Here is a 57,671-nt window from a genome sequence, read left to right as displayed (position 1 = left end):
AGAGTTTAATGAATTTAAACAGATTATGACACAAGTGGATCCAAGCGCCTTTGTCTCTGTCTCGGAAAATGTTCATATTCTAGGAAGGTTTGTTGAGATAGATAATTAGTGACCAAAAAAACCAGCGTGAGCTGGTTTTTATTTTTCTATAATTTTATGGGCAATCAACTGGCGGTAACAAATTTGTTTATTGCTTTTAGCATCGTTGATAATCTGAAGAATCGTTTCAAATGATGTTTGACCAAGTTCTAGGCTATTGATATCGACATAGGCTGCCAAGTTGAGCTTGGGATTAACCGAGTCAAAGCTGAGAACAGGGACATCCAGCTGGTGTTTGGCAATATAGTTACAAACACCTTCAGCTAGGAGGCTATCGGTTGTGATGATAGCATCAATTTGTGGATCGTGCTTGAATAATCGCTTGCTAAATTTATAGCCCTTTTCTTCCAGAAACTCGTCGGCAAAGTAGATGCGATTGTTGTCAGTGGTAAGTTTGTAATGCTTAAGCGCCTGTTCATAGCCTGTTAAACGGTCTTTGGTCACGAAGAGCTTTTTGCTTCCTCCGATAAAAGCAATACGATTGCAGCCTTTTTTGATGAAATATTCGGTTGCATCAAAACCAGCTTGAACATTGTCGTTGTCTACAAGTGGGATGAAAGGAGATAGAGATTTACCTAAGATAAGGAAGGGGAACTGTTCTTCTGCTACGAGTTTTACGAGAGGGTCTTCTTCTTGGGCATAGAGAAAGATTAGCCCATCTACACGCTTGCCGTAGACCATTTGTGAAATAGCGTTGAGGCGCTCCTTCTCATCTTTCCCTGTTGCTATCTGAATGGCATAGTGGTTTTCAGATGCGACTTGAGAGATGCCACGTAGAACCGATGGAAAGAAAGGATTCTGGTAGAAGGCGTCTGAGTCATCAGGAAGAACCAAACCAATCACCTGAGTGTAGCTGCTTACCAAGCTACGAGCGTTGAGGTTGGGGTGGTAGTTGAGCTCCTTCATAGCCTTGCGAACGCGTTTTTTTGTTTCGTCGCTAATGGTTGATTTATTTTGAATAACACGGGTTACGGTTGAAGGCGAAACACCAGCAGCCTTGGCCACGTCTTTAATCGTAACGGGCATAAAAATCTCCTATTTATGGTAATTTGGATCACGGAAATGTGTTTTATAAAAGATAGTGACCAGATACAGAACAAAAAGAATATTTTGTACAGTAATCAGGGTTGTCATATTTTGGCCAAATAATCCCAAAATAAGTGTAATCAGAGTCGGCAATCCTAAACAGTTCAAGATAAAGTGATAGCACTCTTTAAAGGTTCTAAATGAAAAGAGGCGTGATTTCTTAGTGATATAAAGGAGAAGACTAGCTCCTAGAGAGACGATAAAGAAATTCAAACCAAAGAGGAAGCTGGCACCGAGAACTAGGAAGAGACTGATATAGACACGATTTTGTTGGTACCAGTCTTTAGAAATTGCTTGGGTCAAGCTGTCTTTGCTTTTGAAACTCTCAGTCTGAATGGCTCGGTAAGAGATGCGGGTCAGTTCCTTGCTTTCCTTGCTGATGACTAGCTCATTTGTATCGAAATGCAGTTGCAAGTCCTTCGGGAACTCCTTACCTGGGCTTGGACCAATCACAACAGAAGGCGCTTGACTAGCTGTTCCTGTATAAATTAATGTGCCATCGACAATTGTAGCATGTTCAGAGAGATCCTGGACAACCTTATCTGTCAATGGTTCATAGACATTATCGATAAAGGTTTCTAGCGGATAAGTCTCCTGGGAGCTGTTTTGAATGGCAATGGGTACCATCGACAAGCTGATAAGGAAGATACTGGTAAAGAGTAGTTGAAACCAGTTGAGCCCGAAACGTTTGGACAGGGGCTTACGAAATCCCCAAATACTTGAAAAATAGGAAAATGGATATGGAAGCATAGGTATCTTTCTAAAAGGTGTTTTCTATATGAGTATTATTATATAGAGAAATTCGCTTTATTTCAAGTCTAGGAGAAAAATTGCTTGTTGTAAGGACATTACTTACAGTAACAATCGTTAATACTTAATGAAAATCACAGAGCAAACTAGGAAGCTAACCACAGGTTGCTCAAAACANNGCTGACGTGGTTTGAAGAGGTTTTCGAAGAGTATAAAATGAAAAAGGGTGGCGGGGATAAATTATCCCTTGTCGCCACCACTTGTAAGTCCTGAAACAAAGTTCTTTTGTAGGAAGAAGAAGAGAATACAGATTGGAAGGGCGATGAGGATAGCACCTGCTGAGAAGTAGGCAATCTTCATGTTTTTCGCATTGTTAACGAAGGTTTGGAGACCTACGGCAACAGTAAAGTATTCTTTCTCACGAAGCAAGAAACTAGAGAGGATGTAGTCCCCGAAAGGTCCCATGAAGGCCCAGAGAGCTTGTACGGCAACCATTGGGCGAACAAGTGGAAGAACAATTTGCCAGAAGCGGCGGAAGTGTCCTGCACCGTCTAGTTTTGCAGATTCGTCTAAAGACATTGGCACTGTATCGAAGTAGCCTTTCATGAGCCAAGTATTCATCGGGATACCACCACCAACGTAGAGGAAGATGAGGAACCAGCTGTGGTTAAGGGCGTTCAACATAAGCGCCATAACGAAGAAGGCTGTCAAAGCGGCCATAGTTGGCACCATTTGGATGATCAAGAAGAAGACCAAACTTTGTTTACGAGCCAAGAAGTTGTAACGGCTGTAGGCATAACCAGCAAGTACGATGATACTTGTTTGAACAGCCATGGTAATCAAGGCAATGATCAAGGTGTTGAGGTACCAAGTACCGTACAAGGTTTCAGTGAAGAGGCCTTGGAAGTTAGCAAAACTAAAGTCGACGTTGCTGTCTAGTTTAAAGGCTACTACGTTACCAGTCTTGAAGGCTGACATAATGGTAATCAAAAGTGGATAGATAATGACAATTGATAGACCAATCAGGTAAAGGTATGTAAGGCTTTGAGTCAGTCTACGTTTGAGTTTAATTGAGTTATTCATCTTAGACGTCCTCCATATCAAATGCGTGTAGTTTCTTGAATGCGATCATAGAGATTGAGATGACAATGATAGAGATAATCAAGGTGACAGCTGCCGCCATTGAGTATTGAGGAGATGTACCTGTTGTCAAACGGTAAATCCATGAAATCAAGATATCGGTTGAACCAGCTCCACCACCGACACTACCAGGTCCTCCAGCGTTGAAGAGGTACATGATAGAGAAGTTGTTAAAGTTGAAGGTGTATTGGCTAATCAAAGTAGGTGCCGCAACAGCCAAGATCATTGGGAAAGTGATGTTGCGGAATTTTTGCCAAGCATTGGCACCGTCAATATAAGCTGCTTCGTAAAGGTCGTTAGGAATAGATTGCAAGATACCCAAGGTCAGAACGTAGATGTATGGGAATCCAAGCCAACCTTGCATCATAATCAAGGCAATCTTAGTCCAAGTTGGGTCTGTTTTCCAGGGAATAAGAGCGCCATCAAGGAAAGGAAGGAATTTAGCCAAGATTGGCAATACTTGGGTGTTGATAGCTCCGACACTATCGTTAAACATGTTTGAGAATGTCAAGATAGTGATGAAGGCTGGGACAGCCCAAGGAAGAAGGAAAATAACACCAAAGATACGTTTTCCTTTGATAAATGGTTGGTTAGCAATGATAGCTGTGAAGATACCAATCACAATCTGTAAAGTTGAGGCTGCCAAAGCCCAGATGATGGTCCAAGAAAGAACAGAACCAAAGGCAGAACGGAAGGTACTCAAACTCCAGATATTACTAAAGTTTGTCAAACCAACCCAGTCCAACAATTTGTTTGGTGGTAAGTGTTGGAAGTCATAGTTGGTAAAGGCGATCATCAAGGTTACGATAACTGGGAAGATAATCGCGAAGGTCATGGCAACATAAGATGGAATAATCAAGAGATAAGGGAAACCATTTTCATAAATCCCTTTGATCATGTCTTTGAGGGTACGTGGAACTGGAATTCCATTGTTAATGCGTTTTGCAATCGTATATGCATCTTTGATATTTGAGAAATAAAAGAGTACATAAACGACTACAAAGATTAAATGGAAGGCACCACGAATCAGCATAAAGAGGGAATTATCACGACCGGGCTTGTCACCAAGAGTGATGAGATTGCTCAATTCAGGTGCTGCAAGTGCTAGGAAATAAAGGACAAATACGATGGTTACACCAAGGAAGATAAAACCTTTGGCTTTTTGTTTATTGTAAATCTGTCCTAACCCAGGAATGATAGACAGCAGGGCTGCTTTACTAGGTTGTTGCTTTTCCATAATAACTCCTTTCATAGGATACTACTTTTTTATAAGAAAGCTAAATTATTTGTGTCTCTATTGATAAATTCAAAGGGGGATTTGAATTCCACCCCCCTTGAACAAATTTTTTATTCACCAAATTTTTGTTTGATTGTTTCTTTGATCAATGTTACAGCGTCGTTAGCAGCTGTTTTAGCATCTTTTTGACCACTTACAGTATCAAAGAGCATGTTAGCAGCTGGTTCCCAAACTGCAGACATTTGAGAGATGTTTGGAATTGGTTGAGCGTTCTTGAATTGTTTGATAACAGCTGTTGTCAACTCATCGTTTTTACCTTCAGCGTATGAACGAGCTTCAGTATTAGCTGGGATTTCGTTAGTTGCATCGTAGAAAGCTTTTTGTTGTTCAGTTGAAACAAGGAAGTCTACAAATTTCTGTGCGCCTTCAAGGTTCTTAGTACTTGAAGGAATGATCCAAGCTTTACCACCACCGAATGCAGCATATTCTTTTCCATTTGGAAGAGTTGGGATAGTCGCAACACCGTAGTTTACTTTAGCATCTTTGAGGGCTTGAGCTTTCCAAGGCCCATCAATGATAGCAGCTGTTTTACCTTCTTGGAATTGAGTTTGGATTAGGTTTCCAGCAGCTGTACCATCTTGCATACCTTTAGGCCATTTTTCGTACCAAGATTTAGCGTAGTTGATACCTGCGATAGAACCGTCGTTTGCAAGACCGATGTCTTTAGGGTCTTTACCGTTTTGTCCGAATACGTAAGCGCCGTTACCAGCAAGAAGTCCGTATGCATAGTAGAAGTTTGTCCAGTCAGCTAGGAAGGCAGAAGTTTTTCCATCTTCTCCAGCGAAGGCATATTTGCTATCTTTAGCAAGGTTTTCCAAGTCAGCAAATGTTTTGGGAGCGTCTTTTACCAAGTCTTTGTTGTAGTACATAACAAGTGACTCGATAACGGCAGGAGCACCGTAAACTTTACCGTCAGCAGCGGTTACAAGAGATTTAGTTGTATCTTCTGTTTTAGCACCATCGCTCAATTTCACTTCTGAAAGTTGTCCGTCAGAACCAAGGCTACCCACACGGTCGTATGGAGCCATCATAACGTCAGCAGCTTGACCAGATTGGTTGTCAAGAGAAAGTTTGTCAAGCCCACCAAGTTGGTCACCAGATTTGATGTTAACTGTTGTGCCTGATTGCTCTTTATAAGCTTTAGCAACTGTTTCAGCATAAGCTTTGTATTGGTCCTCAACGTAAAGAGTGATTTCTTTCGCTTCAGATGAACCAGACTCAGCAGGCTTATCAGCAGTTTTGCTTCCGCAAGCTACCAAGAGCAAGCTAGCAAGTGTAGCAGTTCCAAGCACCGCAGCGCTCTTCATGAATTTAGATGACATAGTGTATTCCTCCTAAAGAATAACAAGTTTTATTGATAAGGAAACGCAAACGTTTTCCTTTATGAACTTAGTATAGCACAAATAGAAAACGGTTGCAAGTGTTTTTGACAAAAATTTTAAAAAATTTTTAAGCTTGATTTGATAGCATGATTTTGCTTTTTAATAGAAGAAAAGTGTGAAATAGATAAGAATACAGTATTTTTAATAAAAAATAGATGTAATCTATCTAAAGAGGGAAATCAGGAGGGGCTACCTCCCTGTTTCTAATTCCTATCTATTTTCTATGGATCTTTGTGCCCCCTTGCATCTAAATTCAAGTTTTCTAGGGGAGGATTTGCACTTTGTAGACTGTCCCGTGAGAGTCAAACTTTAGGATTAGATAGTTTTAATACTCTTCGAAAATCAAATTCAAACCGCGTCAACGTCGCCTTGCCGTACTCAAGTACAGCCTGCGGCTAGTTTCCTAGTTTGCTCTTTGATTTTCATTGAGTATAAGTTATCTTTGCTAAAATGGGTTAGTCTCCTTAAAAATAATCAAAAAAGTTTTTTAAAAACGCTTGCAATTATGCTTGAAAAGGAGTATACTTATAAGTAGCGCAAACGTTTGCGTCTGCAAAAATACGCAACGTTCCATTATTTTAACACACGAGGTGCTATTATGAAAAAACGTCAAAGTGGTGTGTTGATGCACATCTCTTCTCTTCCAGGAGCTTACGGAATCGGATCATTTGGTCAAAGTGCTTACGACTTCGTTGATTTCTTGGTTTGCACAAAACAACGTTACTGGCAAATCCTTCCATTAGGAACAACTAGTTACGGGGATTCTCCTTACCAATCTTTCTCAGCCTTCGCAGGAAACACTCATTTTATCGATTTAGATATCTTGGTGGAGCAAGGTTTGTTGGAAGCAAGTGACCTTGAAGGAGTTGACTTTGGTAGCGATGCGTCTGAAGTTGATTATGCGAAAATCTACTATGCACGTCGTCCTCTTTTAGAAAAAGCGGTAAAACGTTTCTTGGAAGTAGGAGATGTTAAAGATTTTGAGAAATTTGCTCAAGACAACCAATCATGGCTTGAGCTCTTTGCTGAGTATATGGCTATCAAAGAGCATTTTGACAATCTTGCTTGGACTGAATGGCCAGATGCAGATGTTCGTGCTCGTAAAGCTTCAGCACTTGAAAGCTACCGTGAGCAATTGGCAGACAAGTTGGTTTACCACCGTGTGACTCAATACTTCTTCTTCCAACAATGGTTGAAATTGAAAGCTTACGCTAACGACAACCACATCGAAATCGTTGGGGACATGCCAATCTACGTAGCGGAAGATTCAAGCGATATGTGGGCAAATCCGCATCTCTTCAAAACAGATGTCAACGGTAAGGCAACTTGCATCGCAGGATGTCCACCAGATGAGTTCTCTGCAACTGGTCAGCTTTGGGGTAACCCAATCTATGACTGGGAAGCAATGGACAAAGATGGTTACAAATGGTGGATTGAACGCTTGCGTGAAAGCTTCAAAATCTACGATATCGTTCGTATTGACCACTTCCGTGGTTTCGAATCTTACTGGGAAATCCCTGCTGGTTCCGATACAGCAGCACCTGGTGAGTGGGTGAAAGGTCCGGGCTACAAGCTTTTTGCAGCCGTTAAGGAAGAACTTGGTGAGCTAAACATCATCGCAGAAGACCTTGGCTTCATGACAGATGAAGTTATTGAGTTGCGTGAACGTACTGGCTTCCCAGGAATGAAGATTCTTCAATTTGCCTTCAACCCAGAAGACGAAAGTATCGATAGCCCACACTTGGCACCTGCTAACTCAGTTATGTACACAGGAACTCACGATAACAATACGGTTCTTGGTTGGTACCGTAACGAGATTGATGATGCGACTCGTGAGTACATGGCTCGTTACACGAACCGTAAAGAATACGAAACAGTGCCACATGCTATGCTTCGTACAGTCTTTTCATCAGTTAGCTTCATGGCAATTGCAACTATGCAAGATTTGCTAGAATTGGATGAGGCGGCTCGTATGAACTTCCCATCTACCCTTGGTGGAAACTGGTCTTGGCGTATGACTGAAGAGCAATTGACACCAGCTGTTGAGGAAGGTTTGCTTGACTTAACAACAATCTATCGCCGAATCAATGAAAATTTGGTAGAATTAAAGAAATAATACAATATCAGGAGACATCTTAAACATGTTATCACTACAAGAATTTGTACAAAATCGTTACAATAAAACCATTGCAGAATGTAGCAATGAAGAGCTTTACCTTGCCCTTCTTAACTACAGCAAGCTTGCAAGTAGCCAAAAACCAGTTAACACTGGTAAGAAAAAAGTTTACTACATCTCAGCTGAGTTCTTGATTGGTAAACTCTTGTCAAACAACTTGATTAACCTTGGTCTTTACGACGATGTCAAAAAAGAACTTGCAGCTGCAGGTAAAGACTTGATCGAAGTTGAAGAAGTTGAATTGGAACCATCTCTTGGTAATGGTGGTTTGGGACGTTTGGCTGCCTGCTTTATCGACTCAATTGCGACTCTTGGTTTGAATGGTGACGGTGTTGGTCTGAACTACCACTTTGGTCTTTTCCAACAAGTTCTTAAAAACAACCAACAAGAAACAATTCCAAATGCATGGTTGACAGAGCAAAACTGGTTGGTTCGCTCAAGCCGTAGCTACCAAGTACCATTTGCAGACTTTACTTTGACATCAACTCTTTATGATATTGATGTTCCTGGTTACAAGACAGAAACGAAGAACCGCTTGCGTTTGTTTGACTTGGATTCAGTTGATTCTTCTATTATTAAAGATGGTATCAACTTTGACAAGACAGATATCGCTCGCAACTTGACTCTCTTCCTTTACCCAGATGATAGTGACCGTCAAGGTGAATTGCTCCGTATCTTCCAACAATACTTCATGGTTTCAAACGGTGCGCAATTGATTATCGACGAAGCAATCGAAAAAGGAAGCAACTTGCATGACCTTGCTGACTACGCAGTTGTGCAAATCAACGATACTCACCCATCAATGGTGATTCCTGAATTGATCCGTCTTTTGACTGCACGTGGTATCGAGCTTGACGAAGCAATCTCAATCGTTCGTAGCATGACTGCCTACACTAACCACACAATCCTTGCTGAAGCCCTTGAAAAATGGCCTCTTGAATTCTTGCAAGAAGTGGTTCCTCACTTGGTACCAATCATCGAAGAATTGGACCGTCGCGTGAAAGCAGAATACAAAGATCCAGCTGTTCAAATCATCGATGAGAGCGGACGTGTTCACATGGCTCATATGGATATCCACTACGGATACAGCGTTAACGGGGTTGCAGCACTTCACACTGAAATCTTGAAAAATTCTGAGTTGAAAGCCTTCTACGACCTTTACCCAGAAAAATTCAACAACAAAACAAACGGTATCACTTTCCGTCGTTGGCTCATGCATGCTAACCCAAGATTGTCTCACTACTTGGATGAGATTCTTGGAGATGGTTGGCACCATGAAGCAGATGAGCTTGAAAAACTCTTGTCTTATGAAGACAAAGCAGCTGTCAAAGAAAAATTGGAAAGCATCAAGGCTCACAACAAACGTAAATTGGCACGTCACTTGAAAGAACACCAAGGTGTGGAAATCAATCCAAACTCTATCTTTGATATCCAAATCAAACGTCTTCACGAGTACAAACGCCAACAAATGAATGCCTTGTACGTAATCCACAAATACTTTGACATCAAAGCTGGTAACATCCCTGCTCGTCCAATCACAATCTTCTTTGGTGGTAAAGCAGCTCCAGCCTACACAATCGCTCAAGACATCATCCACTTGATTCTTTGCATGTCAGAAGTTATTGCTAACGATCCAGCAGTAGCTCCACACTTGCAAGTAGTTATGGTTGAAAACTACAACGTTACTGCAGCAAGCTTCCTTATCCCAGCATGTGATATCTCAGAACAAATCTCACTTGCTTCTAAAGAAGCTTCAGGTACTGGTAACATGAAATTCATGTTGAACGGAGCTTTGACTCTTGGTACTATGGACGGTGCTAACGTGGAAATCGCTGAGTTGGTTGGCGACGAAAACATCTACATCTTTGGTGAAGATTCAGAAACTGTTATCGACCTTTACGCAAAAGCAGCTTACAAATCAAGCGAATTCTACGCTCGTAAAGCTATCAAACCATTGGTTGACTTCATTGTTAGCGATGCAGTTCTTGCAGCTGGAAACAAAGAGCGCTTGGAACGTCTTTACAATGAATTGATCAACAAAGACTGGTTCATGACTCTTCTTGACTTGGAAGACTACATCAAAGTCAAAGAGCAAATGTTGGCTGACTACGAAGACCGTGACGCATGGTTGGATAAAGTTATCGTTAACATTTCTAAAGCAGGATTCTTCTCATCTGACCGTACAATCGCTCAGTATAACGAAGATATCTGGCACTTGAACTAATACTCTTCGAAAATCAAATTCATACTAATACATTTTGTAAAAAAGCGAGTTTCGATTGAAATTCGCTTTTTTAAATGCTGTGGATTTGGGTCAATCTTGTCTAAAAATAGGGAAATCCTAGATACAGTGAAGGCTTTAAATGCTGGTTTTTACTATCTTCAGCCTTATATTTTTTCGTAGTTGGTTACCTCATAACTCTTGTATTCGCTTACATAAAGTATTATAATATAATTGTAGGAAAGAAGGTGTTTTTATGTGGAAAAAATATTTTTCAAAATATAAATGGACGGATTTATTTTGGATTTTATTTGTTATTTTGACCTGCCTCTATATAGGTAACAACGATTTGCTTCCTCTCAATCATCAAGAAATCTCTTTTCGTGGTAGCGTTTGGGGTCTGGTACTGGCCTTATTTCACTTGCTATTTATTGATAAGTTTGTTATCTCGAATCGAAAATAAATATTAGAACTATGCCTGACTGGCTACTTTTATGATTGATTTTGGAGGAAGATTTTGTCTCTATTATTTATTATTTTAAATTTGTTTATCTTGTACAAGATTTATTCTTTGAGGCGGGAGAAATCAAAATACTTGATTTATACGGCCTATATCATATTTGGGGTAAATGTACTATATGGTATTCAATGGTTATTAAAAGAACTGATTTCAACTATTTCCACTTAATATGTATGGAAACTCCAGTGATTTTTGCATAACAAAACGCATAAGATTAAGGATTTAGTTCTGTACTGCACAGGGCTAAGTCCTTTTAGTTTTACCTTAATTCTCTTGTTGTTGTAATAATCAATATAGTCTATAATGGCTTGTTCCAATTGATTAAGTGATTTAAATGTTTTCTCATAGCCATAAAACATTTCCGATTTTAAAATGCCAAAGAAAGATTCCATCCTACCGTTGTCTGGGCTGTTGCCCTTGCGTGACATGGATGCTTGAATTCCCTTACTCTCTAGGAACCGATGATAAGAATCGTGTTGATATTGCCAGCCTTGGTCACTATGGAGAATCGTATTCTCGTAGCATTTCTCTGTGAATGCCTGTTCCAACATTGTTTGTACTTGTTCTAAGTTGGGTGAAGTTGAAAGATTATAGGCGATAATTTCACTATTAAAGCCATCTAAAACTGGTGATAAGTAAAGCTTTTGAGTACTTGCTGGAATGGCAAATTCTGTCACATCTGTGTAGCACTTTTCCATTGTTTTAGAGCCTTCAAATTGACGTTGAATGAGATTCTCTGCCTTCTTACCCACATCTCCTTTATGAGAAGAATATTTTCGTTTCTGTCGCATTTTAGCTTGTAAATTGAGTACTTTCATCAAGCGTTGAACTCTTTTATGATTTACCAGATAACCACGATTTCTTAGTTCTAAATGAATCCGACGATAACCATAATTTCCCTTATGTTCGATAAAAATGGATTGAATTTCAGCTTTAAGCTCTTGATTCTTATCTAGTTTGTCTAGCTGTTTCAAGTGATAGTAGTAGGTCGAACGAGCTAATTTAATGGCTTTTAGAAGAATATCTAACGAAAAATCAGTCATTAATTCTTGAACAATTTCTGTCTTTCTTCTTTCTCTTTTTCCTCCTTCAATCGGAGTTCTCTTAACTTTTTTAGGATGGCATTCTCCGCTCTCAGGTACTCATTTTCTGCTTGAAGACGTTCTAATTCTGTTCTCTCTTCAGGTCTCTTTTTTGGCTTACGTCCCATTTTAGGTACTCTCCCTCTTATTTTCTCAACAATAGTATACCCGTTTTTCTTGTATTGTGCTAGTCAATTAAGAAGTATCGTACGACTTGGGAGGCCGTATTCAAGAGAAACTCTATCTTTAGTCCAGCCTTCATGTAAGACTTTATGAATCATTTCTTGTTTTAAATCAGGAGAATAGTAACGATTTTTTCCTTTTTTGACGAACTCTATTCCGTAACGATCAATCAATTTAATCATATACCTAATATTAGAATTGTTTATCCCAAATTTATTTGAAAGCTTCTCTAAGCTATATCCTTGTTTTCTAAGTTCATAGATCTGAACTTTATCATCATGAGTTAATTTCATAATAAAAACACCCCAAAAGTTAGATTTTTTCTGTCTAACTTTTGGGGTGCAGTTCATTCACTAAATTACCGTTTTTTTATTTAAATTCTATTAACTACCTATTACTATTAATTACCCTGAGGCCATCGTTTATAAATTGACCCAAAACGTCAAGTCCGTTATAAATAAAGAGTCCTAAAATTATAGATGAAATAATAATACTTGCACAAATAAAATATGTACGTTTTTTTTCATTCATAATATCGACTACCTCCTAAGTTAGTATAGACTAATAGTTGTATAGACTAATAGTTCCGTTTTGATTAAATGGAACTCTATAATATGATGTACCTCCAATAGTACCTCCAAATGTAAATCCAGCTCCTAACAACTCTGCTTTAACTTGAGCTGAACCACTACTGTTTATAGCTGCTGTTAAAGTACCATTATAAGCATACTTTATACTTGTTGTGGGGTATCCTTTTGGAGACCAAACATCAACGTTTTGTCCTTCAATATATGTGTTTGTAATAGAATTTGTTATTCCTAAGTAATAACCTTGAACTGAGTTAATCTGACGGAAAGAACCCTCATTATATAATTCAATGTTTACACTTAATTGAACTGTAGTTCTAGCAAATGTTGCACTTCTTTTTAATGTATGTGAGGTAACTGTAGCGCGAGAAAGATCTGGGATAAGTTCGATAGTTTCGACAACTTTTCCAGTATCACTATCAAGAACAGTTGCGACTTCTTTGAATCCTGATTTTGAATAGATTACTTCTGGATTAGGGATATTATAATCCAGAAGTAAATGTTAGTTCATTGAATTTTATGACAAGATTATTATTAGTGTCGGCATTTACAGAAATAGGCAAACAAAATAATGCTAAACAACTAAATAATAGAGTAACTAGTATTTTTTCATGACAATCACCTACCATTCTTTCATAACTAAGTTGGATATTAAGAGTTGATAATTATAGTTTGTACATTGGAATCATCTGCTTTCTTATAGGAATATTAATTGAATAAGGCAATTTCTTTAAATTTTATTTAACGTAGTTCCAATAAAAGTTTATTCCTGTAGATGTTGGGTTATCTCTATCTACAGCAATCACGTATTCCAATCCCCAACCATTTCTAGCCGCTGTAAGATACATATCGTCAGATAAATATTTTAAGGCCGAATACACATTACCTATACCAGGGAGCATTCCTACTAGAGTCCCAGCTGGATCACTAGAAAGTGCTATCTCTTTAACTTCTGAAGGACTTAATCTTCGTATAACAGTCCTCATAATAGTTCTATCCATTGAATTTCCTTCAATTTCAACGAAGTTTAAAACATCTTTAGTAATTTGTTCTTGTTCTTCAACACTTAAATTAGATGAATTGAATACATCCTGTAAACTATAAACTTTACTTTCTTCAAGAACAAGTCGCTTAGTCTGGAGTCTTGCATCATGAGATTTTGGTGGGTGTGCCACACTTTGCGCAAAGGCAAGAGACGGTGAAGCGAGACTAAGAGTTAAGATACCTGCAGAAATAGCAACTGCAAAAAATTTAGTAGTTTTCATGAGCTTTTCTCCTTTTTATTTGTATTCACTTACATTTTATCATATAATGTAAGTGTAGTAAAGAAAGAAGGTGTTTTTATGTTAAAAAAATATTTTTCAAAATATAAATGGACGGATTTGTTTTGGATTTTATTTGTTATTTTGACCTGCCTCTATATAGGTAACCATGATTTGTTTCCTCTCAATCATCAAGAAATCTCTCTTCGAGGTAGTTTCTGGGGGTCTGTACTTGCCTTATATCACTTGCTATTTATTGATAAGTTTGTTATCTCGAATCGAAAATAAATATGAGGTATATGCCTGACTGCCTACTTTTAATATTGATTTTGGAGGAAGATTTTGTCTCTATTATTTATTATTTTAAATTTATTTATCTTGTACAAGATTTATTCTTTGAGGCGGGAGAAATCGAAATACTTGATTTATACGGCCTATATCATATTTGAGGTAAATGTAGTATATGGTATTCAATGGTTATTAAAAGAACTGATTTCAAATATTTCCTCTTAATGTGTATAGAAACTCCAGTGATTTTTGCATAACAAAACGCATAAGATTAAGGTTTGAGTACCTGTTCTTATGCGTTTTTGTAATATTGAAGATTTTCGGTAAGTTTTATACCTTTGGGAAGTCTAGTTTAGAATGCTTTCCCAACCAGAATCTCAGCCTCAATAGTAATCTCTGTCAGTTGGCTCCAGTCAATCTTGCTCTGGTCAACGTGAAAGAGGAGAGGAGTCATACTGAGTAGGGCTTGGAGTTGTTCTACTGTGATAGTCTTAGTCAGAGAGGCAGTTTGGTTAGATAGGATGGTAAAGTGTTCTTGGAAATGATTTTTGATATTTTGGTTGGAATAGTCCTTGTTTGTCAGCTGGTCTTGTACCTTCTGACGGATTTCCTTGAGGTGATTTTCAGTTGGGATAACCTTGATCAAGATACCGTCTTTGGATAAAACGCGACGAAATTCTCCATAGTTGGCAGGTGAAAAGATATCTAGTAGCATATCCATGCTGGTGTCTTTTATAGGAAGACGAGCCAAGTCACCAACGAACCAATTGACTGCCCAGTTGGGTTCACTTTTAGCAGCGATTTGGACTGAATCTTTGGAGATGTCAAAGGCATAGAAAGTTTTTTCAGAGTGACTTTCTTGTAGTTTGCGAGAATAGAATCCTTCACCACAACCGATATCCAAAATTGTTGTGGTTGTTTTTGAGCTTGCAAGCAAGTCAGATACAGCATCTAAGATAGCTTGGTAAAAGCCGGCTTCTAGGATTTGTTGACGGTTTTGAAAATTTTCCTTGTCATAGTTAGCAGATTGCTTGATTTGAGGTGCTAGATTGACATAGCCAAATTTCGCCAAGTCAAAAGAATGACGGTTGCAGCACTTGAAATTAGTCTCTAACAGAGTCAGATTTTCTTGACAGATAGGGCAGGCAAAGGCAGTCGCAGAAGCAAAACGCTGAAGTTTGGGCTTGAGATTTGTATTCATAGTTTAAGTGTATCAAAAGAGGCAAATGAAAGCAACTTTAGGAATAAGTAGATGGGAGATTCAGTAGAAATAAAACTAATTCTCCAATTTATAGAATGAAATTGCTTTTATATCTAAATTGCTATATAATAATGATAAGGAGGAAATAAGTATGTTAAAAGAAGTATTAACCGTTGCAAAAGTTGCGAAAAAATCTTCATTATTTTTGGGTGGTGTCGCATTTGGTACCCTTGGTTTGAAAATCTTAGCAAGTAAGGAAGCTAAAAAAGGTTATTCTAAAGCTTTGGCTAAGGCTTACAAGTTGAAAGACGAGCTAGATGCATCTGTTTCTGTTGTGAAGCAACATGGAGACGATGTCTTGCAAGATGCCAAATATTTGTACGAGCAAGAGAAAAAAGAAGAGCAATTAGATAGCCTTATAGGTGAATAATATGTCTTTTAAAGTGCTACATAGAGGATACCAACATATCCGACTATCATCTTCTTTTTCACTTACCTTGGATATTCAAGACTATCTTCGTTCCTTGGCGAGAGATGAAAAGGGGATTGAGTCTATCCAGTTTTACATGGATCAACAGCACTTTACTCTACGCATAAAAGAAGGCTTTTCTGTATTAGATAATGCAGAAGCCTTTTTAAAAAGAATTGATAAAGGGAAAGTTTCTGAGCTGATGACTCTTCCCATTCGTAGAGAAGAGAGTGCTTATTCTATTGTTTCAGGTGCAGCGATTAAGCGTGTGCTTTTTCGTAGTTTTGTGCCGTATCCTATTCGCTATATATGGACTTGTTATCAGGCTTTGGGTTATGTTAGAGAAGCCTATCAAACACTGGCGCGTAAGGAACTAACAATGGAAGTCTTGGACTGTTCGGCGATTTTATTGTCCTTGTTTATGAACCAATCCAAGACAGCTAGCAATATCATGTTTATGCTTGATTTGGGAAATCATTTAGATCAGTGGTCCTTGAAAAAAACTGCAACAGATTTAGAACAGAGTCTTCTTGCAAAAGAGAGCGACGTATTCTTAGTACAGGGGGATACGGTTGTTAGTATCAAGAGTTCCGATGTTCAAATAGGAGATGTCTTGGTCCTATCTCAAGGAAATGAAATTCTGTTTGATGGACAAGTAGTTTCAGGTTTAGGTATGGTCAACGAAAGTTCCTTGACGGGAGAGAGTTTTCCAGTTGAAAAAAGAGAGTCTGATTTGGTTTGTGCAAATACAGTATTAGAAACTGGAGAGTTGCGCATTCGTGTAACCGATAATCAGATGAACAGCCGGATTTTACAACTGATTGAGTTGATGAAGAAATCTGAAGAAAACAAGAAAACGAAACAACGCTATTTCATCAAAATGGCGGACAAGGTCGTCAAATATAATTTCTTGGGGGCTGGGCTGACTTACCTATTAACAGGTTCTTTTTCTAAGGCTATTTCTTTCCTATTGGTCGATTTCTCCTGCGCTTTGAAAATCTCTACTCCTGTAGCTTATTTGACAGCTATCAAGGAGGGGTTGAACCGTGAAATGGTGATTAAGGATGGAGATGTTCTGGAGAAATATCTGGAAGTTGATACTTTCTTGTTTGATAAGACGGGAACAATCACAACTAGTTATCCTATAGTTGAAAAGGTGTTACCTTTTGGGGACTATAGTGAGGAAGATATTCTCAGAATCAGTGCCTGTCTTGAGGAACACATTTATCATCCTATTGCTAATGCCATCGTCAAGCAAGCCGAGATAGAGGGGATTGAACATGAGGAAATGCATGGGAAACTCCAATATATCGCAAGCAAGGGGATCAAATCTCATATCGATGGGCAACCAGTTCTTATTGGGAATTATGTCTTGATGCAGGATGAGCAGATTCATATCAGTTTGGAACAAAATGCTTTAATTGAAGAGTACAAGAGTCACTACAATCTCTTATTCTTGGCTTATCAGAATGAATTGATTGGAATGTTCTGCATTCATACTCCTTTGAGAAAAGAAGCAAAAGCAGCCTTGGAGAAACTTAAGGCACAAGGGAAAAAATTGATTCTGGCAACAGGGGACACCTTGGTTAGGACAGAGCAATTAGTCAAAGATTTGCCCTTTGATCAGGTTTATACAGATTTGAAACCTGATGGGAAATTTGAGTTAGTAGAGGAACTGCAGAAAGCAGGTCACACTATTTTGATGGTTGGGGATGGGTTGAATGACTCAGCTGCTCTAACCCTATCAGATATCGGTGTGGTGATGAATGAGAGTGCAGATATTTCTAAGCAGATGAGCGATATTTTATTGTTAGATAATCGCTTGGATTTCTTCCAAGAGTTGGATTCGCTATCATCATCTTTGCAAACACTCATCAAGAAGAATATTCAAGATACCGTTGTCGTAAATAGTAGTTTGATTGGCTTTGGCTTGTTTAATTGGCTCAGTCCTTCAAATCTCTCTATCTTACATAATCTAACAACCTTACGCATTGTACTGCGTAGCCTGTCTATTAAGGGATAGGTGGGGACTATTAACAGCAAAAAGGAGTTACCTTTCTCGAGGGTAACTCCTTTTTTTATAGGTAAATGTTGAACAGTTTAGTAAGTCAATACAAAGTATTTTTTCTTTCCACGACGGATAACAGTCAGTTCGTTCTCTAACTTATCAGTGTCACTCAAGACATATTCAAGGTCTTGGATACGGTCGCCATTTAAGTAAATGGCTCCGTTTTGGACGTCTTCACGGGCTTGGCGTTTTGAGTTAACCACACCAGATGAGACGAGCAGTTCCACGATATTGTGATTTTCGTCTGCCTGTACTTGGTAGTTTGGCACACCACGAAGTCCTTGTTTAAGTTCTTTAACAGAAAGGTTTTTGATGTTTCCTGCAAAGAGCTGCTCAGTGATGTTGAGGGCTTCTTTGTAGGCTTCTTCGCCGTGAACAAGTGTAACGACTTCACGAGCCAAGACTTTTTGAGCCAAGCGTTCGTGTGGCGCTGCTTCAAATTGTTTACGAATGTCTTCAATCTCATCAAGTGACAAGAAAGTAAAGATCTTCAAGAAGCGAACAGCGTCAGCGTCCATAACATTCATCCAGAATTGGTACATTTCGTATGGAGAGGTCTTTTCAGGATTGAGCCAGACTGCGTTTCCTTCTGATTTACCAAACTTCTTACCAGTTGCATCTGTGATAAGCGGAACTGTGATAACGTGTCCAGTCTTGTCAGCTTTACGACGAAGCAATTCGGTACCAGCTGTCATATTTCCCCACTGGTCAGAACCACCGATTTGAAGAGTGACATTATGGTCTTGGTTAAGGACGAAGAAGTCGTACCCTTGCATGATTTGGTAAGCGAACTCAGTGTAAGAAATCCCTGTTTCAATCCGTTTTTTCACAGACTCCTTACTCATCATGTAGTTGACAGTGAAGTATTTTCCAATATCACGGAGGAAGTCAATGAAGCTGATGCTGCCAAACCAGTCGTAGTTGTTGACCATGACAGCTTTATTTTCACCATTTTCAAAGTCAAGAAAACGAGAAAGTTGTCCTTGGATAGACTTGACCCAGCCATCTACTGTGTCTTTTGTTTGGAGACTACGCTCAGCATCTTTGAAGGACGGATCTCCTATGAGACCTGTAGCACCGCCAACGAGCGCATAAGGTTTGTGACCTGCTAGTTGCAAGCGACGACTTGTCAAGATTGCGACAAGATGGCCTAGGTGAAGGCTGTCAGCAGTTGGATCGTAACCAGTATAATAAGAAACTTGACCTTCTTCTAGGGCTTTACGCAAAGCTTCTTCATCAGTCGTTTGAAAAATCAAACCACGCTCTTTTAGCTCATCAAAAATGTGCATGTGTCTTTTCTCCTTTTTAAAATTATTGTTTCTAACTATTGTATCACAAACTTGGGCAATAGCCTAGCAGAATAGGGAAGAAAGTGGCTATTTTATTGAAAGTTTCCCTTTTATGGTATAATAGATAGAGTGAGGAAATCCATGCAAAATCAATTAAATGAATTAAAACGAAAAATGCTGGAATTTTTCCAGCAAAAACAAAAAAATAAAAAATCAGCTAGACCTGGCAAGAAAGGTTCAAGTACCAAAAAATCTAAAACCTTAGATAAGTCAGCCATTTTTCCAGCTATTTTACTGAGTATAAAAGCCTTATTTAACTTACTCTTTGTACTCGGTTTTCTAGGAGGAATGTTGGGAGCTGGGATTGCTTTGGGATACGGAGTGGCCTTATTTGACAAGGTTCGGGTGCCTCAGACAGAAGAATTGGTACATCAGGTCAAGGACATCTCTTCTATTTCAGAGATTACCTATGCGGATGGGACGGTAATTGCTTCCATAGAGAGTGATTTGTTGCGCACTTCTATCTCATCTGAGCAAATTTCGGAAAATCTGAAGAAGGCTATCATTGCGACGGAAGACGAACACTTTAAAGAACATAAGGGTGTAGTACCCAAGGCGGTGATTCGTGCGACCTTGGGGAAATTTGTAGGTTTGGGTTCCTCTAGTGGGGGTTCAACCTTGACCCAGCAACTGATTAAACAGCAGGTGGTTGGGGATGCGCCGACCTTGGCTCGTAAGGCGACAGAGATTGTGGATGCTCTTGCCTTGGAACGCGCCATGAATAAAGATGAGATTTTAACGACCTATCTCAATGTGGCTCCCTTTGGCCGAAATAATAAGGGGCAGAATATTGCAGGAGCTCAGCAGGCGGCTGAGGGGATTTTCGGTGTCGATGCCAGTCAGTTGACTGTTCCTCAAGCAGCATTTTTAGCAGGACTTCCACAGAGTCCCATTACTTACTCTCCTTATGAAAATACTGGGGAGTTGAAGAGTGATGAAGACCTAGAAATTGGCTTAAGACGGGCTAAGGCAGTTCTTTACAGTATGTATCGTACAGGTGCCTTAAGCAAGGACGAGTATTCTCAGTACAAGGATTATGACCTTAAACAGGACTTTTTACCATCGGGCACGGTCACAGGAATTTCACGAGACTATTTATACTTTACAACTTTGGCAGAAGCTCAAGAACGTATGTATGACTATCTAGCTCAGAGAGACAATGTCTCCACTAAGGAATTGAAAAATGAGGCAACTCAGAAGTTTTATCGTGATTTGGCAGCCAAGGAAATTGAAAATGGTGGTTATAAGATTACTACTACCATAGACCAGAAAATTCATTCTGCCATGCAAAATGCGGTTGCTGACTATGGCTATCTTTTAGACGATGGAACAGGTCGTGTAGAAGTAGGAAATGTCTTGATGGACAACCAAACAGGTGCTATTCTAGGCTTTGTAGGTGGTCGCAATTATCAAGAAAATCAAAATAATCATGCCTTTGATACTAAGCGCTCACCAGCTTCTACTACCAAGCCTTTGCTGGCCTACGGTATTGCTATTGACCAGGGCTTGATGGGAAGCGAAACGATTCTATCTAACTATCCAACAAACTTTGCCAATGGCAATCCGATTATGTATGCTAATAGCAAGGGAACAGGAATGATGACCTTGGGAGAAGCTCTGAACTATTCATGGAATATCCCGGCTTACTGGACCTACCGTATGCTCCGTGAAAAGGGTGTGGATGTCAAAGGTTATATGGAAAAGATGGGCTACGAGATTCCTGAGTACGATATTGAGAGCTTGCCAATGGGTGGTGGTATTGAAGTCACAGTTGCCCAGCATACCAATGGCTATCAGACCTTGGCTAATAATGGAGTTTATCATCAGAAGCATGTGATTTCAAAGATTGAAGCAGCAGATGGTAGAGTGGTGTATGAGTATCAGGACAAACCGGTTCAAGTCTATTCAAAAGCTACTGCGACAATTATGCAGAGCTTGTTGCGAGAAGTTCTATCCTCTCGTGTGACAACAACCTTCAAGACGAATCTGACTGCTTTAAATCCTACTCTGGCTAATGCAGATTGGATTGGGAAGACTGGTACAACCAACCAAGACGAAAATATGTGGCTTATGCTTTCGACACCTAGATTAACCCTAGGTGGCTGGATTGGGCATGATGATAATCATTCATTGTCACGTAGAGCAGGTTATTCTAATAACTCTAATTACATGGCTCATCTAGTAAATGCGATTCAGAAAGCCTCCCCAAGCATTTGGGGGAACGAGCGCTTTGCTTTAGATCCTAGTGTAGTGAAATCGGAAGTCTTGAAATCAACAGGTCAAAAACCAGGGAAGGTTTCTGTTGAAGGAAAAGAAGTAGAGGTCACAGGTTCGACTGTTACCAGCTATTGGGCTAATAAGTCAGGAGCGCCAGCGACAAGTTATCGCTTTGCTATTGGCGGAAGTGATGCGGATTATCAGAATGCTTGGTCTAGTATTGTGAGGAGTCTACCAACTCCATCAAGCTCCAGCAGTTCAAGTAGTAGTTCTAGCGATAGCAGTAACTCAAGTGCTACACGACCTTCTTCTTCAAGGGCGAGACGATAATTCTCTAAATGAAGTGGCGAATCAATGGATTGCCACTTTTTTCTTTTTTCCTTTCGTGTTACAATAAAGGTATGAATCAGTATCAGAAAAAGATTGTTAAAGGAACTATTTATTCGCTCCTATCCGGCTTAATCTGGGGAATCTGTGGAATTCTAGGAGAGTATTTCTTTACTCATTACCAGGTGTCTTCTGGCTGGATTACCTCTATGCGATTGACACTAGCAGGGAGTCTTGTACTCATTTGGTCTGCAATACAATTAAAATCGCAAGTGCTAGATATTTGGCGAGACAAGAAAAATTACCTACCCTTTTTGGCCTATGCTATTTTGGGGATTTTTTCAGTCCAGTATTTTTTCTATCTCTGTGTAGAATACTCAAATGCAGCGACAGCGACTATTTTACAGTTTATCAGTCCTGTCTTTATCCTCTTTTACAATCGCTTGGTTTATCAAAAACGAGCGTCAAAAAGTGCTATTTTCTATGTTTTGATTGCTATGCTGGGTGTTTGCTTGATGGCGACAAAGGGAGATCTCTCTCAGTTATCCATGACACCACTAGCCCTTGTGACGGGCTTACTGAGTGCTATGGGTGTTATGTTTAATGTTATCTTGCCCCAGCCTTTTGCGAAGCGCTATGGTTTTGTACCCACGGTTGGGTGGGGGATGATTTTGGCAGGTTTATTTAGCAATGTTCTCTCGCCAGTGCATCAGCTTTCCTTTACTCTTGATATTTGGAGTATCTTGATTTGTCTCATTATCGCTTTCTTTGGGACGGCTTTTGCTTTTTTTATTTCCATGAAGGCGGTGTCCTTGGTTTCTCCTTTGGTGGTTTCCGTTATCAGTGCCAGTGAACCTCTCTCTTCTGCTCTCTTGAGTGTTTTGTTCTTAGGCCTGGTAGTGGATTGGTCACTCCTTCTAGCTATGGCCTTGATTATTTTACCCATGATATTTTTGTCTATAGAAGAAGCGAAAGAAAGTAGATAAAAAGTCTTTTCTTAATTCTAAAAGTGTGCTATACTAGAATAGTCAATAAAACACGGGGAGATAGTTGTGAAGAGTGTTTTTAGGTTGTATCGGTAGGGGTTTGCTTTTACCGACAGCACGTTTTATCTCACATCCCTAAAAAATCATACCTAAAAACAGACAAAAAGGCTTCAAATTTGAGGCTTTTTTTGGTAGAATAGTTATCATTATAAAGAATGAGAGGTTTTTTTATGACTGCTACAAAAATGAATGCTCAAGAAATTATCCAATTTATCGCTAATGCTGAGAAGAAAACCAGTGTGAAAGTAACTTTTGAGGGACAACTCGCAACTGCTGTACCTAGCTCGGTTGTTAGACTAGGGAATGTTTTATTTGGAGACTGGAAGGACGTGGCTCCGCTTCTCAATGGTTTGGTAGAAAATCAAGACTATGTTGTTGAGCAAGATGCCCGCAATTCTGCAGTTCCTTTGCTAGATAAACGTGCTATCAACGCTCGTATCGAGCCAGGCGCTATTATCCGTGACCAGGTAGAAATTGGTGACAATGCTGTTATCATGATGGGAGCTGTTATCAATATCGGTGCTGAAATCGGTGCAGGAACCATGATTGACATGGGGGCTATCCTTGGTGGCCGTGCCATCGTTGGGAAAAATAGCCACGTTGGTGCAGGTGCAGTTTTAGCAGGTGTGATTGAGCCAGCTAGCGCAGAACCAGTCCGTGTTGGAGACAATGTTCTTATCGGTGCCAATGCAGTGGTTATCGAAGGAGTCCAAATCGGTAGTGGTTCAGTTGTCGCAGCAGGAGCTATCGTTACCCAAGATGTTCCAGAAAATGTAGTAGTAGCAGGTGTTCCAGCTCGAATTATCAAAGAGATTGATGCCCAAACTCAACAAAAAACAGCGCTAGAGGATGCGCTTCGTACCTTGTAATTTGTAAAAGAAAAATAGAGGCGGGACCCTTTTTCCAGCCTCTTTCTGCTATATAGGAGGATAGATAGATGTTAGATTTGATTCAGACTAGACGAGATTTGCACCAGATTCCAGAGATTGGCTTGGAGGAGTTCAAGACTCATGCTTATTTGCTGGATGTGATTGAGAAATTGACTGCGGGCAAGGAGTTTGTTCAAGTTCGTACTTGGCGGACAGGTATTTTGGTTTACTTGCAGGGAAGTCAGCCAGAGCGTACTATTGGTTGGCGGACGGATATTGATGGTCTGCCTATCGTTGAACAAACAGGACTTCCTTTTGCTTCTCAGCATCAAGGTCGCATGCACGCTTGTGGTCATGATTTCCACATGACTATTGCCTTAGGCTGTCTCGAGCGCGCCCTTGAGGAACAACCTAAAAATAATCTACTCTTCCTATTTCAGCCTGCTGAAGAAAATGAAGCTGGTGGCATGCTCATGTATGAGGATGGCGCTTTTGGAGACTGGTTGCCAGACCAGTTTTATGGGCTTCATGTTCGACCAGATTTGAAGGTTGGTCAGATTGCGACCAATACTCATACACTCTTTGCAGGAACTTGCGAGGTGAAGATCCGTTTCAAAGGCAAAGGAGGACACGCAGCCTTTCCACATGAAGCTAATGACGCCTTGGTGGCAGCTAGTTACTTTGTGACCCAGGTGCAGTCAGTTGTCAGCCGCAATGTCAACCCAATCGAGGGAGCGGTGGTGACCTTTGGAGTTTTCCAAGCTGGAACAACCAACAATGTTATCACAGATACAGCCTTTTTGCATGGAACTATTCGGGCCTTGACTCAGGACATGAGTCTCTTGGTACAAAAGCGGGTCAAAACAGTTGCAGAAGGAGTTGCAGCTGCCTTTGATATGGAAGTCGAAGTGGAACTCAAACAAGGTGGATACCTACCTGTTGAGAACCATCCAGCCTTGGCGCGTGAACTAATGGACTTTTTTGAAGAGAAAGACGGAATTGAGTTGATTGATATCGAGCCTGCTATGACAGGCGAGGACTTTGGTTATCTCCTTTCAAAGGTTGATGGCGTGATGTTTTGGCTGGGTATCGATAGTCCCTACGCCCTTCATCACCCTCAGATGGCTCCTAAGGAAGAAGCATTAGCTATTGGGGTGGATGCGGTCTCTAGTTTCCTGAAAAAGAAGGCAGCAGAGTAGAGGGGTTGTCTATGAAATCGGAACTACGCAAGCAAGTCTTGCAAGAAATGAAGGCTATATCTCAAGAGCAAAAACAGGCTATAGAGCAAGCTTTAACCGAGCGGCTTTTACACCATCCCTTCTACCAAGAAGCCAAGGTCATCGCAACCTATCTCTCTTTTCCGCACGAATTTCAAACGCAGGGATTGATTGAGCAGGCGCTGAGGGACGGCAAGAAGGTTCTGATACCCAAAACCTATTCCAAGGGGCGCATGGACTTTGTGGTCTATGATCTGCAACAACTGGTCAAAACTTCCTTTGGCTTACTGGAACCACAGGGAAATTTGGAAGTGGTAGATGCCTCTCAGATTGATTTGATTCATGTCCCAGGGCTAGCTTTTACGATGGAAGGCTATCGGATTGGCTATGGCGGAGGTTATTATGACCGCTATCTGGAACAGTTTACTGGTCATACTTTGAGTACGGTTTATCATTATCAAGTTCAGGATTTTATCCCTGAAAACCATGATATTCCTGTTCAGGAGGTTTTGATTGATGAAGGAAATCTTTGATAGGCGTTACCCTGTGACGAGTTTCTTTCTTTTAGTGACGGCCGTGGTATTTCTACTAATGTTGGTAACTACAGGAGGAAACTTTGACAGGGCGGATACTCTATTTCGATTTGGAGCCATGTATGGGCCTGCCATTCGCCTCTTTCCCGAGCAAATTTGGCGTCTCTTTTCGGCTATTTTTGTTCATATTGGGTGGGAGCATTTCATTGTTAATATGCTTTCACTTTATTATCTTGGAAGGCAGGTAGAGGAGATTTTCGGTTCTAAGCAGTTTTTTTTTCTCTATCTTTTATCAGGAATGATGGGCAATCTCTTTGTTTTTGTATTTAGTCCCAAATCCTTAGCAGCAGGTGCATCCACCTCCCTTTATGGTCTATTTGCCGCGATTATCATTCTTCGCTATGCAACTCGTAATCCTTATATCCAACAGCTAGGACAGTCTTATCTGACACTTTTTGTGATTAACATTATTGGAAGTGTTCTGATTCCAGGAATCAGCCTAGCAGGCCATATCGGAGGTGCAGTTGGTGGTGCATTTCTAGCAATTATCTTTCCAGTTAGAGGAGAAAGACGGATGTATAGTGCTAGTCAGAGACTGGTAGCGTTAGTCTTGTTCGTAGGACTCGCAGTCTTACTTCTCTACAAGGGAATGGGATGAAAATTTGTGAAATGAAAAAAGATAAGGCATTTTTTGAACCTTATCTTTTTTTATTTTATACTCAATGAAAATCAAAGAGCAAACTAGGAAGCTAACCGCAGGCTATACTTGAGTACGGCAAGGTGAAGCTAACGTGGTTTGAAGAGATTTTCGAAGAGTATTATTCCTTCTCAGCCAATTCTTTTCCCAGTTGGATGAGGTAATCTTTTAAGTCATCTTTGACTTGTGGATGTTTGAGGGCGTAGTCAATAGATGTTTTCATAAATCCAAACTTATCCCCAACGTCGTAACGAGCTCCTGTAAATTCACGGGCAAAAACACGCTGTGTTTTATTGAGCGTATCAATAGCATCAGTAAGTTGGATTTCATTTCCAGCACCAGGAGCTTGCTTTTCGAGGATATCAAAAATCTCAGGTGTGAGTAGATAGCGACCGATGATTGCAAAATCACTTGGTGCATCTTCGGTCGCTGGTTTTTCAACGAAAGTTTCAACGCTATAGAGTCCGTTGATTCCTTCACCTTGAGGAGCAATGACTCCATATGATGAAACGTCTTCGTGTGGTACGGGCATGACAGCAATGGTTGATGCGTGTGTCTTTTCGTAATCCTTCATCAGTTGTTTTGTCAAAGGAACGGCGTTCTCATCTGTGATGTCCATAAGGTCATCACCCAGCATAACAACGAAGGGCTCATTCCCTACAAAAGCTTTGGCTTGTAGGACAGCATCTCCAAGACCACGAGGGTGAGTTTGGCGGATGAAATGAAGGCGCATGCCAGTTGCTTCATCTACTAATTTTAACAGATCTGTTTTACCTTTTTCTTTGAGGTTGTACTCAAGCTCAAAATTTGAATCAAAGTGGTCCTCAATAGAGCGTTTTGATTTACCAGTGACAACCAGAATATCTTCAATACCTGATTTGAGAGCTTCTTCCACGATAAACTGGATAGTTGGTTTGTCTACAATTGGCAACATTTCTTTAGCAAGGGCCTTGGTTGCTGGTAAAAATCGAGTTCCTAGTCCAGCGGCAGGAATGACTGCTTTTCTAACTTTCAGTGCCATAAGAATCCTTTCTCTAGAGGGTTAAGACCACTCATTTTCTGCTTTAAATTCATTGTTCATGATATTATAAATGGCATCTTTGATATTGGTTCCTTGGTAAATAACTTGGTAAATGGCATGCGTAATCGGCATATAGACTCCAAGTTCTTGCGCTAGCTCATAGGCTGCTCGAGTCGTTGAAATTCCTTCAATCACCATGCCCATATTGGCTTCGATATCAGCTAGGGATTCTCCACGACCAAGAGCATCTCCGGCTCTCCAGTTACGAGAGTGGATGGAGGTTCCTGTTACGATCAAATCTCCCATACCAGATAAGCCGCTATAGGTCAGTGGATTAGCCCCGAGTGCTACCCCTAGGCGGGTGATTTCTGCCAAGCCTCGAGCGATGATGGCTGCCTTAGCGTTGTCACCAAATCCCAAACCATGTAAAGCTCCGGCACCGACAGCGATAATATTTTTGAGAGCACCAGCGGTTTCGACCCCGATAACATCCGTATTGGTATAAAGTCGGAAGTAGTGATTACTAAATAGCTCCTGAACGTATTGAGCTGTTTGTAAATCTTTAGAAGCAGCAGTTATTAAAGTTAGGTCACGCACAATGGTCTCTTCTGCATGACTAGGTCCTGAAACAACGACGATATCACTACGGAGATGTTCAGGAATTTCTTCTTCAAGAATGGTTGATAATCGTTTATGGCTATCAGGTTCTAATCCCTTTGATGCGTGCATGATGATAACCTTATGGTCCAAGGTTTGTGCAACTTGTTGGGCAACAAGTCGTGTCACTTTTGTTGGGACAACAAACAAAATCGCATCCACATCTCTCAGTGCCTCTGCTAAGTCGGTGTAGGCAATGATATTTTCATCTAGAACGACATCTTTAAAGTAGTGTTTGTTAGTATGATTGGTATTAATTTCATTGATTTGCTCGGGAAGATTTCCCCAAATACGTACCTCGTGTCCATTGTCATTTAAGACTTGTGAAAGGGCAGTTCCCCAAGAACCAGGTCCCAAGACGGCGATGGTTTGTTTTTCCATGATTTCCTCCTTAATAGAGTCCTTTCTCTTATTCTATCATATTCTGAGGGATTTTGCACTTGCATTACTGGGGTATGGTGGCTTTGTTACTTGAAAAATATACAAAAACCGAGACGAAGGGATAAACTCTTAGTCTTTAGTTAAAGTGAGAAGAAATCTGATAGATAGTTTGATTCAGTATATGCTTATAATAGAGGTAAACAACTCAGGAGGTTCTTGTAGCTTGCGAGAGTTTGGCGAAAAAATTAAAAGATTACGTTTGGCTAAAAAAATCAGTCGTTCAGAATTTTGTGGCGATGAGTCTGAATGAAGTATCCGTCAATTAATTAGAATTGAAAATGGAGAATCCAGACCAATACTAACAAAGTTAAAATATATTGCTGAACGTTTGGAGGTTGAAGATTACAAGTTGATGCCAAGTTATATAGAGTTGGATAAGGAATACCTAGAATTGAAGTATTTCTTGATGAGGACTCCTACATACGAAGATGAAACTATCGCCCAAAAGAAAGAGAGTGTTTTTGATAAGATTTTTGAAGAGTATTATGATAGGCTACCTGAGGAAGAAAGATTTATCATCCCAAATTATTCATATCTGGCACTAACGAACTACACAGTTCAAAAATTACCAGAAAAGCTAGTTAAACTACTGTCCTTCTGGTGATTTTGCTTAATTTCTGATGTTCGAGACATGATTGAGGAGATTTGTCTTGATTTTTTCCTAAAAAAGGGCAGACTCCTCCCTTGGTTTGATGCTCGATTTTTAAAATAAGGTGACTTATTGTTAGGCATGTTTTCCCCTGCCCTCTAGCTCTATATGGAATAGGGAGTATCAGATTTATCTGGCAGATTGTATCAAATAAGGCTTGAAATTGTTTTGAATAGGCGTATAGACTTGAGAATTTGAGAATATGTCGTCTAGCAGTAGAGACATATTTTCCGGCAATATGAAGGAAGAGAGGTCGAAAACGCTTGATAGTCAAGGCCTTTACTTCATCACCAGCTAGCTGCTTTAAAAAGAGGTAGAGATTATAAGCCAGATAGCCCATCATCATACGTACTTCATTCTTAACCATGGTCGAACTATCTGTCTTATCCCCAAAGAATCCTGCTTTCCTTTCTTTGATAAAGTTTTCAGCATTCCCTCGTTCACGATAGAATTGAAACAGCTCCTCACTATCTACACTGCTTAAATTGGTCAAATGAACTTTTTTACAACCATAAAAAAGAGCACTTAATCGTACTCTTCTCTTTTAAGGATTAGTTGAATTAATTCAAATCCACTAGTTCTCCTGTTTCTAGGTAGACTAGGCGTTCACAAATGTTAGCAATGTAATCAGCGAAGCGTTCCAGATGACCTATGATATAAAGGTATTGAGTTCCATTGGGAATTGAGGTTTCTTTGTCTTTCATAAGTCCAATGATTTCCTTTGATAAGGCATAATAATATTGGTCAATCTGTTCATCTTTTTGAGCAATACTAATAGCTTTTGAGGCTTGGTGCAAAGGAAAGGCAACCAATAAATCGGCCAGCATGCTGAGGGATAATTTACCCATTTGGTGTAACTGTTCTTCGTCAGGGGCTAGTTGATTTTCTTTTAGTTGCAAAACAGCTTTGGCAATGCCTGCCATATGGTCTCCCATACGTTCAAGGTCTGAACAAGAAGACATGATGCTAATCACAAATCGAAGGTCAGACACTTGTGGCTGCTGCAAGGCTAACAAACGGGCACAGGCCGATTCGATAGCGCTTTGACTTTGGTTGATAGCATGATCCTTATTGATAATTAGCTCTGCCATATCCTTGTCTTTGGAGTCTAAGGCCAGTAAGGCTTTTGAAGCTGTTTCAAGGACAAGTTGTCCTAGTCCTAAAAAGGATTGTTCTAATTCATGCAATTCTAAATCAAATTGATTTCTCATAGGTTTTTCCTTCCTTATCCGAACCGTCCTGAAATATAGTCTTCTGTGCGCTGATCTTTTGGATTGGTAAACACGTCAACGGTATCTCCAAATTCGCAAATTTCTCCTGTTAAGAAAAAAGCAGTTTTATCTGAAATACGTGAAGCTTGTTGCATGTTATGGGTAACAATGATAATCGTATAATCCTTTTTTAGTTGCTGAATGAGGTCTTCAATTTTTAAAGTGGAGATAGGGTCTAAGGCTGAAGTAGGCTCATCCATTAACAGAATATCAGGTTCTACTGCTAAAGCTCGCGCAATGCAAAGGCGTTGCTGCTGACCGCCTGATAAGGACATGGCACTCTTTTTAAGATTATCTTTGACTTCGTCCCAAATGGCTGCCCCTTTTAAAGATTTTTCCACTAAGGCATCTAATTGTTTTTTGTCTCGAATACCATGTGTCCTTGGGCCATAAGCCACGTTATCATAGATAGACATGGCAAAGGGATTAGGCTGTTGGAAAACCATCCCTACACGCTTACGTAGCTGATTAAGGTTGAATTTGCTACTATAAATATCTTGCTCATCTAAGAGGACTTGGCCTTCAATATGGCAAGAAGGAACCAAATCGTTCATCCGATTAAGGGTTTTTAGAAAAGTTGATTTACCACAACCAGATGGGCCTATCAAGGCAGTAATCTGTCTTTCTGGTAATTGAATCGAAATATTTTTTAAGGCTTGAAAGTCCCCGTAAAATAAGTCTAGGTGTCTGACTGAAAATGTTCCCATACTAGGAAGCTCCTTTCACAAGTTTTCGAGATAATAAGCTTGATAGAGTATTTATCATTAAAACAGTAATAATCAAAATCACACCGGTAGCATAGGCTTCATTGACATGTAGCCCCTCACTTGACAGCATATACATATGCAGGGCTAGAGAACGACCTGAAGACATGAGACTACTTGGCGTATTGGTAGAGGTACCTAATGTATACATGAGGGCAGCTGTCTCACCAACGATACGGCCAATAGCTAGTATCACTCCAGCTAAAATACCTGGCATGGCAACTGGTAGAACAATTCTAAAAACAGTCCGTAACTTACCTGCCCCAAGTCCATAACTTGCTTGACGCATGCTATCACTAACAGATAAAAGGGCTTCTTCTGTTGAGCGAATAATGACTGGCAACACCATGATGACTGAGGTTAAGATTCCTGATAACAGAGAGTATTGAAAACCTAAGAAGACTACAAAGAAGAGCATGCCAAACAGACCAAAAACAATGGAAGGAATCCCAGACAAGGTATCTGAGGCCAATCGCATGATTTTAACACAAAGGGAATCTTTTTTTGTATATTCCACAAGATAAAAACCAGCAAAAATCCCTATGGGCAAGGCTAAAAGAAGAGCACCAAAGACCAGAATAACGGTGGAAATAATCGCTGGCATAAGGGAAATGTTCTCAGAAGTATAAGTCCAAGAAAAGAGGGATAGACTTAGATGAGGTAAGCCTTTGATGAGGATAAAACCAATGATTAAAAAGAGAGAGCCAAAGGTTAAAGCTGAAAAACAATAAACGAGAAGTTTTAGCAGGTATTTACTCATAAGATGATTTTCCTTTCAAGTAGGCAAAGTAGGCATTAATCAAGAGAATAAGGAAAAAGAGAACTGCTGAGGTTGCAATAAGGGCTTCCCTATGCTGACCTGATGCGTAAGCCATCTCCAGAACAATATTGGTTGTTAAGGTTCTGGTTCCTGAAAAGAGTCCACTTGGAATAATTGGCTGGTTGCCTGCCACCAAAATAACTGCCATGGTTTCACCTACTGCGCGACCGATTCCTAAAATAACTGCTGATAAAATACCAGATCTCGCAGCTGGCAAGATGACACTAAAAATACTCCGTTCATGACTAGCTCCTAGAGCCAAGCTACCAGAATAATACGTTTTGGGAACTGTTCGGATAGCAGATTCTGACAAACTGATAATGGTTGGCAAAATCATTATTCCTAATAGTAACGAAGCGGTTAGGACACTCATGCCATTTCCTAAAAAGCTTCTAATCCAAGGCACCAATAATTGTAGGCCGAAAAAACCATAAACAATAGATGGAATGGCCGCCATCAAGTTGATAGCTGATTTTAAGAAGCCATAGACGGGCTTTGGACAATAATAAACCATAAACACCGATGTCAAGATGCCTGTTGGCACCCCAATCACAATCGCTCCTAAGGTAATTAATAAGGAACCAACGATCATTGGTAAAATACCATAGCTTGCCGGAATGTTCGTTGGCGACCAATCACTGCCTAATAAAAAACGGGCAAAGCCGTAGTTAGCCATGAAAGGTAAGCCATTACTAAAAATAAAGAAACAGATTAGCAAAATAGCTACAACAGCTACTGTTGCACTCATGAAAAAAATTGCCCTAAAAACTGCTTCTTTGAAGGCTTGTTTTGTCACATCTTGTCCTTTCTAGTGAAGAAAGTAAGGGAGATACGACACCTCCCTACTTGCCTTCTTTATCTTATTGTACGATGAAACGTCTGCATCTCTTTAGAGATTTATGGAGCAAACATTTTATTTAATTTTGTCCCAGGTGGTTAATTTGCCACTAAAAACGTCTGCAAGTTTAGCCATACTGACTTGGCTTGCCTTATTGTCATTATTGACCACAACAGCAATACCGTCTAAAGCAATAGCATCATGGCTGAGACTCTCACCTTCTTCAGGAGTTAATTCCCTAGAAACCATACCAATATCAGCGGTTTTCTCCTTAGCAGCGGTAATACCTGCTGAAGATCCATTAGAGGTAATATCAATCGTAACTTCGGGATTTTCTTTTTTATAAGCTTCTGCTAATTTTTCCATTAAAGAAGATACTGAAGTGGAACCTACAACAGACAACTTGCCTGATAAGTGTTGGCTTGTATATTCTGTGGTTTCGGTTTTAGCTTCAATAAATTTATTATCTGTGACCACTTGTTGACCTTGTTTGGAGTGGATAAAGCTGATAAAATCTTGACCTAGCTTGGAAAGATTAGAAGACCAAACAATGTTGAAGGGACGTTGAAGAGGGTATTTACCATCTAAAACTGTGTCTCGACTAGCCTTGATACCATCAATCTCTAAAGCCTTGACAGATTTCGTTAAAGATCCCAAGGAGATGTAGCCGATAGCATTAGCATTCCCTTGAACTGCTGAGAGAACACCTTCTGTGCTATTTTGAATCACAGCTGTTTTGGCAGTGTTGTCAATTTTTTTATCACCGTCTTTTTTGAGAATCCCTGTGATTTCTGTGAAGGCACCCCGTGTTCCAGAGCCATTTTCTCGTGAAATCACCTCAATCGTTTCTGAAGCTGACTGTTTGGAAGCAGATGACTGATTGCCACAGGCAACAAGCCCAAATCCTGATAAGCCAATGGCTGCAAGAGTAAGCATTTTTTTGAATTTCATAATAATCACCTTTATTTCTATGTATTTTTCTTGTGTAGGATTACTACACTTATAGTCTAACAAGTCTTTGTAAAGGTTTATCACTGATTCATGTAAAGATTGTGTAAAGAATCAAAAAAAGCCACTTTTGAAAAGTGGCTGCTCCTAAAAATAGCTTTAAAAATTATTAGTCCTGTGCGAAAGATTGGTTAGGAAGAAAAATCGTGAAGCAACTGCCTCTGCCAAGCTGACTCGTCACCGTGACTTGGCCACCTAATAATTGACTAAGTTCTTTGACAATAGCAAGGCCAAGACCAGTGCCACCAGTTTGTCTGCTTCGACCTTTATTAACTCGGTAAAAACGTTCAAAAATACGATCCTGCTCTAATTGACTAATACCAATCCCTGTATCTGACACAGAAATCTTAATGCCTTCGTTCACCTTTTGGGTCTTGACCTCAATTTTTCCCCCTTGTTCAGTGTAACGGATGGCATTGGTTAAAAGATTGAGTAAGATTTGGGAAAGTAATTGACTATCTGATACGAGGGTGACATCATCTGGCACCTGCACCTTTAGCTGTAAATCCTTCTTCTTGAGCTGAGGTTGCAAGCTTTGAGTCAAATCCTGTACAAATTCTGCCAAAGAAAGGGTCGTCCATTGTACAGGCATTTGTTGAGCCTTAGATAAGGTAAGAAGATGCTCAACAATATGCTCAAGACGCAAGCTTTCTTTGTAAATAATGTCTAGAAAGTCATCCTTGAGCGCTTCTTCTTCAACTGACATCCCCTTAATGGTTTCAGCAAAGCCCTTAATCGAAGTAACTGGTGTCCTCAACTCATGGGAGGCATTTGAGACAAAGGCTAAATTTAACTTTTCATAAGTTCTAATCGTTGTTAAATCATATAGCAAGACGAGCACAGCTTCCACAGATTGGGTGGGGCTAAAAACGGGAACTGCTGTCACTTCTAAAATCAAGTCACCCTCATGAAACCCACTTACTTCTTGTTTTAACCTTGTTTTTTGATCAAAGGCTTGGTGAACTAAATTCCGAATATCCATCCGTTTGAGGTCATCAAGTGAACTTATGTCGCCGTCCACATCGGGAAAATAATGAGGCAGAGAGCGACTGGATAATAACATCTGACCTTGAGCGGAAACTAAAAACGTCCCCATGGTTAGGTGCGACAGAAGAACCTCCATTGTTTCGGCTAGGTCCTTGTATTGCTGATCCTGTTGGGAGACTTTGGTTTTTAGGCCAGACACATACTGAGCCAAAGACTTTAAGTCTTCTTGCCCTTTTTCTAAAAAGTATTCACTACTGGTCAAGAGAGGTTGGTGCAAGGTCTCAAAAGCAACTTCCCATTTCCAAAGGCAAAAGAGCCAGTAGCTACCTAGTCCCAAAGAAAGGGCTAGAAGAAAGAGACCGATGCCTTTACTGATCCAAGTTAATGCCATCCCTGCAATCAGAATGAGGCTAACACTTAGATTGACTAGCCAAAATTGAAGGTAGCGTTTCATCTATAACTCCTTGAACTTATAACCATAACCCCGAATGGTTCGAATAAATTGAGGGGCTTTAGGATTGTCTTCAATTTTTTCCCTCAACTTACCAATATGAACGTCCACCAAACGTGTTTCCTGCCCAAAGTCATACCCCCAGATACGTTCCAAAAGACGCTCTCTAGTCAGTGTCATGTTGGGATGTTTCATAAGATAGAGCAAGAGTTCAAATTCTTTTGGGGTCAAACTCAGTAACTTATTCGCCTTGTAGACTTCATGACGCTCAGGGTATACTTTCAAGGTCCCAAATAGCCAAGAATCGTCAGCGATATTATCTGAATCATCTCCTTCTTGTTCTCCTTTAGTTCGCCTGAGGACAGCCTTGACACGCGCCAGCAATTCTCTAGGGCTAAAAGGCTTGGTCAGGTAGTCATCAGCCCCTAATTCCAAGGCCAAAACCTTATCAAATTCATCACTTTTCGCAGAAACCATCATAATTGGAGTTTTGACGCCTTTGGCTCTCAGCCGCTTACAAACTTCTATGCCATCTAATTGTGGTAACATGATATCAAGCAAGATAAAATCAAAGGGTTCTGTTTCTGCCAAAGCTAAGGCCTTCCGTCCATTTGTTACCAATTGAGTAGAAAAGCCTTCCTTACTTAAATGGTAGTCAAGCAATCTCAGAATGTGTTCTTCATCATCCACTAATAAGACTTGTTTTGTCATCTATTATCTCCTATTGGTAACATTATAACACAATTATCAGAAATCCTAACATTGCTAAATCAGATTAAATTTGCTTATCAAGACTAGGATCTGGTCAAACGCTCAATCATCTCCTTGTGCTCTAGATAGGTCGCCAGTAGATCTACCCTTTCAAATAATTCAAAATCCTCAAATTCAAAACCAGGAGCAACAAGACAAGAAACCAGAGCATAATCCTTATCAACTTCAAGAACTCCTCTCAGTTCTGAGGACACGGTAATGATTGATGCGACGGAAGTAAAAATCAATCGTCCTAAAAAAACAATTAGCGAATGATTCTGGTAAAAAGAAATGCCACGCTATGAAGGCTCAGGCGATTGTCACAAGCCAAGGGAGAATTGTTTCTTTGGAGATCACTGTGAACTATTGTCATGATATGAAGTTGTTCAAAACGAGTCGCAGAAATATCGGACAAGCTGGTAAAATCTTGGCTGACAGTGCTTATCAAGGGCTTATGAAGGTATATCCTCAAGCACAAACTCCACGTAAATCCAGCAAACTCAAGCCGCTAACAGCTGAAGAGAAAGCCTATAACCATGCGCTATCTAAGGAGAGAAGCAAGGTTGAGAACATCTTTGCCAAAGTAAAAACGTTTAAAATGTTTTCAACAACCTATCGAAATCATCGTAAACGCTTCGGATTACGAATGAATTTGATTGCTGGTATTATCAATCATGAACTAGGATTCTAGTTTTGCAGGAAGTCTATTATTTGGTTAGGTGAATTAGTGAAGCGTTTAGGCAAGTGTCTCTGGTTACGACGTAAAGAAACATAAATCGATAATATTTATGTTTCTTTACTAGTGAAGCGTCTAAGCAAATCCCTGATAGGATTTGGCGTTAGTTGCTTAGACTACTTTGCAATCAAGTAATTAAAAGATTACGACATGAACCAAATCAAATCGATATTATTTGGTTAGATGAATTAGTAAAGCGTTTAGACAAGTGTCTCTAGTTACGACGTCATGGTCTCTAAATCGATTATATTTAGAGACCATGACTAGTGAAGCAGTTAGCTAGTCCGCATATAAGCGGCTAGCGTCTAACAATTAGGAACTTTAGTTCCAATAATTTTAAGATTACGACGTTTTAGAACATAAATCGATCATATTTATGTCCTAAAACTAGTGAAGCGCCTAGCCAAATCCCTGATAGGCTTTGGCGTTAGTTACTTAGATTGCTTAACAATCAAGTAATTAAAAGATTACGACATGAACCAAACCAAATCGATATTATTTAGTTTGGTGAATTAGTAAAGTGTTTAGGCAAGTATCTCTGGTTACGACGTCATGGTCTCTAAATCGATTATATTTAGAGACTATGACTAGTGAAGCAGTTAGCTAGTCCGCATATACGCGGCTAGCGTCTAACAATTAGGAACTTTAGTTCCAATAGCTTTAAGATTACGACGTTCTGGAATATAAATCGATAATATTTATGTTCCAGAACTAGTGAAGCGCCTAGCCAAATCCCTGATAGGATTTGGCGTTAGTTACTTAGATTGCTTTGCAATCAAGTAACTTTGGCGATTTACATCTTCTCTGGCGCTTCTACCCCAAGCAAGCGAAGGGATTCTTTGAGAACGACTGCGGTTGCGTAGCTAAGGGCTAGACGGCTGTCGCGTTCTGGACTTTCATCCAAGATGCGCGTATGTGCATAGTATTTGTTGAAGGCTTGAGCCAGACTAATTGCAAATTTAGCAATGATAGAAGGTTCAAAGTTATCCGCCGCACGGTTGATAATACGTGGGAAATCTTGGATGAGTTTGATGATTTCCCAGCTTTCAGCATCATTCAAGCTATAGTTGCCAGCTGTTTCTGGTTTGAAATCCGCTTTGCGTAAGATCGATTGGATACGAGCGTAGGCGTATTGAACATAAGGTCCAGTTTCACCCTCGAAGGATACCATAGCTTCTAGGTCGAAGTCGTATCCATTTGTACGGTCGGTTTTGAGGTCATAAAATTTAATGGCTCCAACCCCAACAGCATGTGCTACCTGATCTTTATTTTCCAATTCAGGATTTTTTGCTTCGATTTGGGCTTTGGCACGGCTAACAGCCTCTGCAACAGTAGGCTCTAGCAAGATGACATTCCCTTTACGAGTAGAGAGTTTCTTCCCTTCTTTTGTAACCAAACCAAAAGGAACGTGGGTAATGTCGTCACTCCAATCGTAACCCATCTCTTGCAAGACAGCTTTGAGTTGTTTAAAGTGGGCAGATTGCTCTTGACCAACGACATAGATAGATTTAGCAAATTGGTATTCGTTTTTACGGTAAAGGGCTGCAGCCAAGTCACGTGTGATATAGAGAGTTGCACCATCAGATTTCTTGATAAGGGCTGGATGTTCAATTCCATATTTCTCAAGATTGACAACTTGGGCACCTTCTGATTCAACAAGTAGTCCTTTTTCAGAAAGAATGTCTACAACTGCATCCATCTTATCGTTGTAGAAGGCTTCTCCATTGTAGCTGTCAAATTCGACTTGCAATTCATTGTAAAGGCGGTTAAATTCCACTAAACTTTCATCACGGAACCATTGCCAAAGAGCGAGAGCTTCCTCGTCTCCATTTTCAAGCTTACGGAACCATTCGCGTGCTTCTTCATCCAAGCTAGGGTCATTTTCAGCCTCAGCATTGATGCGGACATAGAGTTTAAGAAGTTCATCAATTGGATGAGCTTTTACAGCTTCTTCGTCGCCCCATTTTTTGTAGGCTACAATCAGCATTCCAAACTGTTTACCCCAGTCTCCCAAGTGGTTGATCTTGACCGTTTGATAACCGATTTTTTGGAAGATATGTGATAAGCTATCTCCGATGACAGTTGAGCGCAGGTGACCAATAGAGAATGGTTTAGCGATATTGGGACTAGACATATCGATAACAACATTTTCTTGTTTGCCAATAGTTTGATCAGCATAGTGTTCTTTTTCAGTGATAACAGCTTGCAATACTTGAGCAGAAATGGCAGATTTATCAAGGAAAAAGTTGACGTAAGGTCCTGTTGCAACAACCTTTTCAAAGGCTTGGCTGTTAATTTTTTCAGCCAGTTCAGCCGCAATCATTTGAGGTGCTTTACGTTCGACTTTTGCAAGAGAAAAAGCAGGGAAAGCAATGTCTCCCATTTCTGAGTTTTTAGGGGTTTCCAGTAAATTTAAAATAGCCTCTTGGTCCAGGCTATCAATGACGCTAGCCAATTCGCTAGCAATCAATTCTTTTGTATTCATTAAGAGCTCCTTTTTGGACTTTTCTACTATTTTATCACAATTTTAAAGAAAGAAGAAAAAATTTTTGAAATCTCCTATTTTTTTGGTATAATATAGTTATAAAAATAGTTATAAATATTCACATAAGAGGATTTTATGAGAAAAAGAGATCGTCATCAGTTAATAAAAAAAATGATTACTGAGGAGAAATTAAGTACACAAAAAGAAATTCAAGATCGGTTGGAGGCACACAATGTTTGTGTGACGCAGACAACCCTGTCTCGTGATTTGCGCGAAATCGGCTTGACCAAGGTCAAGAAAAATGATATGGTGTATTATGTACTAGCAAATGAGACAGAAAAGATTGATTTGGTGGAATTTTTGTCTCATCATTTAGAAGGTGTTGCAAGAGCAGAGTTTACCTTGGTGCTTCATACCAAACTGGGAGAAGCTTCTGTTTTGGCAAATATTGTAGATGCAAACAAGGATGAATGGATTTTAGGAACAGTTGCTGGTGCCAATACCTTATTGGTCATTTGTCGAGACCAGCACGTTGCCAAACTCATGGAAGATCGTTTGCTAGATTTGATGAAAGATAAGTAAGGTCTTGAGAGTTGCTCTCAAGACTTATTTTTGACAAGGAGAGACGGACAATGGCGACAGAAAAGCTATCACCTGGCATGCAACAGTATGTGGAGATTAAAAAGCAATATCCAGATGCGTTTTTGCTCTTTCGGATGGGTGATTTTTATGAATTATTTTATGAGGATGCGGTCAATGCTGCGCAGATTCTGGAAATTTCCTTAACGAGTCGCAACAAGAATGCCGACAATCCGATTCCTATGGCGGGTGTCCCCTATCATTCTGCCCAACAGTATATCGATGTCTTGATTGAGCAGGGCTATAAGGTGGCTATCGCAGAGCAGATGGAAGATCCTAAACAAGCGGTTGGGGTTGTGAAACGAGAAGTTGTTCAGGTTATTACGCCAGGGACAGTGGTCGATAGCAGTAAGCTGGACAGTCAGAATAATTTTTTGGTTGCCATAGACCGTGCTGGCAATCAATTTGGCCTAGCTTATATGGACCTGGTGACGGGTGACTTTTATGTGACAGGTCTTTTGGATTTCACGCTGGTTTGTGGGGAAATCCGTAATCTCAAGGCGCGCGAAGTGGTGCTGGGCTATGACTTGTCTGAGGAGGAAGAACAAATCCTCAGTCGTCAGATGAATCTGGTACTTTCCTATGAAAAAGAAGGCTTTGAAGACCTTCATTTACTGGATTCACGACTGGCAGCTGTGGAGCAAGCGGCATCTAGTAAATTGCTCCAGTATGTTCATCGGACTCAGATGAGGGAATTGAACCACCTCAAGCCTGTTATCCGCTATGAAATCAAAGATTTCTTGCAGATGGATTATGCGACCAAGGCTAGTCTGGATTTGGTTGAGAATGCTCGTTCGGGCAAGAAGCAAGGCAGCCTTTTCTGGCTTTTGGATGAAACCAAAACAGCTATGGGTATGCGGCTCTTGCGTTCTTGGATTCATCGCCCCTTGATTGATAAGGAACGAATTATCCAACGTCAAGAAGTGGTGCAGGTCTTTCTCGGCCATTTCTTTGAGCGCAGTGATTTGACAGACAGTCTCAAGGGTGTTTATGACATTGAGCGCTTGGCTAGTCGTGTTTCTTTTGGCAAGACCAACCCAAAGGATCTCTTGCAGTTGGCGGCCACCTTATCTAGTGTGCCACGGATTCGTGCGATTTTAGAAGGGATGGAGCAACCTGCTCTAGCCTATCTCATCGCACAACTGGATGGAATTCCTGAGTTGGAGAGTTTGATTAGCGCAGCGATTGCTCCTGAAGCTCCTCATGTGATTACAGATGGGGGAATTATCCGAACTGGATTTGATGAGACTTTAGACAAGTACCGTCGCGTTCTCAGAGAAGGGACTGGTTGGATTGCTGAGATTGAGGCTAAGGAACGCGAAAACTCTGGTATCAGTACGCTTAAGATTGACTACAATAAAAAGGATGGTTACTATTTCCATGTGACCAATTCTCAACTGGGAAATGTGCCTGCTCACTTTTTCCGCAAGGCAACGCTGAAAAACTCAGAACGTTTTGGGACTGAGGAATTGGCCCGTATCGAAGGCGACATGCTGGAGGCGCGTGAGAAGTCAGCCAACCTAGAGTATGAAATCTTTATGCGTATCCGTGAGGAAGTTAACAAGTATATCCAGCGTTTACAGGCTCTAGCTCAAGGAATTGCGACCGTTGATGTCTTGCAAAGTCTGGCGGTTGTAGCTGAAACCCAGCATTTGATTCGACCTGAATTCGGAGATGATTCGCGAATTGATATCCAGAAAGGACGCCATGCTGTCGTTGAAAAGGTTATGGGGGCTCAGACCTATATTCCCAATACGATTCAGATGGCAGAAGATACCAGTATTCAACTGATTACAGGACCCAACATGAGCGGGAAGTCAACCTACATGCGTCAGTTAGCCATGACGGCGATAATGGCCCAGTTGGGCTCTTATGTGCCAGCAGAAAGCGCCCATTTACCTATTTTTGATGCTATCTTTACCCGTATCGGAGCAGCCGATGATTTGGTTTCAGGCCAATCAACCTTCATGGTGGAGATGATGGAGGCCAACAATGCCATTTCGCATGCAACAAAGAATTCCTTGATTCTTTTTGATGAGTTAGGTCGTGGAACTGCAACTTATGACGGGATGGCTCTTGCCCAGTCCATCATCGAATACATCCATGAACATATCGGAGCCAAGACCCTCTTTGCGACCCACTACCATGAGTTGACTAGTCTGGAGTCTAGTTTACAACACTTGGTTAATGTCCACGTGGCAACCTTGGAGCAGGATGGGCAGGTCACCTTCCTTCACAAGATTGAACCAGGGCCAGCTGATAAATCCTATGGTATCCATGTTGCCAAGATTGCTGGTTTACCGGCTGATCTTTTAGCGAGAGCGGATAAGATTTTAACGCAACTGGAGAGTCAGGGGCAAGAAAGTCCTGCTCCTATGAAACAAACAAGTACTGTCTCAGAACAAATTTCACTCTTTGATACGACTGAAGAACATCCTATCCTAGCAGAATTAGCTAAACTGGATGTTTACAATATGACACCTATGCAGGCTATGAATGTCTTGGTCGAGTTAAAACAGAAACTATAAAGAGAAAATTACTAGTCATTCTAGCTGTATCAAGGAGACTTCTTTGACAATCCCCCACTTTTTTGCTAGAATAACATCACACAAACAGAATGAGAAGGAGCTGACACATTGTCGCTCCCTTTTGTCTATTTTTTAAGGAGAAAGTATGCTGATTCAGAAAATAAAAACCTACAAGTGGCAGGCCTTGACTTCGCTTCTGATGACAGGCTTGATGGTTGCTAGTTCACTTCTGCAACCGCGTTATCTGCAGGAAGTCTTAGACGCCCTCCTTGCTGGAAAATATGAAGCTATTTATAGTATCGGGGCTTGGTTGATTGGTGTGGCCGTAGTCGGTCTGGTTGCTGGTGGTCTCAATGTTGTCCTTGCAGCCTATATTGCCCAAGGAGTTTCATCTGACCTTCGGGAGGATGCCTTCCGTAAAATCCAAACCTTTTCTTATGCTAATATTGAACAATTTAATGCGGGAAATCTAGTCGTTCGCATGACAAATGACATCAACCAGATTCAGAACGTGGTCATGATGACCTTCCAGATTCTTTTCAGACTTCCCCTCTTGTTCATCGGTTCCTTTATCCTGGCGGTTCAAACCCTACCTTCTCTGTGGTGGGTAATTGTTCTCATGGTAATCTTAATTTTTGGCTTGACTGCCGTCATGATGGGAATGATGGGGCCTCGTTTTGCCAAGTTTCAAACCCTTCTTGAACGCATCAATGCCATTGCCAAGGAAAATCTGCGTGGCGTTCGTGTGGTCAAGTCCTTTGTCCAAGAAAAAGAGCAGTTTGCTAAGTTTACGGAAGTTTCAGACGAGCTTCTCGGTCAAAATCTTTACATCGGTTATGCTTTTTCAGTAGTGGAACCTTTCATGATGTTGGTCGGTTATGGGGCGGTATTCCTCTCTATTTGGCTAGTTGCAGGGATGGTTCAGTCGGATCCATCAGTTGTTGGCTCTATTGCTTCCTTTGTTAATTACCTGAGCCAGATTATCTTTACCATTGTTATGGTTGGATTTTTAGGGAATTCTGTCAGCCGTGCCATGATTTCTATGCGTCGTATTCGAGAAATTCTTGACGCAGAGCCAGCTATGACCTTCAAGGATGTGCCAGATGAAGAGTTGGTCGGAAGTCTTAGCTTTGAAAATGTAACCTTTACCTATCCAATGGATAAGGAACCGATGCTGAAAGATGTGAGCTTTACTATTGAATCTGGTCAAATGGTTGGTGTCGTTGGAGCGACTGGTGCAGGGAAGTCAACCTTGGCTCAATTGATTCCACGTCTCTTTGATCCGCAAGAAGGCTCTATTAAAATCGGTGGCAAGGATATTCGAGAAGTGAGTGAAGGAACCCTGCGTAAAACAGTGTCTATCGTTCTCCAACGTGCCATTCTCTTCAGTGGAACGATTGCAGATAACTTGAGACAGGGTAAGGGAGATGCTACTCTATTTGAAATGGAACGCGCAGCTAGTATTGCCCAGGCTAGTGAATTCATTCATCGTATGGAGAAAACCTTTGAAAGTCCAGTTGAGGAACGAGGAACCAACTTCTCAGGTGGACAAAAACAAAGGATGTCGATTGCGCGTGGGATTGTCAGCAATCCACGTATTCTGATTTTTGACGATTCGACCTCGGCCTTGGATGCTAAGTCAGAGCGCCTGGTTCAAGAAGCCTTGAATAAGGACTTGAAGGGAACAACAACCATTATCATCGCGCAAAAGATTAGCTCGGTTGTTCATGCAGATAAAATCTTGGTTCTAGATCAAGGACGATTGATTGGTCAAGGGACGCATGCAGACTTGGTTGCCAACAATGCTGTTTACCGTGAAATCTACGAAACACAGAAAGGAAAGGAGGAGTAAAATGAAGACAGTTCAATTTTTTTGGAATTATTTTAAAGTTTATAAGCTATCATTTGTAGTTGTTATCCTGATGATTGTTCTGGCGACTCTTGCCCAAGCTCTCTTTCCGGTCTTTTCTGGACAAGCAGTGACGCAACTAGTTAATTTAGTCCAAGCTTATCAAGATGGCAATCCAGAACTTGTTTGGCAAAGCCTATCAGGAATCATGGTCAATCTTGGTCTGCTGGTTTTGGTTTTATTTATTTCTAGTGTCATATACATGTGTCTCATGACGCGCGTGATTGCAGAATCGACCAACGAGATGCGCAAAGGTTTCTTTGGTAAGCTTGCTCAGTTGACGGTTTCTTTCTTTGACCGTCGACAAGATGGCGATATCCTGTCTCATTTTACCAGTGATTTGGATAATATCCTCCAAGCCTTTAACGAAAGCTTGATTCAGGTCATGAGCAATATTGTTTTATACATTGGTCTGATTCTTGTCATGTTTTCGAGAAATGTGACGCTGGCTCTTATCACCATTGCCAGCACCCCATTGGCTTTCCTTATGCTGATTTTCATCGTGAAAATGGCACGCAAATACACCAATCTCCAGCAGAAAGAGGTAGGGAAGCTCAACGCCTATATGGATGAGAGTATCTCAGGCCAAAAAGCCGTGATTGTGCAAGGAATTCAAGAGGATATGATGGCAGGATTTCTTGAACAAAATGAGCGCGTACGCAAGGCAACCTTTAAAGGAAGGATGTTCTCAGGAATTCTGTTCCCTGTCATGAATGGGATGAGTCTGGTTAATACAGCCGTCGTTATCTTTGCTGGTTCGGCCGTTCTATTAAACGATAAGACTATTGAAACAAGTACAGCCCTAGGTTTGATTGTGATGTTTGCCCAATTTTCACAACAGTACTACCAGCCTATTATTCAAGTTGCAGCTAGTTGGGGAAGTCTTCAGTTGGCCTTTACAGGGGCTGAACGGATACAGGAAATGTTTGATGCAGAGGAAGAAATCCGACCTGAAAAGGCTCCAATCTTCACTCAGTTGCAAGAAGGTGTTGAAATCAGTCATATCGATTTTTCATACTTGCCTGATAAACCTATTTTGAAAGATGTCAACATTTCTGCCCCTAAAGGCCAGATGACTGCAGTTGTTGGGCCAACGGGTTCAGGGAAAACCACTATTATGAACCTCATCAATCGCTTTTATGATGTTGATGCTGGCGGTATTTATTTTGATGATAAAGACATTCGTGACTATGATTTAGATAGTCTTAGAAGTAAAGTGGGAATTGTCTTGCAAGATTCCGTTCTTTTTAGCGGAACCATTCGAGACAATATCCGTTTCGGTGTGCCAGATGCCAGTCAGGAAATGGTTGAGTCAGCAGCCAAAGCAAGCCACATTCACGACTATATCGAAAGTTTGCCTGATAAGTACGATACTCTTATTGATGATGAGCAGAGTATCTTCTCGACAGGGCAGAAGCAATTGATTTCCATTGCTCGAACCCTGATGACAGATCCAGAAGTTCTCATTCTCGATGAAGGCACTTCAAACGTAGATACGGTGACAGAAAGCAAGATTCAGCATGCCATGGAGGCAGTTGTAGCAGGCAAAACCAGTTTCGTTATTGCCCACCGCTTGAAAACTATTCTCAATGCTGATCAGATTATTGTCCTTAAAGATGGAGAGGTCATTGAACGTGGTAACCACCATGAACTCTTGAAGCTAGGTGGATTCTACTCAGAACTCTATCACAATCAATTTGTTTTTGAATAAGAAAGAAGTTGTCCTATGGGGCAGCTTTTTCTTGTCCATAAAAAATTTTTATCACAGTCTTAAAAAAAACATATTAGACGAAAGACGCTTTGAGTGATATGATAGGACTATCGTTATACTCAATGAAAATCAAAGAGTAAACTAGGAAGCTAGCCGNNCTGACGAAGTCAGTAACATATATACGGTAAGGCGATGCTGACGTGGTTTGAAGAGATTTTCGAAGAGTATTAATATTCGAAAGGAGAGACATCATGCCTAGAACCGTTGTAGGAGTTGCTGCAAATCTATGTCCCGTAGACACAGAAGGCAAAAACATTCATTCATCTGTATCTTGTAGATTCGCAGAGAGCATTCGTCAAGTCGGTGGTCTCCCTCTAGTCATTCCTGTTGGTGATGAGTCAGTTGTACGCGATTATGTAGAAATGATTGACAAATTGATTTTGACAGGAGGCCAAAATGTTCATCCTCAGTTTTATGGAGAGAAAAAGACCATCGAGAGCGATGATTATAATCTGGTCCGTGATGAATTTGAATTGGCACTCTTGAAAGAAGCACTCCGTCAGAATAAACCAATTATGGCAATCTGTCGCGGTGTTCAACTTGTCAATGTTGCCTTTGGTGGAACCCTCAATCAAGAAATCGAAGGTCACTGGCAAGGACTACCTTTCGGAACATCTCACTCTATTGAGACAGTGGAAGGAAGCGTGGTTGCCAAGCTATTTGGAAAAGAAAGTCAGGTCAATTCCGTCCATCGTCAGAGTATCAAAGAATTGGCATCTAATTTCCGTGTAACTGCTATTGATCCGAGAGATCAAACCATTGAAGCGATTGAATCTATCGACGAACACCGCATTATCGGTTTGCAGTGGCATCCAGAGTTTCTGGTTAATGAAGAAGATGGTAATTTAGAATTATTTGAGTATTTATTGAATGAACTGTAACGACTGGAACATCTAGTCGTTCTTTCTTTTATTTTTTCAAAATTTTTGGAATGTGACATTTTTACGCAAACGTTTGAATTCTGATAAAAATTGGAGAAATTCGACAAAAAAGCTTGAAAAAAACGAAGGTAAGCGTTATGATAGAAAAGAAGAAATATTGGAGGAATAACATGTCACATATTAAATTTGATTATTCAAAAGTTTTAGACAAATTTGTTGCACCACATGAAGTGGAATACATGCAAGCACAAGTAACAGCAGCAGATGAATTGATCCGTAAAGGAACTGGTGCTGGTAGCGACTTCTTGGGATGGTTGGACCTTCCTGAAAACTACGACCGCGAAGAATTTAACCGCATCTTGAAAGCTGCTGAGCAAATCAAATCAGACAGCGATGTTTTGGTTGTGATCGGTATCGGTGGATCTTACCTTGGTGCCAAAGCAGCAATCGATTTCTTGAACCACCACTTTGCTAACTTGCAAACAAAAGAAGAACGTAAAGCTCCACAAATCCTTTACGCTGGAAACTCAATCTCATCTACTTACCTTGCTGACTTGGTAGAGTATGTTGCAGACAAAGACTTCTCAGTAAACGTGATTTCTAAATCAGGTACAACAACTGAACCAGCGATCGCTTTCCGTGTCTTCAAAGAACTCTTGGTTAAGAAATACGGTCAAGAAGAAGCCAACAAACGTATCTATGCAACAACTGACCGCCAAAAAGGTGCTGTTAAGGTTGAAGCAGATGCTAACGGTTGGGAAACATTTGTTGTTCCAGATGACATAGGTGGACGCTTCTCAGTCTTGACAGCTGTTGGTTTGCTTCCAATCGCAGCATCAGGAGCTGACATCAAAGCCCTTATGGAAGGTGCGAATGCAGCTCGCAAGGACTACACTTCAGATAAAATCTCTGAAAACGAAGCTTACCAATACGCAGCAGTTCGTAACATCCTTTACCGTAAAGGCTATGCAACTGAGATCTTGGTAAACTATGAGCCATCACTTCAATACTTCTCAGAATGGTGGAAACAATTGGCTGGTGAATCAGAAGGAAAAGACCAAAAAGGTATCTACCCAACTTCAGCCAACTTCTCAACTGACTTGCACTCATTGGGTCAATTTATCCAAGAAGGAACTCGTATCATGTTTGAAACAGTAGTCCGTGTTGACAAACCTCGCAAGAACGTGATTATCCCTAGCTTGGAAGAAGACCTTGATGGACTTGGTTACCTTCAAGGAAAAGACGTTGACTTTGTAAACAAAAAAGCGACTGACGGTGTTCTTCTTGCCCACACAGATGGTGACGTACCAAACATGTACGTGACTCTTCCAGAGCAAGATGCTTTCACTCTTGGTTACACAATCTACTTCTTCGAATTGGCTATCGCTCTTTCAGGTTACTTGAATGCTATCAACCCATTTGACCAACCAGGTGTTGAAGCTTACAAACGTAACATGTTTGCCCTTCTTGGAAAACCAGGATTTGAAGAATTGAGCAAAGAACTTAACGCACGTCTATAATAGAAGAAAAGAGTGGTTTGTCCACTCTTTTTACTCTCTTTATTCATAGAAATTGGACTCAGCCAAGACTTGTGATATAATATAGAGAGCAAAAAGGCAGACGCCTAGAGACTTTATAGGAGAAACTATGTCAAAAGATATCCGCGTACGTTACGCACCAAGTCCAACAGGACTACTACACATCGGGAATGCCCGTACAGCATTGTTTAATTACTTGTATGCGCGCCATCATGGTGGAACATTTCTCATTCGTATCGAAGATACTGACCGTAAACGCCATGTCGAGGATGGTGAACGTTCACAACTTGAAAACCTTCGCTGGTTAGGCATGGATTGGGATGAAAGTCCAGAATCACATGAGAATTATCGCCAGTCTGAGCGTTTGGACTTGTATCAAAAATACATTGACCAACTATTAGCTGAAGGAAAAGCCTATAAATCTTACGTTACAGAAGAAGAGTTGGCAGCTGAACGCGAACGCCAAGAAGTAGCTGGCGAAACACCACGCTACATCAATGAATACCTTGGTATGAGTGAAGAAGAAAAAGCAGCTTATATCGCAGAACGTGAAGCAGCAGGAATTATCCCAACGGTTCGTTTGGCGGTCAATGAGTCAGGTATCTACAAGTGGCATGATATGGTCAAAGGTGATATCGAATTTGAAGGTGGCAATATCGGTGGTGACTGGGTTATCCAAAAGAAAGACGGTTACCCAACATACAACTTTGCTGTTGTCATCGATGACCACGATATGCAAATCTCTCATGTTATCCGTGGAGATGACCATATTGCTAATACACCAAAACAGCTTATGGTTTATGAAGCGCTTGGTTGGGAAGCTCCAGAGTTCGGTCACATGACCTTAATCATCAACTCTGAGACTGGTAAGAAGTTATCTAAACGTGATACTAATACACTTCAATTTATCGAGGATTACCGAAAGAAAGGTTACCTTCCAGAAGCAGTTTTTAACTTTATTGCTCTTCTTGGTTGGAACCCAGGTGGCGAAGATGAGATTTTCTCTCGTGAAGAATTGATTAAACTTTTCGATGAAAACCGCCTCAGCAAGTCTCCAGCAGCCTTTGACCAGAAAAAACTAGACTGGATGAGCAATGATTATATCAAGAATGCAGACCTAGAAACTATCTTTGAAATGGCAAAACCATTCCTAGAAGAAGCAGGTCGATTGACTGACAAGGCTGAAAAATTAGTTGAGCTCTATAAACCACAAATGAAATCAGTAGATGAGATTATCCCATTGACAGACCTCTTCTTCTCAGACTTCCCAGAATTAACTGAGGCTGAGAAAGAAGTCATGGCAGGTGAAACAGTCCCAACAGTTCTTGAAGCCTTCAAAGCAAAACTCGAAGTGATGACAGATGATGAATTCGTGACAGAGAATATCTTCCCACAAATTAAAGCAGTCCAAAAGGAAACAGGTATTAAAGGGAAAAATCTTTTCATGCCTATTCGTATCGCAGTTTCAGGTGAAATGCATGGACCAGAATTACCAGATACAATTTTCTTGCTTGGACGTGAAAAATCAATCCAGCATATCGAAAATATGTTAAAGGAAATCTCTAAGTAAGAAGGGTACAATAATGGACATCTGGGAAAAGATGTACGAAGAAGCACAGAAACTATACAATCCACATGAAGTATCAGACTTTGTTTATGCCAATCATGTTGTAGCTGCAGTAGAAGCAGAAGATGGACAAATATTTACAGGTTTCTGTATGGAGGGAACCTGTGGTGTTTTCCATCTCTGTGCAGAACGGGCGGCCCTCTTCAATATGTACCAATTTTCAGGACAAACTAAGGTTAAGAAAGTATTAGCCTTTCGAGATAAAGCACCTTATGGTGGAAGTTCAGGAATGCCCTGTGGCGCTTGCAGAGAATTCCTTTTAGAGTTGAACGCTGAAAATAAAGATGCAGAATTCATGATGGACTACGATACAAGAAAGACAGTGAAAGCCGCAGAACTAATGCCCTATTGGTGGGGAGAAGAACGTGCTTCTAAGTTTAATAATCAATAGAAGAGTCAGTATAATTCTGGCTCTTTTTACTATAATTTGAAAAACTGTACTTGAAAAAATGAAAAAAGTTTAAAAAAGTAGAAAATCTAATTGCTACTGCTATTTCCGGTGGTGTGGCAGGCATTGGTAATTTGGTAAAGAAAAAAGGATTGGCAGTTGCTAAAGCTACTTTAAGTAGGGTAGCTAAAAAAGCTGCTATTCGTTTAGGCATTTATAGCAATCGGTTATCTGAACTTCTTGAACGTATATTTGATTATATTAACATTTTCTACAATGTAGGTTATGCGGTAGCTCAATGGGTTGATGCTAGGGATGTATATCCAAATAATGGACGGATTAATTTCTGGGCTTAAATCTATGTGTAAGATTTTATTATCTTTGTTTTTGTTTGTTTTCTTATTTCATTTGCTAGCACATTACATTTTTGGATTTGATCAGTTGAGTGTTACCCAATTATTATTATCTTCGATTTTTGTTGCAGGTATCAGAAAAATTGGAGATGAGTCATAAGAGAGAAAGCAGAAGTTAGAGGCTAGCTTCTGCTTTTTTATCTACATTGCTTTACCGGTAAATAAAAAAGTTAAAAATATCACAAAAATACCTAAAGAGCCAATTGAAAAGGCTTGCAATTATATTATAAATAGTACATTTAAAAAACGGAGGAGTGCTTTATGAAAGCCTATACTTATGTTAAACCAGGACTTGCTTCTTTTGTTGATGTAGACAAACCAGTTATTCGCAAGCCAACAGACGCTATTGTGCGTATCGTAAAAACCACTATTTGTGGAACAGACCTCCATATTATCAAAGGGGATGTCCCTGCTTGCCAAAGTGGTACCATTCTTGGTCACGAAGGGATTGGGATTGTGGAAGAAGTTGGAAAAGGAGTTTCGAACTTCAAAAAAGGCGATAAGGTCTTGATTTCTTGTGTCTGTGCCTGTGGTAAATGCTACTACTGTAAAAAAGGAATTTATGCCCACTGTGAAGACGAAGGGGGCTGGATTTTTGGTCACTTGATTGATGGTATGCAGGCTGAGTATCTACGTGTCCCTCATGCAGATAACACTCTTTACCACACTCCAGAAGACTTGTCAGATGAAGCCTTGGTTATGCTATCAGACATTCTGCCTACTGGGTATGAAATTGGTGTCTTGAAAGGAAAAGTAGAACCTGGTTGTAGCGTAGCCATTATTGGTTCAGGTCCAGTTGGATTGGCTGCTCTCTTGACAGCTCAGTTCTACTCACCAGCCAAATTGATTATGGTGGACTTAGACGATAACCGCTTGGAAACTGCTTTATCATTTGGTGCGACTCACAAGGTTAATTCTTCAGACCCTGAAAAAGCGATTAAAGAAATTTATGATTTGACAGATGGCCGTGGTGTAGATGTCGCTATCGAAGCTGTTGGTATTCCTGTAACATTTGATTTCTGTCAAAAGATTATCGGTGTAGACGGAACAGTTGCCAACTGTGGTGTACATGGTAAACCAGTTGAATTCGATTTGGACAAACTTTGGATTCGCAACATCAATGTAACAACTGGTTTGGTATCTACAAATACAACTCCACAATTGTTGAAAGCACTTGAAAGTCATAAGATTGAACCAGAAAAATTGGTAACTCACTATTTCAAACTCAGTGAAATTGAAAAAGCCTACGAAGTCTTCGGTAAGGCAGCAGACCACCATGCCATTAAGGTCATCATCGAAAACGATATTTCAGAGGCTTAAGTAGTAAAAAGATTTTGGAACATAAGCAAATAGAAATTCAGTCATCATAGGATGGCTGGATTTTTTATCAAAAAAATTAAGAAATGAGCATATTTCTTTCCTTGTTTAGCGGAATTGGTTATAATATATGGTACAAAGGAATGAATGAATATGTATCGTGTTATAGAAATGTACGGAGATTTTGAACCCTGGTGGTTCTTAGAAGGTTGGGAAGAAGATATTGTAGCAAGTAAGAAATTTGACCAGTATTATGATGCTCTCAAATACTACAAGACTTGCTGGTTTAGATTGGAACAAGAATCCCCTCTTTATAAAAGTAGAAGGGACTTGATGACCATTTTTTGGGACCCGGAAGATCAACGCTGGTGTGATGAATGTGATGAGTATTTACAACAATACCATTCTTTGGCTCTTTTACAGGATGAGCAGGTTATTCCAGATGAAAAACTACGTCCAGGCTATGAAAAACAAACAGGTAAGGAAAGGCACCGTTCTTGCCGTATGAAAGTAAAATAGAGAAAAAGTAACTTTTTGGAGTTGCTTTTTTATTTTTTCCAAATCTTTGCGAATAGTATAGGTGAGGAGGTAGGTATGGTTCAAGAAATTGCACAAGAAATCATTCGTTCGGCCCGGAAAAAAGGAGCGCAAGATATTTATTTTGTCCCTAAGTTAGATGCCTATGAGCTTCATATGAGGGTAGGAGACGAGCGCTGTAAAATTGGCTGTTATAACTTCGAAAAATTTGCGGCCGTCATCAGTCACTTTAAGTTTGTGGCGGGTATGAATGTGGGAGAAAAGCGACGTAGTCAACTCGGTTCCTGTGACTATGAATATGACCAGAAGATGGCGTCCCTACGTTTATCTACCGTAGGCGATTATCGAGGGCATGAGAGTTTAGTCATTCGCTTGTTGCACGATGAAGAGCAGGAGTTGCATTTTTGGTTTCAGGATATTGAAGAATTAGGCAAGCAGTACAGGCAACGGGGACTCTATCTTTTTGCTGGCCCGGTTGGGAGTGGTAAGACGACCCTGATGCATGAATTGTCCAAGTCACTCTTTAAAGGACAGCAAGTTATGTCCATCGAAGATCCTGTCGAAATCAAGCAGGACGACATGCTTCAGTTGCAGTTGAACGAAGCAATCGGCCTAACCTATGAAAATCTAATCAAACTTTCCTTGCGTCATCGACCAGATCTCTTGATTATCGGAGAAATTCGGGACAGCGAGACGGCGCGTGCAGTGGTCAGAGCTAGTTTGACAGGTGCAACAGTTTTTTCAACCATTCACGCCAAGAGTATCCGAGGTGTTTATGAGCGTCTGCTGGAGTTGGGTGTGAGTGAAGAAGAATTGGCAGTTGTTCTGCAAGGAGTCTGCTACCAGAGATTAATCGGGGGAGGAGGAATCGTTGACTTTGCAAGCAGAGATTATCAAGAACACCAAGCAGCCAAGTGGAATGAACAGATTGACCAGCTTCTTAAAGATGGACATATCACAAGTCTTCAGGCTGAAACGGAAAAAATTAGCTACAGCTAAGCAAAAAAATATCATCACCTTGTTTAACAATCTCTTTTCCAGCGGTTTTCATCTGGTGGAGACCATCTCCTTTTTAGATAGGAGTGCTTTGTTGGATAAGCAGTGCGTGACCCAGATGCGCACGGGCTTGTCTCAGGGGAAATCATTCTCAGAAATGATGGCTAGTTTGGGCTTTTCAAGCGCTATTGTCACTCAGTTATCCCTAGCGGAAGTCCATGGAAATCTCCACCTGAGTTTGGGAAAGATAGAAGAATATCTAGACAATCTGGCCAAGGTCAAGAAAAAATTAATTGAAGTAGCGACTTATCCTTTGATTTTGCTGGGATTTCTTCTCTTAATCATGCTGGGACTACGGAACTACCTACTACCACAACTGGATAGTAGCAATATTGCCACCTACATTATTGGCAATCTCCCACAAATTTTTCTAGGAATGGTAGGTTTTGTTTCCATACTTGCCCTTTTAGCGCTAACTTTTTATAAAAGAAGTTCTAAGATGCGAGTCTTTTCTATCTTAGCACGCCTTCCCTTTCTTGGAATTTTTGTGCAGACCTATCTGACAGCCTATTATGCGCGTGAATGGGGGAATATGATTTCGCAGGGAATGGAGCTGACGCAGATTTTTCAAATGATGCAGGAACAAGGTTCCCAGCTCTTTAAAGAAATCGGTCAAGACCTGGCTCAAGCCCTGCAAAATGGCCGAGAATTTTCTCAGACGATAGGAACCTATCCTTTCTTTAAGAAGGAGTTGAGTCTCATCATCGAGTATGGGGAAGTCAAGTCCAAGCTGGGTAGTGAGTTGGAAATCTATGCTGAAAAAACTTGGGAAGCCTTTTTTACCCGAGTCAACCGCACCATGAATTTGGTGCAGCCACTGGTTTTTATCTTTGTGGCACTGATTATCGTTTTACTTTATGCGGCAATGCTCATGCCCATGTATCAAAATATGGAGGTGAATTTTTAAAATGAAAAAAATGATGACATTCTTGAAAAAAGCTAAGGTTAAAGCTTTCACACTTGTGGAGATGTTGGTGGTCTTGCTCATCATCAGCGTACTTCTCTTGCTTTTTGTACCTAATTTGACCAAGCAAAAAGAAGCAGTCAACGACAAAGGAAAAGCTGCTGTTGTTAAGGTGGTGGAAAGTCAGGCAGAGCTTTATAGTTTGAATAAAAATGAAGAGGCTACTCTAAGCAAATTACAAGCAGATGATCGCATCACAGAAGAGCAAGCTAAAGCTTATAAAGAATATCATGCAAAACAAAATAAGACTCAAACGGTCGCGGATTAAGGCCTTTACCATGCTTGAAAGTCTCTTGGTTTTGGGACTTGTGAGTATCCTTGCCTTGGGCTTGTCAGGCTCTGTCCAGTCCACTTTTGCGGCGGTAGAGGAACAGATTTTCTTTATGGAGTTTGAAGAACTCTATCGGGAAACCCAAAAACGCAGTGTAGCTAGTCAACAAAAGACTAGTCTGAACTTAGATGGGCAGACCATTAGCAATGGCAGTCAAAACTTGACAGTTCCTAAAGGAATTCAGGCACCATCAGGCCAAAGTATTACATTTGACCGAGCTGGGGGCAATTCGTCCTTAGCTAAGGTTGAATTTCAGACCAGTAAAGGAGCGATTCGCTATCAATTATATCTAGGAAATGGAAAAATTAAACGCATTAAGGAAACAAAAAATTAGGGCAGTGATTTTACTGGAAGCAGTAGTCGCTCTAGCTATCTTTGCCAGCATTGCGACCCTCCTTTTGGGACAAATTCAAAAAAATAGGCAAGAGGAAGCAAAAATCTTGCAAAAGGAAGAAGTCTTGAGGGTAGCTAAGATGGCCTTGCAGACAGGTCAAAATCAGGTAAACATAAACGGAGTTGAGATTCAGGTGTTTTCTAGTGAAAAGGGATTGGAGGTCTACCATGGTTCAGAACAGTTGTTGGCTATCAAAGAGCCATAAGGTCAAGGCTTTTACCTTATTAGAATCCCTGATTGCCCTCATTGTCATCAGTGGAAGCTTACTCCTCTTTCAAGCCATGAGTCAGCTTCTCATTTCAGAAGTTCGCTACCAGCAACAGAGCGAGCAAAAAGAGTGGCTCTTGTTTGTGGACCAGTTGGAAGCAGAATTAGACCGTTCGCAGTTCGAAAAAGTGGAGGGCAATCGTCTCTATATGAAGCAAGATGGCAAGGACATAGCCATTGGCAAGTCCAGATCAGATGATTTTCGTAAAACAGATTCTAGTGGTCGAGGCTATCAGCCTATGGTTTATGGTCTCAAATCTGCGCAGATTACAGAGGAGAATCAAGTGGTTCGCTTTCGTTTTCAATTCCAAAAAGGCTTAGAAAGGGAGTTCATCTATCGTGTGGAAAAAGAAAAAAGTTAAGGCAGGTGTTCTCCTCTATGCAGTCACCATGGCAGCCATCTTTAGTCTTTTGTTACAATTTTACTTGAACCGACAAGTCGCCCACTATCAAGACTACGCTTTAAATAAAGAAAAGCTGGTCGCTTTTGCCATGGCCAATCGAGCCAAAGATAAGGTTGAGCAAGAAAGTGGGGAACAGACCTTTAATCTGGGTCAGGTGAGCTATCAAAATAAGAAAACAAGCTTGGTGACAAGGGTTCGTACGCCGAAGAGTCAATATGAGTTTCTGTTTCCTTCAGTCAAAATCAAAGAAGAGAAAACAGAGAAAAAGGAAGAGGTAGTGACTGATTCAAGTAATCAAGCAGAGAAGAAAAAATCAGAAGAGAAGGTTGAAAAGAAAGAGAATTCCTAGCCAATCAAGCTACTTTGTGCTAAACTAAAAATATGAGACATGATTTTAACCACAAAGCAGAAACTTTTGATTCCCCTAAAAATATCTTCCTTGCAAACTTGGTTTGTCAAGCAGTCGAGAAACAGATTGATCTTCTATCAGACAAAGAAATTTTGGATGCTTTTTTTGTGAATAATCGGGGTAGATACCTATCCGAATTTTTAAATTTTCCTAGTACAAAGAAGTTGCTAAGGAACATCGCGAAAGGTTCTGTTAATCAATCCAATATAAATGCAAGGAGTAGTAAATGCGAAACAAATTTTAAAATTTTTTAAATTGAAATTTGGCTTTTAACATGAGGAGTCTCCCTTTACCAAATTTGAGTCTGCCTATCCCTTGACTATTCTTTCCTTTTCACAAACGATTCGCTTATTCAATTATAAGTTTACGTTCTCCTAGTCACAGTTCTTGTGCTTGATGGAAAGAATGACACCTATAAATATGCGAGGTAGTGGCTGTATCACTCACTTATTCACCTCCACGTGATTTGTAGTAGTGATAGACTTTCTCACTATTATTATAAAACAAAATAAAGAGCACACCACTTTTTCATTCTGTCTTGTGCCTTGAGTGAAACGAAAGGAATGAATTATAAACATAAAAGTTTAGTATATAGATTATTCCTCTCAAAATATGCAAATAAGCTAGAATACTAAATTTATAGCAGACTTAGTGAAAAGCAGAAACTAGAAATGATACTAGTTTCTGCTTTTCTCCATAATAATTAATTTCCCCTTTTTTCCTTCTAAATCTTTCTTCACAACAAAAAAACCTGAATTTCTATATGCTTTTTGAGCCAATATATTTTTTTCATTTACAGCCAATACAATATGGTTAATTTCTAATTTTAAAGTTGAGTCTATGAATTCAAATATTTTATTCAGAGCATTAGAACCATATCCTTGATTTCTGAAATTATCATCAATAGAAAATCCTCTAATAAGCGCATAATCATTTTGATAATAGCCATACTCTTTAGGACCAGTGTTTAGGTGTAGGCAAAAAAATCCAATTACTTTATGTTCTTTATTAAGTATTACTATTGGGTATCTATACTTATCTTTTTTAGACTTTTCAATAATATTTTTTGGGGTATCAGTATGTGTAATATCATTTAAAGAATAAGAACTTAAAGAATGGTAATGGTCAACTTCACTATACAAAGATAATTTCATGATAATTAATTCCTTTCTCTTTATGTAAGATACATAACTAAATAGGACTCTAGGTATGTAGATTTTTTTATGAAATGTCCTATAAAAATCAGATATATTTAGAGTTATTACTTTAGTCCTTTATTTTCATTATTAGACTTCCTGCAAAACTAGAATCCTAGTTCATGATTGATAATACCAGCAATCAAATTCATTCGTAA

51 protein-coding genes and 5 pseudogenes (1 of these 56 running past the window's edge) are annotated in these 57,671 nt (G+C 40.2%); 34 read left to right on the top strand and 22 right to left on the bottom strand.

Features of this window, described 5'->3' with window-relative positions:
- A protein-coding gene (locus HT669_RS01175; RefSeq protein ID WP_050223204.1) for a YitT family protein crosses the window boundary here: on the top strand, positions 1-109 show its end. The gene continues 833 nt to the left of window position 1, outside the view; 109 of the gene's 942 nt are visible here — the last part of the coding sequence; the start codon falls outside the window, past its left edge; its stop codon occupies positions 107-109.
- Between the two features lie 29 nt (positions 110-138).
- Here HT669_RS01175 and HT669_RS01170 read toward each other — a convergent pair whose 3' ends face one another.
- The 5 genes from HT669_RS01170 to HT669_RS01150 all read right to left on the bottom strand — a co-directional run bounded on the left by HT669_RS01170 (position 139) and on the right by HT669_RS01150 (position 5,694).
- Positions 139-1,125 (bottom strand): LacI family DNA-binding transcriptional regulator, encoded by a 987-nt coding sequence (locus HT669_RS01170; protein ID WP_001145442.1) that lies wholly within the window; start codon positions 1,123-1,125, stop codon positions 139-141.
- A 9-nt stretch (positions 1,126-1,134) separates the two neighbouring features.
- On the bottom strand, positions 1,135-1,935 hold the full coding sequence (locus tag HT669_RS01165) for a DUF1189 domain-containing protein (protein WP_166731114.1): 801 nt from the start codon (positions 1,933-1,935) through the stop codon (positions 1,135-1,137).
- Between the two features lie 240 nt (positions 1,936-2,175).
- Positions 2,176-3,018 (bottom strand): sugar ABC transporter permease, encoded by an 843-nt coding sequence (locus tag HT669_RS01160; RefSeq protein ID WP_001065638.1) that lies wholly within the window; start codon positions 3,016-3,018, stop codon positions 2,176-2,178.
- 1 nt (position 3,019) lies between these two features.
- Positions 3,020-4,312, bottom strand: coding sequence for a sugar ABC transporter permease (locus HT669_RS01155; protein WP_000414964.1), 1,293 nt, complete (start codon positions 4,310-4,312; stop codon positions 3,020-3,022).
- Between the two features lie 110 nt (positions 4,313-4,422).
- Positions 4,423-5,694 carry an extracellular solute-binding protein gene (locus HT669_RS01150; protein WP_000095469.1) on the bottom strand — a complete coding sequence of 424 codons (1,272 nt, stop codon included), beginning with the start codon at positions 5,692-5,694 and terminating at the stop codon, positions 4,423-4,425.
- Positions 5,695-6,304: 610 nt separating this feature from the next.
- On the opposite strand from HT669_RS01150, the gene malQ reads away from it, so the two are divergent.
- From malQ to HT669_RS10935, 3 genes are all read left to right on the top strand, one after another.
- Positions 6,305-7,870, top strand: coding sequence for a 4-alpha-glucanotransferase (gene malQ, locus HT669_RS01145; protein ID WP_281623700.1), 1,566 nt, complete (start codon positions 6,305-6,307; stop codon positions 7,868-7,870).
- Positions 7,871-7,895: 25 nt separating this feature from the next.
- Positions 7,896-10,154, top strand: a complete 2,259-nt coding sequence (locus HT669_RS01140; RefSeq protein ID WP_101514498.1) for a glycogen/starch/alpha-glucan phosphorylase — start codon at positions 7,896-7,898, stop codon at positions 10,152-10,154.
- Positions 10,155-10,407: 253 nt separating this feature from the next.
- Positions 10,408-10,614 (top strand): hypothetical protein, encoded by a 207-nt coding sequence (locus tag HT669_RS10935; protein WP_101514497.1) that lies wholly within the window; start codon positions 10,408-10,410, stop codon positions 10,612-10,614.
- 221 nt (positions 10,615-10,835) lie between these two features.
- On the opposite strand, the pseudogene HT669_RS01135 reads toward HT669_RS10935, so the two are convergent.
- Positions 10,836-12,229: pseudogene (locus tag HT669_RS01135) on the bottom strand (IS3 family transposase).
- Between the two features lie 1,031 nt (positions 12,230-13,260).
- Positions 13,261-13,788 (bottom strand): DUF4148 domain-containing protein, encoded by a 528-nt coding sequence (locus HT669_RS01130; protein ID WP_000858870.1) that lies wholly within the window; start codon positions 13,786-13,788, stop codon positions 13,261-13,263.
- Positions 13,789-13,866: 78 nt separating this feature from the next.
- Here HT669_RS01130 and HT669_RS10930 point away from each other — a divergent pair, with 78 nt between their 5' ends.
- The gene (locus tag HT669_RS10930; RefSeq protein ID WP_000915300.1) at positions 13,867-14,073 is read left to right on the top strand and encodes a hypothetical protein; all 207 of its coding nucleotides are present in this window, start codon (positions 13,867-13,869) and stop codon (positions 14,071-14,073) included.
- A gap of 352 nt (positions 14,074-14,425) precedes the next feature.
- On the opposite strand, the gene HT669_RS01125 is transcribed toward HT669_RS10930, so the two are convergent.
- Positions 14,426-15,274 carry a putative RNA methyltransferase gene (locus tag HT669_RS01125; RefSeq protein ID WP_172922004.1) on the bottom strand — a complete coding sequence of 283 codons (849 nt, stop codon included), beginning with the start codon at positions 15,272-15,274 and terminating at the stop codon, positions 14,426-14,428.
- A 151-nt stretch (positions 15,275-15,425) separates the two neighbouring features.
- Here HT669_RS01125 and HT669_RS01120 point away from each other — a divergent pair, with 151 nt between their 5' ends.
- Positions 15,426-15,704, top strand: a complete 279-nt coding sequence (locus tag HT669_RS01120) for a DUF6110 family protein (protein ID WP_000910909.1) — start codon at positions 15,426-15,428, stop codon at positions 15,702-15,704.
- A gap of 1 nt (position 15,705) precedes the next feature.
- On the top strand, positions 15,706-17,766 hold the full coding sequence (locus HT669_RS01115) for a heavy metal translocating P-type ATPase (protein WP_172922005.1): 2,061 nt from the start codon (positions 15,706-15,708) through the stop codon (positions 17,764-17,766).
- 77 nt (positions 17,767-17,843) lie between these two features.
- Here HT669_RS01115 and tyrS read toward each other — a convergent pair whose 3' ends face one another.
- Complete coding sequence (tyrS, locus tag HT669_RS01110; protein ID WP_000546883.1) at positions 17,844-19,100, bottom strand: tyrosine--tRNA ligase; 1,257 nt, start codon at positions 19,098-19,100, stop codon at positions 17,844-17,846.
- Positions 19,101-19,241: 141 nt separating this feature from the next.
- Between tyrS and pbp1b the strand changes: the two genes are divergently transcribed.
- From pbp1b to HT669_RS01080, 6 genes are all read left to right on the top strand, one after another.
- Positions 19,242-21,707: a penicillin-binding protein PBP1B gene (gene pbp1b, locus HT669_RS01105; RefSeq protein ID WP_001180957.1), complete on the top strand. Its 2,466-nt coding sequence runs from the start codon at positions 19,242-19,244 to the stop codon at positions 21,705-21,707.
- Positions 21,708-21,778: 71 nt separating this feature from the next.
- Positions 21,779-22,690 (top strand): DMT family transporter, encoded by a 912-nt coding sequence (locus tag HT669_RS01100; RefSeq protein ID WP_007285066.1) that lies wholly within the window; start codon positions 21,779-21,781, stop codon positions 22,688-22,690.
- 230 nt (positions 22,691-22,920) lie between these two features.
- The gene (gene dapD / locus HT669_RS01095; protein ID WP_000127477.1) at positions 22,921-23,619 is read left to right on the top strand and encodes a 2,3,4,5-tetrahydropyridine-2,6-dicarboxylate N-acetyltransferase; all 699 of its coding nucleotides are present in this window, start codon (positions 22,921-22,923) and stop codon (positions 23,617-23,619) included.
- 68 nt (positions 23,620-23,687) lie between these two features.
- On the top strand, positions 23,688-24,818 hold the full coding sequence (locus HT669_RS01090; RefSeq protein ID WP_000885081.1) for an N-acetyldiaminopimelate deacetylase: 1,131 nt from the start codon (positions 23,688-23,690) through the stop codon (positions 24,816-24,818).
- An 11-nt stretch (positions 24,819-24,829) separates the two neighbouring features.
- Complete coding sequence (locus tag HT669_RS01085) at positions 24,830-25,369, top strand: 5-formyltetrahydrofolate cyclo-ligase (RefSeq protein ID WP_000834335.1); 540 nt, start codon at positions 24,830-24,832, stop codon at positions 25,367-25,369.
- On the top strand, positions 25,353-26,027 hold the full coding sequence (locus HT669_RS01080; protein ID WP_000658506.1) for a rhomboid family intramembrane serine protease: 675 nt from the start codon (positions 25,353-25,355) through the stop codon (positions 26,025-26,027). Before HT669_RS01085 ends, HT669_RS01080 begins: the two co-directional genes overlap by 17 nt.
- A 160-nt stretch (positions 26,028-26,187) precedes the next feature.
- Here the strand turns inward: HT669_RS01080 and galU are convergent, their stop codons facing one another.
- Positions 26,188-27,087, bottom strand: a complete 900-nt coding sequence (galU, locus tag HT669_RS01075; protein ID WP_001185619.1) for a UTP--glucose-1-phosphate uridylyltransferase GalU — start codon at positions 27,085-27,087, stop codon at positions 26,188-26,190.
- Between the two features lie 21 nt (positions 27,088-27,108).
- Positions 27,109-28,125, bottom strand: a complete 1,017-nt coding sequence (locus HT669_RS01070) for an NAD(P)H-dependent glycerol-3-phosphate dehydrogenase (protein ID WP_050197613.1) — start codon at positions 28,123-28,125, stop codon at positions 27,109-27,111.
- A 412-nt stretch (positions 28,126-28,537) separates the two neighbouring features.
- Between HT669_RS01070 and HT669_RS11320 the strand changes: the two genes are divergently transcribed.
- On the top strand, positions 28,538-28,789 hold the full coding sequence (locus tag HT669_RS11320; RefSeq protein ID WP_078140763.1) for an arginyl-tRNA synthetase: 252 nt from the start codon (positions 28,538-28,540) through the stop codon (positions 28,787-28,789).
- A gap of 151 nt (positions 28,790-28,940) precedes the next feature.
- Here the strand turns inward: HT669_RS11320 and HT669_RS01060 are convergent.
- The 9 genes and pseudogenes from HT669_RS01060 to HT669_RS01020 form a co-directional block, all read right to left on the bottom strand.
- Positions 28,941-29,333: pseudogene (locus HT669_RS01060) on the bottom strand (transposase); the annotation flags it as partial.
- Positions 29,334-29,394: 61 nt separating this feature from the next.
- Entirely contained in the window at positions 29,395-30,045 is a 651-nt protein-coding gene (gene phoU, locus HT669_RS01055; RefSeq protein WP_172933602.1) for a phosphate signaling complex protein PhoU, read from the bottom strand.
- 14 nt (positions 30,046-30,059) lie between these two features.
- Complete coding sequence (pstB, locus tag HT669_RS01050; protein ID WP_000536446.1) at positions 30,060-30,812, bottom strand: phosphate ABC transporter ATP-binding protein PstB; 753 nt, start codon at positions 30,810-30,812, stop codon at positions 30,060-30,062.
- Position 30,813: 1 nt separating this feature from the next.
- A complete protein-coding gene (pstA, locus tag HT669_RS01045; RefSeq protein WP_000049768.1) occupies positions 30,814-31,629 on the bottom strand; it encodes a phosphate ABC transporter permease PstA in 816 nt (271 codons plus the stop codon).
- Positions 31,622-32,485 carry a phosphate ABC transporter permease subunit PstC gene (gene pstC / locus HT669_RS01040; RefSeq protein ID WP_000165892.1) on the bottom strand — a complete coding sequence of 288 codons (864 nt, stop codon included), beginning with the start codon at positions 32,483-32,485 and terminating at the stop codon, positions 31,622-31,624. Before pstC ends, pstA begins: the two co-directional genes overlap by 8 nt.
- Positions 32,486-32,602: 117 nt before the next feature.
- Positions 32,603-33,478 (bottom strand): substrate-binding domain-containing protein, encoded by an 876-nt coding sequence (locus HT669_RS01035; RefSeq protein ID WP_023939915.1) that lies wholly within the window; start codon positions 33,476-33,478, stop codon positions 32,603-32,605.
- A gap of 166 nt (positions 33,479-33,644) precedes the next feature.
- Complete coding sequence (locus HT669_RS01030; protein WP_023939913.1) at positions 33,645-34,976, bottom strand: ATP-binding protein; 1,332 nt, start codon at positions 34,974-34,976, stop codon at positions 33,645-33,647.
- Positions 34,977-35,684, bottom strand: coding sequence for a response regulator transcription factor (locus HT669_RS01025; protein WP_000166478.1), 708 nt, complete (start codon positions 35,682-35,684; stop codon positions 34,977-34,979).
- Positions 35,685-35,767: 83 nt separating this feature from the next.
- Positions 35,768-35,908, bottom strand: a pseudogene (locus tag HT669_RS01020) (cupin domain-containing protein); the annotation flags it as partial.
- On the opposite strand from HT669_RS01020, the pseudogene HT669_RS01015 reads away from it, so the two are divergent.
- A pseudogene (locus HT669_RS01015) lies at positions 35,901-36,414 on the top strand (transposase); the annotation flags it as partial. The pseudogenes HT669_RS01020 and HT669_RS01015 overlap by 8 nt on opposite strands.
- 838 nt (positions 36,415-37,252) lie before the next feature.
- On the opposite strand, the gene argS reads toward HT669_RS01015, so the two are convergent.
- Positions 37,253-38,944, bottom strand: coding sequence for an arginine--tRNA ligase (argS, locus tag HT669_RS01010; RefSeq protein WP_101514613.1), 1,692 nt, complete (start codon positions 38,942-38,944; stop codon positions 37,253-37,255).
- A 135-nt stretch (positions 38,945-39,079) separates the two neighbouring features.
- Between argS and argR the strand changes: the two genes are divergently transcribed.
- The 19 genes and pseudogenes from argR to HT669_RS00915 all read left to right on the top strand — a co-directional run.
- Positions 39,080-39,526: an arginine repressor gene (gene argR, locus HT669_RS01005; protein ID WP_023939905.1), complete on the top strand. Its 447-nt coding sequence runs from the start codon at positions 39,080-39,082 to the stop codon at positions 39,524-39,526.
- Positions 39,527-39,576: 50 nt separating this feature from the next.
- Positions 39,577-42,111, top strand: coding sequence for a DNA mismatch repair protein MutS (gene mutS, locus HT669_RS01000; protein WP_101514614.1), 2,535 nt, complete (start codon positions 39,577-39,579; stop codon positions 42,109-42,111).
- Between the two features lie 145 nt (positions 42,112-42,256).
- Positions 42,257-43,963, top strand: a complete 1,707-nt coding sequence (patA, locus tag HT669_RS00995; RefSeq protein WP_101514615.1) for a multidrug efflux ABC transporter subunit PatA — start codon at positions 42,257-42,259, stop codon at positions 43,961-43,963.
- Between the two features lies 1 nt (position 43,964).
- Complete coding sequence (patB, locus tag HT669_RS00990) at positions 43,965-45,731, top strand: multidrug efflux ABC transporter subunit PatB (protein ID WP_101514616.1); 1,767 nt, start codon at positions 43,965-43,967, stop codon at positions 45,729-45,731.
- Between the two features lie 251 nt (positions 45,732-45,982).
- Positions 45,983-46,672 (top strand): gamma-glutamyl-gamma-aminobutyrate hydrolase family protein, encoded by a 690-nt coding sequence (locus HT669_RS00985; RefSeq protein ID WP_023934053.1) that lies wholly within the window; start codon positions 45,983-45,985, stop codon positions 46,670-46,672.
- 170 nt (positions 46,673-46,842) lie between these two features.
- Positions 46,843-48,192 (top strand): glucose-6-phosphate isomerase, encoded by a 1,350-nt coding sequence (locus HT669_RS00980; protein WP_100104285.1) that lies wholly within the window; start codon positions 46,843-46,845, stop codon positions 48,190-48,192.
- A 127-nt stretch (positions 48,193-48,319) separates the two neighbouring features.
- Positions 48,320-49,780, top strand: coding sequence for a glutamate--tRNA ligase (gltX, locus tag HT669_RS00975; protein WP_100104832.1), 1,461 nt, complete (start codon positions 48,320-48,322; stop codon positions 49,778-49,780).
- A 13-nt stretch (positions 49,781-49,793) separates the two neighbouring features.
- Positions 49,794-50,228, top strand: a complete 435-nt coding sequence (locus HT669_RS00970; protein WP_000355903.1) for a cytidine deaminase — start codon at positions 49,794-49,796, stop codon at positions 50,226-50,228.
- Between the two features lie 113 nt (positions 50,229-50,341).
- Positions 50,342-50,581: a hypothetical protein gene (locus tag HT669_RS00965; protein ID WP_000907299.1), complete on the top strand. Its 240-nt coding sequence runs from the start codon at positions 50,342-50,344 to the stop codon at positions 50,579-50,581.
- A 318-nt stretch (positions 50,582-50,899) separates the two neighbouring features.
- A complete protein-coding gene (locus HT669_RS00960) occupies positions 50,900-51,958 on the top strand; it encodes a zinc-dependent alcohol dehydrogenase family protein (RefSeq protein WP_000649463.1) in 1,059 nt (352 codons plus the stop codon).
- A gap of 150 nt (positions 51,959-52,108) precedes the next feature.
- The gene (locus HT669_RS00955; RefSeq protein WP_000286404.1) at positions 52,109-52,474 is read left to right on the top strand and encodes a DUF1033 family protein; all 366 of its coding nucleotides are present in this window, start codon (positions 52,109-52,111) and stop codon (positions 52,472-52,474) included.
- Between the two features lie 75 nt (positions 52,475-52,549).
- Positions 52,550-53,491: a competence type IV pilus ATPase ComGA gene (comGA, locus tag HT669_RS00950; RefSeq protein ID WP_172933601.1), complete on the top strand. Its 942-nt coding sequence runs from the start codon at positions 52,550-52,552 to the stop codon at positions 53,489-53,491.
- Positions 53,439-54,455, top strand: coding sequence for a competence type IV pilus assembly protein ComGB (gene comGB / locus HT669_RS00945; protein WP_079230797.1), 1,017 nt, complete (start codon positions 53,439-53,441; stop codon positions 54,453-54,455). Before comGA ends, comGB begins: the two co-directional genes overlap by 53 nt.
- Before the next feature lies 1 nt (position 54,456).
- Positions 54,457-54,780, top strand: a complete 324-nt coding sequence (gene comGC / locus HT669_RS00940) for a competence type IV pilus major pilin ComGC (RefSeq protein ID WP_000738649.1) — start codon at positions 54,457-54,459, stop codon at positions 54,778-54,780.
- A complete protein-coding gene (gene comGD, locus HT669_RS00935; RefSeq protein WP_007284894.1) occupies positions 54,743-55,177 on the top strand; it encodes a competence type IV pilus minor pilin ComGD in 435 nt (144 codons plus the stop codon). The genes comGC and comGD overlap by 38 nt, the downstream gene beginning before the upstream one ends.
- Complete coding sequence (gene comGE / locus HT669_RS00930; RefSeq protein WP_000413380.1) at positions 55,140-55,442, top strand: competence type IV pilus minor pilin ComGE; 303 nt, start codon at positions 55,140-55,142, stop codon at positions 55,440-55,442. The genes comGD and comGE overlap by 38 nt, the downstream gene beginning before the upstream one ends.
- Positions 55,405-55,866: a competence type IV pilus minor pilin ComGF gene (gene comGF / locus HT669_RS00925; protein WP_000250513.1), complete on the top strand. Its 462-nt coding sequence runs from the start codon at positions 55,405-55,407 to the stop codon at positions 55,864-55,866. The genes comGE and comGF overlap by 38 nt, the downstream gene beginning before the upstream one ends.
- Positions 55,844-56,257, top strand: a complete 414-nt coding sequence (comGG, locus tag HT669_RS00920; protein WP_000265633.1) for a competence type IV pilus minor pilin ComGG — start codon at positions 55,844-55,846, stop codon at positions 56,255-56,257. Before comGF ends, comGG begins: the two co-directional genes overlap by 23 nt.
- A gap of 32 nt (positions 56,258-56,289) precedes the next feature.
- Positions 56,290-56,415 (top strand): annotated as a pseudogene (locus tag HT669_RS00915) (SAM-dependent methyltransferase); the annotation flags it as partial.
- Between the two features lie 579 nt (positions 56,416-56,994).
- Here the strand turns inward: HT669_RS00915 and HT669_RS00910 are convergent.
- A complete protein-coding gene (locus tag HT669_RS00910) occupies positions 56,995-57,471 on the bottom strand; it encodes a GNAT family N-acetyltransferase (RefSeq protein WP_000777684.1) in 477 nt (158 codons plus the stop codon).
- Between the last annotated feature and the right edge of the window lie 200 nt (positions 57,472-57,671).

It is taken from the genome of Streptococcus sp. 2100 (genome assembly GCF_013276335.1).
Classification (GTDB): Bacteria; Bacillota; Bacilli; order Lactobacillales; family Streptococcaceae; genus Streptococcus; species Streptococcus pseudopneumoniae.
This window is presented reverse-complemented; position numbering and strand designations above follow the sequence as displayed.

Coding starts and splice junctions, on each gene's coding strand:
- HT669_RS01025 (WP_000166478.1), bottom strand. CDS start 35,684: ATGACAAAACAAGTCTTATTAGTGGATGATGAAGAACACATTCTGAGA.
- HT669_RS01035 (WP_023939915.1), bottom strand. CDS start 33,478: ATGAAATTCAAAAAAATGCTTACTCTTGCAGCCATTGGCTTATCAGGA.
- HT669_RS01100 (WP_007285066.1), top strand. CDS start 21,779: ATGAATCAGTATCAGAAAAAGATTGTTAAAGGAACTATTTATTCGCTC.
- pbp1b (WP_001180957.1), top strand. CDS start 19,242: ATGCAAAATCAATTAAATGAATTAAAACGAAAAATGCTGGAATTTTTC.
- HT669_RS00960 (WP_000649463.1), top strand. CDS start 50,900: ATGAAAGCCTATACTTATGTTAAACCAGGACTTGCTTCTTTTGTTGAT.
- comGA (WP_172933601.1), top strand. CDS start 52,550: ATGGTTCAAGAAATTGCACAAGAAATCATTCGTTCGGCCCGGAAAAAA.
- gltX (WP_100104832.1), top strand. CDS start 48,320: ATGTCAAAAGATATCCGCGTACGTTACGCACCAAGTCCAACAGGACTA.
- patA (WP_101514615.1), top strand. CDS start 42,257: ATGCTGATTCAGAAAATAAAAACCTACAAGTGGCAGGCCTTGACTTCG.
- HT669_RS10930 (WP_000915300.1), top strand. CDS start 13,867: ATGTTAAAAAAATATTTTTCAAAATATAAATGGACGGATTTGTTTTGG.
- HT669_RS01155 (WP_000414964.1), bottom strand. CDS start 4,312: ATGGAAAAGCAACAACCTAGTAAAGCAGCCCTGCTGTCTATCATTCCT.
- argR (WP_023939905.1), top strand. CDS start 39,080: ATGAGAAAAAGAGATCGTCATCAGTTAATAAAAAAAATGATTACTGAG.
- HT669_RS01160 (WP_001065638.1), bottom strand. CDS start 3,018: ATGAATAACTCAATTAAACTCAAACGTAGACTGACTCAAAGCCTTACA.
- HT669_RS01115 (WP_172922005.1), top strand. CDS start 15,706: ATGTCTTTTAAAGTGCTACATAGAGGATACCAACATATCCGACTATCA.
- HT669_RS10935 (WP_101514497.1), top strand. CDS start 10,408: ATGTGGAAAAAATATTTTTCAAAATATAAATGGACGGATTTATTTTGG.
- HT669_RS01070 (WP_050197613.1), bottom strand. CDS start 28,125: ATGGAAAAACAAACCATCGCCGTCTTGGGACCTGGTTCTTGGGGAACT.
- comGB (WP_079230797.1), top strand. CDS start 53,439: ATGGACATATCACAAGTCTTCAGGCTGAAACGGAAAAAATTAGCTACA.
- comGF (WP_000250513.1), top strand. CDS start 55,405: ATGGTTCAGAACAGTTGTTGGCTATCAAAGAGCCATAAGGTCAAGGCT.
- pstB (WP_000536446.1), bottom strand. CDS start 30,812: ATGGGAACATTTTCAGTCAGACACCTAGACTTATTTTACGGGGACTTT.
- argS (WP_101514613.1), bottom strand. CDS start 38,944: ATGAATACAAAAGAATTGATTGCTAGCGAATTGGCTAGCGTCATTGAT.
- HT669_RS00910 (WP_000777684.1), bottom strand. CDS start 57,471: ATGAAATTATCTTTGTATAGTGAAGTTGACCATTACCATTCTTTAAGT.
- HT669_RS00980 (WP_100104285.1), top strand. CDS start 46,843: ATGTCACATATTAAATTTGATTATTCAAAAGTTTTAGACAAATTTGTT.
- HT669_RS01030 (WP_023939913.1), bottom strand. CDS start 34,976: ATGAAACGCTACCTTCAATTTTGGCTAGTCAATCTAAGTGTTAGCCTC.
- HT669_RS01125 (WP_172922004.1), bottom strand. CDS start 15,274: ATGAATACAAATCTCAAGCCCAAACTTCAGCGTTTTGCTTCTGCGACT.
- HT669_RS11320 (WP_078140763.1), top strand. CDS start 28,538: ATGCCAAGTTATATAGAGTTGGATAAGGAATACCTAGAATTGAAGTAT.
- HT669_RS00955 (WP_000286404.1), top strand. CDS start 52,109: ATGTATCGTGTTATAGAAATGTACGGAGATTTTGAACCCTGGTGGTTC.
- HT669_RS01170 (WP_001145442.1), bottom strand. CDS start 1,125: ATGCCCGTTACGATTAAAGACGTGGCCAAGGCTGCTGGTGTTTCGCCT.
- mutS (WP_101514614.1), top strand. CDS start 39,577: ATGGCGACAGAAAAGCTATCACCTGGCATGCAACAGTATGTGGAGATT.
- HT669_RS01085 (WP_000834335.1), top strand. CDS start 24,830: ATGAAATCGGAACTACGCAAGCAAGTCTTGCAAGAAATGAAGGCTATA.
- HT669_RS01140 (WP_101514498.1), top strand. CDS start 7,896: ATGTTATCACTACAAGAATTTGTACAAAATCGTTACAATAAAACCATT.
- tyrS (WP_000546883.1), bottom strand. CDS start 19,100: ATGCACATTTTTGATGAGCTAAAAGAGCGTGGTTTGATTTTTCAAACG.
- HT669_RS01080 (WP_000658506.1), top strand. CDS start 25,353: ATGAAGGAAATCTTTGATAGGCGTTACCCTGTGACGAGTTTCTTTCTT.
- dapD (WP_000127477.1), top strand. CDS start 22,921: ATGACTGCTACAAAAATGAATGCTCAAGAAATTATCCAATTTATCGCT.
- patB (WP_101514616.1), top strand. CDS start 43,965: ATGAAGACAGTTCAATTTTTTTGGAATTATTTTAAAGTTTATAAGCTA.
- comGD (WP_007284894.1), top strand. CDS start 54,743: ATGCAAAACAAAATAAGACTCAAACGGTCGCGGATTAAGGCCTTTACC.
- galU (WP_001185619.1), bottom strand. CDS start 27,087: ATGGCACTGAAAGTTAGAAAAGCAGTCATTCCTGCCGCTGGACTAGGA.
- comGC (WP_000738649.1), top strand. CDS start 54,457: ATGAAAAAAATGATGACATTCTTGAAAAAAGCTAAGGTTAAAGCTTTC.
- HT669_RS01130 (WP_000858870.1), bottom strand. CDS start 13,788: ATGAAAACTACTAAATTTTTTGCAGTTGCTATTTCTGCAGGTATCTTA.
- comGE (WP_000413380.1), top strand. CDS start 55,140: ATGGAAAAATTAAACGCATTAAGGAAACAAAAAATTAGGGCAGTGATT.
- HT669_RS00985 (WP_023934053.1), top strand. CDS start 45,983: ATGCCTAGAACCGTTGTAGGAGTTGCTGCAAATCTATGTCCCGTAGAC.
- HT669_RS00970 (WP_000355903.1), top strand. CDS start 49,794: ATGGACATCTGGGAAAAGATGTACGAAGAAGCACAGAAACTATACAAT.
- HT669_RS01120 (WP_000910909.1), top strand. CDS start 15,426: ATGTTAAAAGAAGTATTAACCGTTGCAAAAGTTGCGAAAAAATCTTCA.
- HT669_RS01150 (WP_000095469.1), bottom strand. CDS start 5,694: ATGTCATCTAAATTCATGAAGAGCGCTGCGGTGCTTGGAACTGCTACA.
- HT669_RS01090 (WP_000885081.1), top strand. CDS start 23,688: ATGTTAGATTTGATTCAGACTAGACGAGATTTGCACCAGATTCCAGAG.
- pstA (WP_000049768.1), bottom strand. CDS start 31,629: ATGAGTAAATACCTGCTAAAACTTCTCGTTTATTGTTTTTCAGCTTTA.
- phoU (WP_172933602.1), bottom strand. CDS start 30,045: ATGAGAAATCAATTTGATTTAGAATTGCATGAATTAGAACAATCCTTT.
- HT669_RS01165 (WP_166731114.1), bottom strand. CDS start 1,935: ATGCTTCCATATCCATTTTCCTATTTTTCAAGTATTTGGGGATTTCGT.